General features: G+C 73.2%; 43 protein-coding genes, 2 tRNA genes, 3 pseudogenes and 1 CRISPR repeat array (1 of these 49 running past the window's edge). Of the genes and pseudogenes, 29 read left to right on the top strand and 19 right to left on the bottom strand.

Annotated elements, in window-relative coordinates:
• Window positions 1–157: 157 nt before the first annotated feature.
• Entirely contained in the window at window positions 158–3493 is a 3336-nt protein-coding gene (locus ACFYWL_RS26050; RefSeq protein ID WP_386977632.1) for a ThuA domain-containing protein, read from the bottom strand.
• A 277-nt stretch (window positions 3494–3770) separates the two neighbouring features.
• Window positions 3771–4199, bottom strand: coding sequence for a hypothetical protein (locus tag ACFYWL_RS26045; RefSeq protein WP_386977629.1), 429 nt, complete (start codon window positions 4197–4199; stop codon window positions 3771–3773).
• A 284-nt stretch (window positions 4200–4483) separates the two neighbouring features.
• On the opposite strand from ACFYWL_RS26045, the gene ACFYWL_RS26040 reads away from it, so the two are divergent.
• The 10 genes and pseudogenes from ACFYWL_RS26040 to ACFYWL_RS25995 all read left to right on the top strand — a co-directional run bounded on the left by ACFYWL_RS26040 (window position 4484) and on the right by ACFYWL_RS25995 (window position 11714).
• Window positions 4484–4556 (top strand) — tRNA-Asn (locus ACFYWL_RS26040).
• Window positions 4557–4853: 297 nt separating this feature from the next.
• Window positions 4854–6968: an MMPL family transporter gene (locus ACFYWL_RS26035; protein WP_386977626.1), complete on the top strand. Its 2115-nt coding sequence runs from the start codon at window positions 4854–4856 to the stop codon at window positions 6966–6968.
• Between the two features lie 16 nt (window positions 6969–6984).
• Window positions 6985–7249 (top strand): annotated as a pseudogene (locus ACFYWL_RS26030) (amine oxidase); the annotation flags it as partial.
• 133 nt (window positions 7250–7382) lie between these two features.
• Window positions 7383–7456, top strand: a tRNA-Ile gene (locus ACFYWL_RS26025).
• Window positions 7457–7573: 117 nt separating this feature from the next.
• Complete coding sequence (locus ACFYWL_RS26020; protein ID WP_386977624.1) at window positions 7574–7993, top strand: type II toxin-antitoxin system RelE/ParE family toxin; 420 nt, start codon at window positions 7574–7576, stop codon at window positions 7991–7993.
• Window positions 7993–8307 carry a helix-turn-helix domain-containing protein gene (locus tag ACFYWL_RS26015; protein ID WP_386977621.1) on the top strand — a complete coding sequence of 105 codons (315 nt, stop codon included), beginning with the start codon at window positions 7993–7995 and terminating at the stop codon, window positions 8305–8307. Before ACFYWL_RS26020 ends, ACFYWL_RS26015 begins: the two co-directional genes overlap by 1 nt.
• 1421 nt (window positions 8308–9728) lie before the next feature.
• Window positions 9729–10028, top strand: a complete 300-nt coding sequence (locus ACFYWL_RS26010; protein ID WP_386977618.1) for a hypothetical protein — start codon at window positions 9729–9731, stop codon at window positions 10026–10028.
• Window positions 10025–10555 carry a DUF6036 family nucleotidyltransferase gene (locus ACFYWL_RS26005; protein ID WP_386977615.1) on the top strand — a complete coding sequence of 177 codons (531 nt, stop codon included), beginning with the start codon at window positions 10025–10027 and terminating at the stop codon, window positions 10553–10555. Before ACFYWL_RS26010 ends, ACFYWL_RS26005 begins: the two co-directional genes overlap by 4 nt.
• 83 nt (window positions 10556–10638) lie before the next feature.
• Window positions 10639–10959 (top strand): annotated as a pseudogene (locus ACFYWL_RS26000) (site-specific integrase); the annotation flags it as partial.
• Window positions 10960–11144: 185 nt separating this feature from the next.
• On the top strand, window positions 11145–11714 hold the full coding sequence (locus ACFYWL_RS25995; protein ID WP_386977641.1) for a sce7726 family protein: 570 nt from the start codon (window positions 11145–11147) through the stop codon (window positions 11712–11714).
• On the opposite strand, the gene ACFYWL_RS25990 is transcribed toward ACFYWL_RS25995, so the two are convergent.
• Window positions 11680–12711 (bottom strand): beta family protein, encoded by a 1032-nt coding sequence (locus ACFYWL_RS25990; RefSeq protein ID WP_386977613.1) that lies wholly within the window; start codon window positions 12709–12711, stop codon window positions 11680–11682. The genes ACFYWL_RS25995 and ACFYWL_RS25990 overlap by 35 nt on opposite strands.
• Window positions 12712–12897: 186 nt before the next feature.
• Here ACFYWL_RS25990 and ACFYWL_RS25985 point away from each other — a divergent pair, with 186 nt between their 5' ends.
• Complete coding sequence (locus ACFYWL_RS25985; RefSeq protein WP_386977610.1) at window positions 12898–13812, top strand: hypothetical protein; 915 nt, start codon at window positions 12898–12900, stop codon at window positions 13810–13812.
• Between the two features lie 210 nt (window positions 13813–14022).
• A complete protein-coding gene (locus ACFYWL_RS25980; protein ID WP_386977607.1) occupies window positions 14023–14799 on the top strand; it encodes an SDR family NAD(P)-dependent oxidoreductase in 777 nt (258 codons plus the stop codon).
• A gap of 45 nt (window positions 14800–14844) precedes the next feature.
• Here ACFYWL_RS25980 and ACFYWL_RS25975 read toward each other — a convergent pair whose 3' ends face one another.
• Window positions 14845–15249 carry a MerR family transcriptional regulator gene (locus tag ACFYWL_RS25975; protein WP_386977604.1) on the bottom strand — a complete coding sequence of 135 codons (405 nt, stop codon included), beginning with the start codon at window positions 15247–15249 and terminating at the stop codon, window positions 14845–14847.
• A gap of 296 nt (window positions 15250–15545) precedes the next feature.
• On the opposite strand from ACFYWL_RS25975, the gene ACFYWL_RS25970 reads away from it, so the two are divergent.
• From ACFYWL_RS25970 to ACFYWL_RS25960, 3 genes are all read left to right on the top strand, one after another.
• Window positions 15546–16625 carry a hypothetical protein gene (locus ACFYWL_RS25970; protein WP_386977601.1) on the top strand — a complete coding sequence of 360 codons (1080 nt, stop codon included), beginning with the start codon at window positions 15546–15548 and terminating at the stop codon, window positions 16623–16625.
• A gap of 22 nt (window positions 16626–16647) precedes the next feature.
• Window positions 16648–17508 carry a DUF3592 domain-containing protein gene (locus ACFYWL_RS25965; protein ID WP_386977598.1) on the top strand — a complete coding sequence of 287 codons (861 nt, stop codon included), beginning with the start codon at window positions 16648–16650 and terminating at the stop codon, window positions 17506–17508.
• Between the two features lie 458 nt (window positions 17509–17966).
• Complete coding sequence (locus ACFYWL_RS25960) at window positions 17967–18341, top strand: VOC family protein (protein ID WP_386977595.1); 375 nt, start codon at window positions 17967–17969, stop codon at window positions 18339–18341.
• A 295-nt stretch (window positions 18342–18636) separates the two neighbouring features.
• On the opposite strand, the gene ACFYWL_RS25955 is transcribed toward ACFYWL_RS25960, so the two are convergent.
• Together ACFYWL_RS25955 and ACFYWL_RS25950 are read right to left on the bottom strand one after the other, a co-directional pair.
• Window positions 18637–19278, bottom strand: coding sequence for a response regulator (locus tag ACFYWL_RS25955; RefSeq protein WP_386977592.1), 642 nt, complete (start codon window positions 19276–19278; stop codon window positions 18637–18639).
• Window positions 19275–20546 (bottom strand): sensor histidine kinase, encoded by a 1272-nt coding sequence (locus tag ACFYWL_RS25950; RefSeq protein ID WP_386977589.1) that lies wholly within the window; start codon window positions 20544–20546, stop codon window positions 19275–19277. The genes ACFYWL_RS25955 and ACFYWL_RS25950 overlap by 4 nt, the downstream gene beginning before the upstream one ends.
• A gap of 153 nt (window positions 20547–20699) precedes the next feature.
• Between ACFYWL_RS25950 and ACFYWL_RS25945 the strand changes: the two genes are divergently transcribed.
• Window positions 20700–21449 (top strand): ABC transporter ATP-binding protein, encoded by a 750-nt coding sequence (locus tag ACFYWL_RS25945; protein WP_386977586.1) that lies wholly within the window; start codon window positions 20700–20702, stop codon window positions 21447–21449.
• Window positions 21446–24109 carry an FtsX-like permease family protein gene (locus ACFYWL_RS25940; protein ID WP_386977583.1) on the top strand — a complete coding sequence of 888 codons (2664 nt, stop codon included), beginning with the start codon at window positions 21446–21448 and terminating at the stop codon, window positions 24107–24109. Before ACFYWL_RS25945 ends, ACFYWL_RS25940 begins: the two co-directional genes overlap by 4 nt.
• A 115-nt stretch (window positions 24110–24224) precedes the next feature.
• On the opposite strand, the gene ACFYWL_RS25935 is transcribed toward ACFYWL_RS25940, so the two are convergent.
• On the bottom strand, window positions 24225–25397 hold the full coding sequence (locus tag ACFYWL_RS25935; protein ID WP_386977581.1) for an acyl-CoA dehydrogenase family protein: 1173 nt from the start codon (window positions 25395–25397) through the stop codon (window positions 24225–24227).
• A 404-nt stretch (window positions 25398–25801) separates the two neighbouring features.
• On the opposite strand from ACFYWL_RS25935, the gene ACFYWL_RS25930 reads away from it, so the two are divergent.
• From ACFYWL_RS25930 to ACFYWL_RS25910, 5 genes are all read left to right on the top strand, one after another.
• Window positions 25802–28009 carry a histidine kinase gene (locus ACFYWL_RS25930; RefSeq protein ID WP_386977578.1) on the top strand — a complete coding sequence of 736 codons (2208 nt, stop codon included), beginning with the start codon at window positions 25802–25804 and terminating at the stop codon, window positions 28007–28009.
• Window positions 27999–28661: a response regulator gene (locus ACFYWL_RS25925; RefSeq protein ID WP_386977575.1), complete on the top strand. Its 663-nt coding sequence runs from the start codon at window positions 27999–28001 to the stop codon at window positions 28659–28661. The genes ACFYWL_RS25930 and ACFYWL_RS25925 overlap by 11 nt, the downstream gene beginning before the upstream one ends.
• An 88-nt stretch (window positions 28662–28749) precedes the next feature.
• On the top strand, window positions 28750–29679 hold the full coding sequence (locus ACFYWL_RS25920) for an LLM class F420-dependent oxidoreductase (protein ID WP_386977572.1): 930 nt from the start codon (window positions 28750–28752) through the stop codon (window positions 29677–29679).
• Between the two features lie 129 nt (window positions 29680–29808).
• Entirely contained in the window at window positions 29809–31434 is a 1626-nt protein-coding gene (locus ACFYWL_RS25915) for an esterase/lipase family protein (protein WP_386977569.1), read from the top strand.
• A 192-nt stretch (window positions 31435–31626) separates the two neighbouring features.
• Complete coding sequence (locus ACFYWL_RS25910; protein ID WP_386977638.1) at window positions 31627–32886, top strand: FAD-binding protein; 1260 nt, start codon at window positions 31627–31629, stop codon at window positions 32884–32886.
• Window positions 32887–32941: 55 nt separating this feature from the next.
• On the opposite strand, the gene ACFYWL_RS25905 is transcribed toward ACFYWL_RS25910, so the two are convergent.
• Window positions 32942–34084, bottom strand: coding sequence for a site-2 protease family protein (locus tag ACFYWL_RS25905; protein WP_386977566.1), 1143 nt, complete (start codon window positions 34082–34084; stop codon window positions 32942–32944).
• Between the two features lie 78 nt (window positions 34085–34162).
• Here ACFYWL_RS25905 and ACFYWL_RS25900 point away from each other — a divergent pair, with 78 nt between their 5' ends.
• A complete protein-coding gene (locus ACFYWL_RS25900) occupies window positions 34163–36247 on the top strand; it encodes a prolyl oligopeptidase family protein (RefSeq protein ID WP_386977563.1) in 2085 nt (694 codons plus the stop codon).
• Between the two features lie 790 nt (window positions 36248–37037).
• Here ACFYWL_RS25900 and ACFYWL_RS25895 read toward each other — a convergent pair.
• The 4 genes from ACFYWL_RS25895 to ACFYWL_RS25880 form a co-directional block, all read right to left on the bottom strand.
• Window positions 37038–37457: a PIN domain nuclease gene (locus tag ACFYWL_RS25895; RefSeq protein ID WP_386977560.1), complete on the bottom strand. Its 420-nt coding sequence runs from the start codon at window positions 37455–37457 to the stop codon at window positions 37038–37040.
• A complete protein-coding gene (locus tag ACFYWL_RS25890) occupies window positions 37454–37660 on the bottom strand; it encodes a type II toxin-antitoxin system VapB family antitoxin (protein ID WP_386977557.1) in 207 nt (68 codons plus the stop codon). Before ACFYWL_RS25890 ends, ACFYWL_RS25895 begins: the two co-directional genes overlap by 4 nt.
• 241 nt (window positions 37661–37901) lie before the next feature.
• Window positions 37902–39454: a CRISPR direct-repeat array (repeat unit 28 nt; unit sequence GGATCACCCCCGCGTGCGCGGGGAACAG).
• A 172-nt stretch (window positions 39455–39626) separates the two neighbouring features.
• Complete coding sequence (locus ACFYWL_RS25885; RefSeq protein ID WP_386977554.1) at window positions 39627–39827, bottom strand: DUF397 domain-containing protein; 201 nt, start codon at window positions 39825–39827, stop codon at window positions 39627–39629.
• Window positions 39820–40698, bottom strand: a complete 879-nt coding sequence (locus tag ACFYWL_RS25880) for a helix-turn-helix domain-containing protein (protein WP_386977635.1) — start codon at window positions 40696–40698, stop codon at window positions 39820–39822. The genes ACFYWL_RS25885 and ACFYWL_RS25880 overlap by 8 nt, the downstream gene beginning before the upstream one ends.
• 361 nt (window positions 40699–41059) lie before the next feature.
• Here ACFYWL_RS25880 and ACFYWL_RS25875 point away from each other — a divergent pair, with 361 nt between their 5' ends.
• A complete protein-coding gene (locus tag ACFYWL_RS25875) occupies window positions 41060–41380 on the top strand; it encodes a DivIVA domain-containing protein (protein ID WP_386977552.1) in 321 nt (106 codons plus the stop codon).
• The gene (locus ACFYWL_RS25870; protein ID WP_386977549.1) at window positions 41377–41631 is read left to right on the top strand and encodes a hypothetical protein; all 255 of its coding nucleotides are present in this window, start codon (window positions 41377–41379) and stop codon (window positions 41629–41631) included. The genes ACFYWL_RS25875 and ACFYWL_RS25870 overlap by 4 nt, the downstream gene beginning before the upstream one ends.
• Window positions 41632–41688: 57 nt before the next feature.
• Here the strand turns inward: ACFYWL_RS25870 and ACFYWL_RS25865 are convergent, their stop codons facing one another.
• Both ACFYWL_RS25865 and ACFYWL_RS25860 read right to left on the bottom strand, forming a co-directional pair.
• Complete coding sequence (locus tag ACFYWL_RS25865) at window positions 41689–42594, bottom strand: L,D-transpeptidase (RefSeq protein WP_386977546.1); 906 nt, start codon at window positions 42592–42594, stop codon at window positions 41689–41691.
• A gap of 95 nt (window positions 42595–42689) precedes the next feature.
• Entirely contained in the window at window positions 42690–44138 is a 1449-nt protein-coding gene (locus tag ACFYWL_RS25860; RefSeq protein WP_386977543.1) for an alpha-amylase family protein, read from the bottom strand.
• 303 nt (window positions 44139–44441) lie between these two features.
• On the opposite strand from ACFYWL_RS25860, the gene ACFYWL_RS25855 reads away from it, so the two are divergent.
• From ACFYWL_RS25855 to ACFYWL_RS25840, 4 genes are all read left to right on the top strand, one after another.
• Window positions 44442–46226, top strand: coding sequence for a hypothetical protein (locus ACFYWL_RS25855; protein ID WP_386977540.1), 1785 nt, complete (start codon window positions 44442–44444; stop codon window positions 46224–46226).
• Entirely contained in the window at window positions 46223–47689 is a 1467-nt protein-coding gene (locus ACFYWL_RS25850) for an NADH-ubiquinone oxidoreductase-F iron-sulfur binding region domain-containing protein (protein ID WP_386977536.1), read from the top strand. The genes ACFYWL_RS25855 and ACFYWL_RS25850 overlap by 4 nt, the downstream gene beginning before the upstream one ends.
• Window positions 47690–47768: 79 nt before the next feature.
• Window positions 47769–48449 carry a TlpA family protein disulfide reductase gene (locus ACFYWL_RS25845; RefSeq protein ID WP_386977534.1) on the top strand — a complete coding sequence of 227 codons (681 nt, stop codon included), beginning with the start codon at window positions 47769–47771 and terminating at the stop codon, window positions 48447–48449.
• A gap of 55 nt (window positions 48450–48504) precedes the next feature.
• On the top strand, window positions 48505–49455 hold the full coding sequence (locus tag ACFYWL_RS25840) for a cytochrome c biogenesis CcdA family protein (RefSeq protein ID WP_386977531.1): 951 nt from the start codon (window positions 48505–48507) through the stop codon (window positions 49453–49455).
• Here ACFYWL_RS25840 and serS read toward each other — a convergent pair.
• The 5 genes and pseudogenes from serS to ACFYWL_RS25815 form a co-directional block, all read right to left on the bottom strand.
• On the bottom strand, window positions 49439–50725 hold the full coding sequence (serS, locus tag ACFYWL_RS25835) for a serine--tRNA ligase (RefSeq protein ID WP_386977528.1): 1287 nt from the start codon (window positions 50723–50725) through the stop codon (window positions 49439–49441). The genes ACFYWL_RS25840 and serS overlap by 17 nt on opposite strands.
• Before the next feature lie 210 nt (window positions 50726–50935).
• Complete coding sequence (locus ACFYWL_RS25830; protein ID WP_386977525.1) at window positions 50936–52078, bottom strand: MerR family transcriptional regulator; 1143 nt, start codon at window positions 52076–52078, stop codon at window positions 50936–50938.
• Between the two features lie 156 nt (window positions 52079–52234).
• Window positions 52235–53413 (bottom strand): saccharopine dehydrogenase family protein, encoded by a 1179-nt coding sequence (locus ACFYWL_RS25825; protein WP_386977522.1) that lies wholly within the window; start codon window positions 53411–53413, stop codon window positions 52235–52237.
• A gap of 55 nt (window positions 53414–53468) precedes the next feature.
• Window positions 53469–54644: a zinc-dependent alcohol dehydrogenase gene (locus ACFYWL_RS25820; protein WP_386977520.1), complete on the bottom strand. Its 1176-nt coding sequence runs from the start codon at window positions 54642–54644 to the stop codon at window positions 53469–53471.
• Window positions 54645–54742: 98 nt separating this feature from the next.
• Window positions 54743–54816: pseudogene (locus ACFYWL_RS25815) on the bottom strand (hypothetical protein) (its annotated part continues 349 nt past the right edge of the window); the annotation flags it as partial.

Here is a 54816-nt window from a genome sequence, read left to right as displayed (position 1 = left end):
GGGGGGTGGTGGGGGGGGGGGGGGGGGGGGGGGTGTGGGGGGGGGGGGTGGGGGGGGGGGGGGGGGGGGGGGGGGTTTGTTGGGGGTTTTTGGGGGGGGGGGGGGGGGGGGGGGGGGGGGGGGGGGGGCCGCCGGCCCCCCCCCCACCCCTGGTGGGTCAGGGCGTGACGCCGATGCCCTGACCGTTGAACTCGACCCAGTTGAGGTTGCCGAAGCCGCTGGCCGGGCCGCCGGGGACGGCGGTGAAGACCAGGTACAGCCGGCGGGTGCCGCCGGGGTCGGTGAAGGGGACGGTGGTGCTGGTGAACACGGTGTTGCCGGTGGTCGCGTTGACCGTGGCGGTGGTCAGCAGCGGGCCGGTGGGGGAGTCGAGCCGGAACTCGACGCCGAACCGGGGCTGCCCGGCGGTGGCGGCGCTGCCGCCGGAGGTGCGCAGCGTGACCGACTGCATATTGGTCAGGTTCACCGTGCCGTTGATCGCGATCCAGTCGCCCGGGTCGAGGCTGCCGCGCTGCTGCCCGGCGCCGACGTCGGACGTGTTGGCGACCGTGGTGCCGGACTGGTCGGCGGCGAACTCGACGTCCTGCCGCTTGGCCTGGATCACCTGCTGGTCGACCGTGGTCAGCGCCGGCTGGCCGTTGGCCCCGCGGTCGGTGTACGACGCGCTGATCACCCCGTAGATGTAGCCGCCGTGCGAGGCGTCGTCCGGGTCGGTGGGCAGCACGCCGGAGCAGCCGAACGCGTTGGCCCCGCCGTGGCCGTGCTGGTCGTGGCCGAGGACGAAGGTGACCTCGACCTTGCTGCAGTCGACCGGCCCGTCCTCGGGGTCGGTGACGGTCACCGTGTAGGGGATGTTGTCGCCCCACTGGAAGAAGCCGCCCTCGACGGGGGTGTTGACGGTCACCGTGGGCGCGGTGTTGCCGACGGTGATGGTGGTGTTCGCCGAGGCGGTCTTGCCGCTGGAGTCGGTCACCGTCAGCCGCGCCGTGTAGACGCCGTTGGCGGTGTACGTGTGCGACGGGTTCGGGTCGATCGAGTCCGTGGTGCCGTTGCCGTCGAAGTCCCAGGCGAACGAGATGGAGTCGGCCGGGTCCGGGTCCTTCGAGCCGGCGCTGGAGAACGCCACGGTCAGCGGCGCGGTGCCGTTGGTCGGGGTGGCGGTCAGCGCCGCGACCGGCGCCCGCAGCCCCTTGACGTAGCTGAACTTCAGCATGGCGGCGTCGGGGTTGACGTTGAAGAACCCGTCGCCGTACGTGAGCAGGTAGAGGTTGCCGTCCGCGCCCCAGCGCATGTCCATCGGGTTGTCGCACAGGAAGGGCTGCGTGGGGGTGGTGGGCGCCTGCCCGCAGTTCAGCATGTTGTTGATCTTCAGGATGTCGCCGTTGGAGTCGAGGCGCACCTCCTTGAGGGTGTCGCGGGTGAACTCACCGAACACGATGGCGCCGTCGTAGTACGCGGGGAACTTCGTCTCCGACCTCAGCTCCGGGTCGTAGTCGTACTTCGCCGCGCCGTGCGGACCGACGCCACCGGTGCCCAGTTCGGGGAAGAGCACCGGGCAGGTCTGCGTCGGAGTCGACAGGTACGACTCCGGGCAGGGGGTGGGGGCCTGGAACGAGTACCACAGCTCCGACTTCTCGACCGCCGGCAGCTCGGTCAGGCCCGTGTTGTGCCGCGAGGTGTTGCGCGGCGCCGCGCAGTCGAACGGCGCGACCGGCGTGATCGGACTGGTCGTCCAGTTCATCTCGATGTACGGCAGGTTCGGCTGTACGCACAGCGGCCAGCCGTAGTTGGCGGGCTTGTCGATCACCATCATCCGGCCGGTGCCGGCCGGTCCCCGCCCCACCGCCGCCGTCGACGAGTCGGGGGAGTAGTCGGTGACGTACGCGACGTCGTTGGCGTCGACGGTGATGCGGAACGGGTTCCGCAGGCCCATCGCGTAGATCTCCGGCCGGGTCTTCGCCGTGCCGGCCGGGAACAGGTTGCCCGCCGGGACCGTGTACGACCCGTCCGCGCCCACCGTGATCCGCAGGACCTTGCCACGCAGGTCGTCGGTGTTCGCGGAGCTGCGCCGGGCGTCGGCGAACGGCGCCTGGTAGACGCCGGCCGCGCTGACCGAGTCGTTGTGCGGGGAGAAGCCGCCGGAGCCGCCGGCGCCCGACGGGGTGTCGTCGCCGGTGACCAGGAACAGGTTGTTCTTCGAGTCGAAGGCGATGTCGCCGGCCACGTGGCAGCAGGCGCCCCGGTCCACGGGGACCTGGAGGATCTTCTGCTCGGTGGACACGTCCAGCGACGGGGTCTCGCCGTCGACGAACTTGAAGCGGGAGAGCTGGAAGTAGCCCTTCCACCGGTCCCACGTGGTGGGGTCGGTGCTGGTGGTCGGCGCCGCGCCCGTGGGGGTGTCCAACGGCGGGGCGTAGTAGAGGTACACCCACTTGTTGGTGGCGAAGTCGTTGTCGACCGCCGGGCCGTACATCCCGTCCTCGCTGTGGGTGTAGACCGGGATCTGGGCCAGCACGGTGGTCTCGTTGGTCGTCGTGTCGTGCAGGCGCACGCCGCCGCGCCGGTCGGTCTGGATCACCCGGCCGTCGGGGAGCACGTCGAAGCCGATCGGCTCGTTGACGTTGGGCTGCGCCCCGACCACCGTCATCTGGTAGTTGGCCAGCACGGTCGCGCCGCAGTCGCCGTCGGTCACCCCGGCGGCCCACTGGATCGCGCCGCCCAGGTGGGCCCGCAGGTCCGTGCTGCGGAAGCTCGCGGGCGTGGCCCCGAGCCCCGTGTAGAACGACCGTCCGCCCTGGTAGTCCTTGCACCAGGTGACGGGGTGGTCGTAGCCCATGCTGCCGCCGGTGTACGTCTTCTCGTCCACCGTGGCCAGCACGTGCGAGACGCCGCGGACGTTGGCCGCGTAGTTGTACCAGCGGTCGGTGTGCCGCCAGCGCTCCGGCAGCGTGGCCGAGGCGGGGTGGACCCGGTCGGCGACGGTGACGGTCGCCGGGGCGACCTCGGCGGCCCCGGTGGCCCGGGTGCCGAGCACGTCGGTGAGGAACGACCAGTCGGGCTCGGCCTCGATGGCCGAGTGGACGCCGACGAAGCCGCCGCCGGCCCGGTAGTACTTCTCGAAGGCGGCCTGCTGGGTGTCGTTGAGCACCTCGCCGGCCGTGTTGAGGAAGACGACCGCCCGGAACTGCTTGAGGTGGGCGTCGTCGAACTTGCGGGCGTCGTCGGTCACCTCGACGGTGAACCGGCGGTCCTTGCCGAGCTGCCGGACGGCCTCCACCCCGGCGGCGGTGGCGGCGTGGCTCCCCCCGGCGGAGCGGGTGAAGACGAGGACCTTGTACTGGATGCCGTTGGGTGAGGAGGGCGCGGACAGGACGGTGGTGGGCGCGGCGAGCGCCGGGGTCGGCTGCTGCTGCGTCGTCGCGACGAGTGTCGCGCCGACGAGGGCTAACAGGCTGAGATGGGTGGCGGCCCTGCGGCCGGTGGTTCGGAGCATCGAACCTCGCTCTGGTCAGGCGGGTCCGCCTCAGCACCGGGACGTGGCTGAGGTGGTCGCTTGGGGAGGTGACGAGAGCCTGGCCAGGGTCTTACGCAGGACCATATTTGCGTCGGGGAGGAAAGAGAAGAGGCCGAAGGGAGGAGCTTTCGTGGAAACGCTCCAACTTTCGCTTCGGCTCAGCAAAAGTGGGATGAGCTGGGCTGATGTCGACCGCAGCCCGGTACAGCAAGCGGGCCGGCCACCCGAGGGTGGCCGGCCCGCTGCGAGCTCCGGGTCAGAGAGCGCTGCCGTTGGCGCCCGTGCCGGACGGCTTCGTCCGGGCCGGGCCGGAGGCCGACCCGCTCGTGGTCGACCCGGACGCGCCGGTGCCCGACGAGCCGCCGCCCGCCTTCGCGCCGACCGTCGCCGGGGTGCCCGCGAACGGCTTGTCGGCGGCGGTCAGCTCGTGCTTGCCGCTGTCGCCCCCGCTGCCGCCGTTGCTGCTCAGCTTCTCGCCCAGCTTCGACTGGCTGAGCTTCTCCCTGCCCTCGCTGTAGAGCCGGTTGGCCTGGGCCTGCGCGACGCCGGCCGCCTCCTGGACGGTCGGGTGGTCGAGCACCTTGCGGCCCCGGACGACCAGCTCCTCGTACTTCTCCCGGCCGGCACGGGCGCCCAGGACGAATCCCGCAGCCAGCCCGCCAAGAAACATGATCTTTCCGCGCATGGCGGCTCCTTCCGTACCTGACGCGCCGTCGCCTCCCCGGGGCGAGCCCCGCGGGCGACGAGCATTTCGCGCCTACGTCCTCTGTCGGCAGCTAACTACCCATCCTCCACCGCGCCCATACCTGGTTGTGCCCGGATGGCGAATTGTCCGCCCGCCGGGCGCTGCGGAACCCCCGGCGTCGGTGCGCCCCGCGCCGGAACCCCCTGGACCAAACCCCGGGTGAATCCTGTACTCTTGTGCCGTCGCCGGGGGCGCCGGAGAGATCCGACCCGGGCGACGAGCGGTCCCCCGTAGCTCAATTGGCAGAGCAGCCGGCTGTTAACCGGCAGGTTTTTGGTTCGAGTCCAAACGGGGGAGCAAACAGCGAGAGGGCCCGTCGGCGCAGCCGACGGGCCCTCTCGCATGCACTCGGTGCAAGGAAGGGTCCCCTGTTAACGCCTGCGGTAGAGAAGGGTTCCCCTCTCACACCCCGGCAGGCGAGTACGCGGGGCGACGGCGCGACGTACGACGTGCGACGCGCGGCGGCGCGGGCCGGGCGGGGGTAACGGGGCCGTTTCGGCCCGCCTGGGCGCACCCGGCCGGCAGGATGGTCGATGTCGACCTGGACTCCCGCTGCGTCGATTGCTGCGTCGATTCATGAGGTGGGTGGGTGGGATGGCCGGAAGACGGGGCGGCACCGCCACGCTGGTCGCGGCACTGGTCGTGCTCGGCTGGCTGGTCGTCGGCGGGGTCGCCGGGCCGTACGCCGGGAAGCTGGGGGACGTCTCCACCAACGACAACGCCTCCTTCCTGCCCGCCAAGGCCGAGGCCACCCGCGCGCAGGACCTGGCCGCCGAGTTCGCCGACCGGCAGACCACCCCGGCGCTCGTGGTCTACTCGCGTACCACCGGCATCACCGACGCCGACCGGCAGCGGGCCGCCGCCGACGCCGCCCGGTTCGCCCAGGTCCCCGGCGTCGTCACACCGATCCCGCCGCCCGTGCCCAGCCGGGACGGCCAGGCCCTCCAGGTGGTCGTGCCCATCGACGAGGCCGAGGGCGAGCGGATCGGGCAGGCCGTCGACGACCTGCGGGCCATCGCCGGCGGCGACCGGGACGGGCTCACCGTGGACGTCGCCGGACCCGCCGGGCTGCTCGCCGACCTCATCGAGGTCTTCGGCGCCATCGACGGCCCACTGCTGCTGGTCACCCTCAGCGTGGTGCTGGTCATCCTGCTGGTCGTCTACCGCAGCCCGGTGCTGTGGATCTTCCCGCTGCTCGCCGCCGGCACCTCGTACGCCCTCGCGGCGGTCTTCGTCTACCTCCTCGCCGACCACGACGTCGTCAAGCTCAACGGGCAGGCGCAGGGCATCCTCACCGTCCTCGTCTTCGGCGCGGGCACCGACTACGCGTTGCTGCTCATCGCCCGCTACCGGGAGGAACTGCACCGGCACGGGCGTCCCTGGGACGCCATGCGGGCCGCCTGGCGGGGCGCCGCCCCGGCGATCATCGCCTCCGGCGGCACCGTCATCCTCAGCCTGCTCTGCCTGCTGCTGTCCAGCCTCAACTCCAACCGGGCGCTCGGCCCGGTCGCCGCCATCGGCATCGCCGCCACCCTGCTGGTCATGCTGACCTTCCTGCCCGCCCTGCTGGTGCTCGGCGGACGGTGGGCGTTCTGGCCGCGCCGCCCCCCGGCAGACCAGGCCGACCCGCAGACCGAGCACGGCCTCTGGAGCCGCGTCGCCGGCTTCGTCGCCCGCCGGGCCCGGATCCTCTGGCTCGCCACCGCCGTCGTGCTGGCCCTGCTCACCATCGGCCTGACCCAGCTCGGCGTCACCACCCTCGGCCAGAGCGCCATGTTCACCCAGCGCACCGACTCCGTCGCCGGCCAGGACGTGATCGCCGCGCACTACCCCGCCGGCACCGGCAGCCCGGCCACCATCTTCACCCGACAGGAGTACGCCGGCCAGGTCGCCGAGGCGGCCCAGCGGGTGCCCGGCGTCGCTGCCGTCCGCCCCGTGACCCGGAGCAGCCAGGCCGGCCCGCCCGACCCGAACGCCCCGCCGAAGGTGGTCGACGGCCGCGTCGAGTTCGAGGCCACCCTCGCCGACCCGCCCGACAGCGACGGCGCGGAACGGACCATCCGCAACCTGCGAGAGGCGGTGCACGGCGTGCCCGGCTCGGACTCGGTCGTCGGCGGGTTCACCGCGATCAACGTGGACACCTCCGACGCGTCCGCCCGGGACCGCAACGTGATCATCCCCGTGGTGCTGCTGGTCATCGCGGTCGTCCTCGCCCTGCTGCTGCGAGCCCTGGTCGCCCCGCTGCTGCTCATCGCGACCGTGGTGTTGTCGTTCCTCGCCACCCTCGGGCTGTGCGCGCTGATCTTCCGGCACCTGCTCGACTATCCGGGCGTCGACCAGTCGTTCCCGCTGTTCGCGTTCGTCTTCCTCGTCGCCCTCGGCATCGACTACAACATCTTCCTGATGAGCCGGGTCCGCGAGGAGTCGGTGCACCGGGGCACCCGCCCCGGGGTGCTCGCCGGCCTCGCCGTCACCGGCGGCGTCATCACCTCCGCCGGCATCGTGCTCGCCGCGACGTTCTCCGCGCTCGCCGTGCTGCCGCTGGTCGTCCTCGTCGAGCTGGGCGTCGCCGTGGCCGTCGGGGTGCTGCTCGACACCATCGTCGTCCGCTCGCTGCTGGTGCCCGCCCTGTCGTACGACATCGGGGCGCCGATCTGGTGGCCCGGCCGGCTGGGCCGCACGGACCGGAAGGCGGGTCGTGCCCGCTGAGCCCGACGTCGCGTCGGGCCCGTCCGCCCCACCCGAACCGGTCGTCCGTGCCGACCTGGCCTGCCTCTACGGCCGCCCCACGGCGGACTGGGAGCACCTGACCACCGTCGACGTCCCCGCCGCGCTGCCCGCCGCAGGGCCGGCTGCGCGAACCGGTGGCGTTCGGCGGTGGCCGCTTCGTCGCCGGGGACCACCGCGACAGCCCGTCCATTCGGGGCGCGCTGGCCAGCGGCTGGCGTGCCGCCGGGGCCGTGCTGGCCGAGCTGCGCGCGCCGGGCTGAGGCCGTCGCGGACGGCTGCGTGCTGTTATCCTCGCGTTGCCCATCGTGCTGGATCATCGATCCGTCGCCGGTGGGTGAGGCCGTTTCGTGCTGGCCGGTGGTCGCCGGGCGGGTTACGATCCGGCGCGGTTGCGGGGCGGTAGCTCAGCGGGTTAGAGCAGTGGACTCATAATCCATCGGTCACGGGTTCGAGCCCCGTCCGCCCCACCGCATAACGTGATGTCGCTGTTGACCTGCGCTTCCGTGGTTCGCATGACCGGGACATTGCCTCGTAAGTAAGGGTTCTGCACCTTTTTGCTGGATTGGTCATGGCAGGGATGGGTCATGTATAGCCTGGGCTATAGTTGTCCCGTGACCAATGGGCCAGCCCACCGCTGGGCGATCAGGACGACAGGCGATGTCCGTGACTGGCTACGGGCCCTGCGTCAGACCGATCCGGCGGCATACCGGTCAGTGAACGCGGCGATCGACATGCTCGCCGAGACCGGTCCGGGCCTGGGGCGTCCGCTGGTCGACACCCTCCGGGGTTCGAGCATCAGCAACCTCAAGGAGCTGCGGCCGAGATCCGGCCGCGACGTCGCCATCCGGCTTCTGTTCGTCTTTGATCCATGGTCGCAGGCGGTGCTGTTGGTCGCCGGCAACAAGGCCGGAGACTGGACGCGGTGGTACGAGAACGCGATCCCGATCGCCGAGGTCGCCTACGAGGGTTGGCTAGCCTTCGAGAGGAAACGGAGGGAGGGCTGATGGTCGACTTCCATGACTGGGACGACATCCGCGCCGAGTTGCACGACGGGGACGACGACGCGCTCGACGCCGAACGCGCCCGCACCGAGGCGTGGGTCAGTGCGTTCCACCTCGCCGAGGAGCGCAGGCGTCTCGGTCTCACCCAGCGGCAGGTGGCCGAGCTGATGGGAGTCACGCCCGGTCGGGTGAGCCAGATCGAGAACGGCGACCTGGACGCCAACGAGGTGGCGACCCTCAGCCGGTACGCACGGGCGCTCGGCGCCCGGATGCGGATCATCTTCGACTACGGCAGCGACCTCCGTCAGATCGCCTGATCCCCGCGAGCCTCAGCCGACATCACGTACGACGAGGCGAGTCGTTCCGGCGAACCGCACCCGTCGGCAAGCCGAGATCATCGAGCACCGTTCGGCGCCCGCAGGCTGGGCAAACCTAGGGGCAGGGGGTTGCCGGCGATCGTGGCGGCGCGGTTCGCATGGTGGTACCTCCGGCCCACCAGGCAAACCTCCGTCAGTTGATCTAGAGCCCTTGAGCTTTGGAGCCACCGTGGGGTCACCGCGCAGCACAACGGCGCCCGCCGGGCGTGTCGCAGACGTACAGAAGCCCGGGCAGAACGAGCCCGCCCCGGCCTCCGTGGGGTGCACCGATTAACTCCGGCGGCCGCGAAGCCTACGCCGAGGTTGGGAGCGACTCTGCGGCCTGTACGCACCGATCGCTGGCGATGACAGGGAGGGACCTCGCCAGCGGGCGCTTTGGTTGACGTGGACTGAGTCCGAGGTCGTCCAGATCGTGCCTGTGCGGCGCTGGCAGGCTGTCCATCTGCTCGCCAGCATGATCTTTGACTGCGTCCGCGGGTTCGTCCCGAGTTCGGCCATGACTGACACCGTTTGCGGTTTTCTGGTAGCAGGCGGCAGCGCGGTGGTCACACCCCGCAGCTCGCTCGCCCCGGGGCCGAAGCAGCACGCCGACTCTTGCTGGTCCCGGCCAGAAGCGACCGTCGCCCGACCGCCGCGGCCGGCAGTCCAGACGTGCTGGGTTGAGAATGCGCAGCAACCGATTTCGGGAGCTCGAGCACCAGCAATCTCAAGGAGTTGCGGTCGAGGTCTGGCTTCTGTTTGTCTTTCCCTGGTCGCAGGCGGTGCTGCTGGTTGCCAGGAACAAGGCCGGAGACTGGAGGCGGTGGTACGAGTAGGCAGATCCCGAGCGCCGAGGTCGCCAACGAGGGTTGGCTTGCCATCGAGAGGCAGGGGTTTGATCCGCAGTGGGGTGTCCGCGAGTTGGTGTGGTCGGGCGCGAGCGGCGGAGGGCATTGTTCCTGTGTGGTCGGCGTCTTCGTTGTTCTGGCATACCGGGGACGGAGCGCCGTACACCGATCGTGGTGTTGCGAGAGCCCGAGGACGGTGCCCATACCGGCGAGGGCCGGTCGTAGGCGGGTCACCGCACTGACCGTAATGATTCACGAGCGGTGGTCGGGTGATCGGAGCCGCAGCGCCGATGCTGCTCCCGGTCAGCCCGGCGGCGCTGCGGCAGGTGACCCACGGTGCGCCGGATAGGGCATGCGTCGGCGTGCTGTGCTGCCGGAGCAGGGCCTGGTTGCGCAGGCTGTGCGCCCTGATCGCGCCTCCTGGTGTACTACCGTCAGGGTGTGAGTAAGCGTGCTGCGAGGTATGAGCCGCTGACGGTGGCGCGGCTGGGTGCCCTGCTCGTAGGGGCCGATGAGACGCGACGGTGGCGGTTGGTGGCGGAGTTCCTGGAGGAATACCGATGGGAGCCCTCCGAGATGCGCGCTGGCCTGCTGGAACAGGAGCCATCTCCCACGGGGGACGAGCACTGGGACGTGTTCCTTGCCGCGTTGACCGAGCATGTGGCGGCCAAGGACGGGCGTGGTGCGCCGCCGTGGGTCGAGACGCGGTCGCTGCGGCGTTTCTGGTTTCCTTTTAACACCCGTGCTGCCCGGGTCGACGCGGTGGTGCACGCGCCCGCGGCGTTCCGTCGTCGTGGGGTGTACGTGTCGGCGCAGGAGTTGAACGTCGCATGAGCCTCGATGATCCGCTGCTGGACCGTGCCGCGATCGAGGATGCTTTTCGTCGGCTCGGGGACCGGTTGGCGAGGCGCGGTGTGGTCGCGGACCTGTACATCTTCGGTGGCGCCGCCATGGCGCTGGCCTACGACGCACGACGGGCGACCCGTGACATCGATGCCGTGTTCCATCCGCACGGGGTCGTGCTCGACGAGGCCCGAGCCGTCGCTGACGAACTCGGTCTGCCGCACTGGTGGCTCAACGAACAGGCGAGTGCCTACGTCGCCCCTGGCGGCGACGCAGCAGCTCCTCGCGTATTCGATCATCCGGGCTTGCGGGTTGCGGCAGCATCTGCGGAACATCTGTTGGCGATGAAGGTGCTTGCCGCTCGCCGTCGAGACGCCGACGACATTCGCTTCCTGGTCGATCACCTCAGGCTGACCCGTGCCGAGGAAGTTCTCGATCTGTGCGTGGAGATCTTCCCCGAGGAGGAGGTCCCGGACCGGGCACGACTCGTGCTCGAGGACGTCTTCGACGGCCGGTAGCACTGTCAGCCAAATTGCCGGCAACGTACGAAAGACCTGCCCGAAACGCAATGGCAAGGGCTCGGCGGCAACGGTCGCAAGTGCACGAGTGTTGGCCGCTCGCCCCGGCATTGATCCGGCAGATTCACTGGATCCTGTCCGGCGCGCTGAACCGGGCCGTCCGGTGGCGCTGGATCGCGGTCCACCCGGCCGATCAGGCGGAGTAGCCCCGGGGATGCCTCAGCCCGACCCCGCACCCTCCCACGGCGTCCGAAGCGGCGCGTCTGGTCACTCAGGCGTGGAACTACCCCGACTGGGGCGCGTTCGTGTGGGCGGCGATGACGACGGGGGCGCGGTGGAGTGAGCTGTGCGAGCTGCGGTGGTCCGCCGTCGACCTGGACGCGGAGACGGTAGAGGTGCTGCGTGACCAGGCTGGTTTCGGCAGGATCGTTCCACCGGCGATAGGCACGGGGACGGTGGCCTCGGTGGCGGTGCAGCCCGTCTGCTTCGAACCGTTGGACGGACACGGGGCGCTGCGCTAGAAGCGGGAGACCCTGCATGAAAGTATTGGCGGGCGCTGTAGTAACGGGTGAGCCGAGTGGGGGATGCGATGCGCGATAGTGATATCCGTCAGGCGCTAATGGCTCGGCTCACCACGAAGTACGGCTCGCAGCCTGATACTCAGATTCGGCACGAATTGGGGCTCTGTGCTGGCCGAACCCGAGTGGATGTGGCTGTTATTAACGGTCACATCTCTGGTTTCGAGATTAAAAGCGACCAGGACAACCTAACTCGGCTGGAGGTTCAGGCCGAAGTGTATAGTCGAGTTCTGGACCGAGCTTCGTTGGTGACGACGAGCCGGTATCTGGACCAAGCAGCCGAAATGGTTCCCCATTGGTGGGGGGTGTGGCTTGCGCACCCTGGTAAGCGTACGGTCCGGCTTCGGAATGTGCGCCGGGGCAGCCATAATCCAAGCCCCGATCCCTTTTCCGTCGCTCAATTGCTATGGCGGGATGAGGCACTGGCCCTTCTGCGTGAGCGCGGCAACCATCGCGGCCTGTCCAAGGTGCCGAGATGGTTCGTATGGGAACGCCTCGCAGAGACCCTAGAGTTGGAAGAGCTCCGGGTGGAGGTGCGGCGTGTGCTCAGGACGAGGGAGGATTGGCCAACTCGCTCATGACATGGGCTAGGTGATGGGAGGTTCCCCACGCTCGCCACTGAGTGGCGTTTCCCGGTCCAGGCTGGCGTCTGGCGCATCGCGCGAGCTCGCTGTCGCCCCATGAAAAGTCGGAGCCCTCGGTCGGCCAATGCTCGGACGCCACTAGCGCTTGGCACAGGTCATAGAAGCTGTCGTTGCCGCCGGTCTGATGACGGGCCCAACGGTAGATCCACCAATTGCCGCTCGCTGTATATCGAAGGCTAGGCAAAGGGCCGCGGGCTCCAGCCCCTGGCGGAGTTGGATGCGCGATAGCGTAATCGCCAAAGTCTGGGTCGCGATCGGCTAGCTTCTCCCAGAGCTTCCAGTCCCATCTCGTTAGAGGGGTCGCTACGTTGCGCGGGAGGCTTGTAAGGCTGGACGGCATAGCGCCTGATGCGACCACGATCGATGCCCATCCTTGGTTGCCCAGTGAGTCAAGGACGTTCCTCGCGACCTGCTCTGCTCGGCTGACGTCCCTGTCGGACGAGACCTCGGCCATGTCCACCACCAAGTGGCATTGTTCGGAACTGATTCGAGCGATTGACAGAGCTCTGGATAGGCGAGATGAATCGGCGACAGGGTCGGGATCTGTGGCGAGGCTGCCGAGGCGCACGATAGCTGTTCCGCTGTGGAGGCGAGCCGCTTCACCGCACGCGGCTAACTGTTCGTCTGGGTCGTGGAGGCGGATGACCGGTACAACAGGGATGCCCGATTGTGCCAGGTCGCTAGCGATCTCCATGATCAGCGGTCGACCGTCATCGTTGACTCTGACGTAGGTGGTGTCTACTCCGAGGACCAGGCCGGCTGGGACTCCCTCGCGGACCTGACGCACGAACTTGAGACCGTTCTTGGTTGGACTGTCGTTCGAGGGGGAGAGCTCGAACAGGGGATGGATGAGGTTTACCTGATGGTCCCGAAGCTGCCCCAGCGCCTTGAACTCACCTGCGCGCGCCTTGAGTACGGGCCAGTATCGAGTCATAGTCGCCCCCGCTGGGTCTCGCCGGTGCGTCTTCGACTACTGAGGGTATCTGATGGGATTCGATATGTAACGAGTTGACATTGCTGATCGCAGATGCTTCAAAGGCTTGTACAGCCTGGCCTGTAAGCGGCTATTGCGATATTTGTTGCTTCTGTCCAGGTTGCTGCCTGGCTCTATCGTTTCAGTGTGGCGTGGGACATTCAGACCAGTGCAGCGTGGGCCATCCGGCTGGGCGATGTGCTCGTTCGGCGACAGCTTCATCAGCGTGTGGGCGGCTCCTGGCGGAGTGGTATCACGCGGCCGGCCAATAGCTCGGACGTGCTTCTCTTTTCGTCTCCGGCCGGCGCTCGCTTTGGGTACGACTTTGATGGGTGGCGGCCTGATGGGGCGTTCCACTACACGGGTGAGGGGCAGGTCGGCGATCAAACCTTCGTCCGTGGCAACGTAGCTGTAAGGGACCACCTTGACCGCGGTCTGCGGCTTCGATTCTTCGACCAGGTCAAGCCTTCCGTCGTGCGCTACCTCGGAGAGTTCCGGGTTGATCCGGAGCACCCCTGGTACGCGGAAGAGGCAAAGGACCGGCTGGGGGACCTGCGGAAGGTCATCGTGTTCCGGCTTCTGCCCGTCGATGCCGAGCCGCCTGCGCTCGGCGCGACGAGTGCGGGCAAGCCGGCAGTGCGGGATGTGCCAATGGAGGCCCACCGCGCCGAGACTTTTCAGGTAGAGCCCAAGCGTGAACCGACGACCGCTGAACGCCGCGAGGCTGACCTCGTGGATCGATACCTAGGCGCCCTGACGGCAGCAGGCAGCACCGCGACGCGCAAGGAGATCAGGCTGCCCGACCTCGGCAGGGCTCTCTACACCGATCTCTTCGACGGGGGTCGGGCTGAGCTGATCGAGGCAAAGAGCTCCGCGGCTCGCCACCATGTGCGCCTGGCTCTCGGTCAGTTGCTGGACTACGCGCGTTACGTCGAGCACAAGTCCAAGGCTGTCCTGCTTCCGTCCTACCCGGGCTCCGATCTCGTTGATCTGCTACACAGCGTCAACGTCTCCTGCATCTACGAACAGGAGGGCGGCGGCTTCGTGCGTCTGGATCCGTAGGCCATCCATGGTGCGCGGGACGGGTTCCCACTCCTGAGCGGCCAGGTGGTCAATGGGGCAACCGGCCGGGTGACCCACTGCGCCCGCAGCCGCGCGTAGCCGTGACGTCCGCCCGGCGTTGAACCGCTCGCCCAACCGTCCTGGACAGCGGAGTGCTGGTGCTGGCGCATCTTGACCTTCACGCTGACGTCAATGTCTAGGTTGAGCGGCATGACAACCGCATCCGACATGAAGGGCCGCTACGCCCTCATCACGGGCGGGTCGAGCGGCATCGGCGCCGCGATCGCCGACGAGCTCGCCGGTCATCGGGCAAACCTGGTGCTGGTGGCCCGCGACGCCGAGCGGCTGGAGAAGACCGCCGCCGCGCTGCGTGAGCGACACGGCATCGCTGTGCTGAGCGTCGCACTCGCCCTCGACGAACACGGCGCTCCCCGCCGTCTGATGGAGATCGTGCGCAAGGCGGGTATCGACGTGGAGATGCTGGTCAACAACGCCGGCGTGAGTATGCGGGCGATGGTGGCGGACAGCGACCCCGCGAGGTTGCGTCAACTGGTGGACCTCAACGTCGGCGCCCTGACGGAGCTGACCGCCCTCGTCGTTGCCACCATGGTCCGCCGCGGGCGCGGCGCGGTCGTCAACATCGCCAGCACGGGGGCCTACACGCCGGCACCCGTCCTGGCGGCCTACGCGGCGTCGAAGGCATACGTCCTCTCGTTCACGCAGGCGCTGTGGGCCGAGACCAGGGCCAGTGGCGTCAGGGTGGTGGCGGTGAGCCCCGGGCAGACACGGACACCGATGAACCCTCGGCCGGACCGTGGGAAGCGTCAGCCCGCCCAGGTCGCCCGTACAGTGCTCGCCGCCCTGGAGGGGACCGGGCCCGCCGTGGTCGACGGGGGCCGCAACAAGGTGACAAGCGTCCTGGTGCGCATGGTGCCCCCACGTTTCATGGCCGCTCTCGCGTTGCGGGTGATGACGCGTGGCCGCTGAGCGGGCGCACGCCTCGTCCCGGTCTTCGACAGGCCGATCCGTCCGCTAGGTGGAAGAGGTGGAACTGGCGGGAGTGACCGGTCTCGGCCCCGTCAGGTCAGCCGGAGAGGCGGTGCCGGAGAGGTAGCTGTCCAGCATCGCCCGCCGCTGCGCGATCAGTTGTTCCTGGCGGGCTAGCCGGTCGCGGACCTGCCGGACCTGTTCGTACAGCGCGGAGCAGTCACCCGTCGGGTGTTGGCCGTTGGAGCACGGGATGATCTTCCGGACGACCTCCGACGGTAGTCCGGCGCTGTAGAGGTCCTGGATGAAGGCGACCCGGAGCACCGCCTGCTCGTCGTACTCGCGGTATCCGTTGCCGAGACGGGCGGCGGGCAACAGACCCTGCTCCTCGTAGTAGCGCAGCGCCCGGGTGCTCACGCCGGTGGCCTTGGCGAGTTCGCCGATCCGCATCCGGGACCCTCCGTTCAACCTTGACATTGAAGTCAACGTTAATTTGGGCGTCGCCCCGGGAGCAACAGGACCATCATCCTGCCGACGGAGCAGCAGTGACCGCCGCCGGCACGACCTCGACCCCATCCGCCGGGCCCCCGTCATCAGCCCCCTCGGATCGTCGGGTGGACGACCCGGCAGCAGGTAACCATCGCTCCATCGAAGCGGGGGGAACTCAGGGAGATGTCTTCCCGCCGTGACCGTGAAGGTCATCCAGGGTCTGTCCACTGTCACCCATGACGTGCACAATCGGCCGCATGACGAGCGCCGCAGGCGGGCCGCCCACGCACAACACTCCTGCCGCCCTCGCCCTGGGGTTGTTGACGGGCGGGGTGATCGGGGCGTCGCTGACCGCCTTCATCGGCGGGTGCGTCGTCGAGAACGTGCCGTTGGTCGTCATGGGGTTGGCCCTGCCCGCGGTCTACGGGCTTCTCTTCCTCCTCTCCACCCTGCCGCGTCGTGCCCGGGAAGCGGCCGTCGTGCCGCGCACGGCGCTCGCGGTGATCGAGAATCTGAAGGCCGTCGGGGGTGAGACCAGCGACGTGCCGGTGCGCTTCGAGCTGTCCGTTGTGCCGGACGACGCGCCCGCGTTCCGTGTCGAGATGAGCCAGGACATCAACCTCGTCGAGCTTCCCGACTACCGGGCGCGCGGGATCGTGGTGGTGGAGTATCCGCCGGACCGGCCATGGAAGACGCGGATCGTGAAGCGGCCGACGCCGGAGTGGGAGGAGCGGGCGGCCGTGGCTCGGGTGGATTCGGTGCCCGGTCCGGCCATGAAGAGCGATTCCCCGGTGGGCTGTGCCGGCGGTCTCCTGACGCTGTTCGGCCTGCTGCTCGGCGTGGCTGCCGTGCTCCTGCTGTTCCGCGCCGACCTGTTCGGCCCCGACGGGGGCGAGAACGACGCCGCCCGACGACCGTCCGTCTCCTCCTCGTCGTTTACGACCGCCGTGACGTCGGCGATGGGCACGGTCACCCTCGGTCCGGGCCAGTCGATGCTCGACGAGGGTGCGCTGCGCAAGGCCGTCGAGTCGTTGACCCAGGGCGCGAACGAGCGCCGGGCGCTGACCGTCGTCGTGCAGGATCGCCTGCTGACGGTCGTCTTCGCCCCCACCGGCGTGGAGACCGCCGGGTTCGACGTGCGTTCCCTGCCCTACGATCGCGTGCCCGGTCTGGTCGAGGAGGCCAGGACCGGTGTCGGCTCCCCGCAGAGCTGGCAGCTTACGGCCGACGGCGTCACCGGCTCGCTGACGCTGAGGGTCGTGGTGACCGGCGACGGGGGCACGGTGACACTGGTGGCGGACGGGCAGGGCACAGTGCTGCGGCGCAGCGGCAGTTGACCGCACCGGGGGGAGAAGGACCATGGGGTGGAACGAGTTTCTGGTGCTGTGGTGTGCGGTGTGGGGTGCGGTGGCGCTGGTGGGGTACGGCATGTCGCTGGCCGGGGTGACCAAGGCGCAGCGGACGGTGCGGCTGACGGGGCGGATCGAGCAGGTGCGGGCGACCCGGCACGGCGGGTCCCGCAAGGGCGGGATACCGGTGGTCGTCTCCTACCGCGACCCGGCCTCCGGCCGGGAGGTCACCGTGACGAACGACGGCGAGCGCGGCGAGATGATCACGGCGGCGTGGGAGGGCCGGGAGATCGGGGTCAGCCACCCGCGGGGCAGACCGCACGCCTACGAGTTCTCCAACGCTCCCGAGGAGCCCGATCGCGGGCTGTTCTGGCCCGGCTTCGCACTCTTCCTGGTCTACGTCGGGCTGGTGGTCCTCGTCGCGATCGACCGGGGGTGGCCGTGGGCGCTGATCGGCTTGGGCGGGCCCTGGGCGGTCTTCGCCGCCGCTCACCTGCCCGGGACGGTACGTGCCAAGAACGACCGCCTCGCCAGGCTGGCCGCGATGGACACTGTGCCGGGGCGGGTCGTCGCGGTCCTGAAGGACGTCAGCGTCGACGAGGACGCCGGCACCTGGACCGCCATCACCCCTGTCGTGTCGTTCACCACCCGCGAGGGCACCGTGGTCACGGCCCACTGCACGTCGCATCTCGCGGATCCCGCCGACTCGTACGGTCGTGACGTCACGGTCCACTACACGCCCGCCGACCCGGCCGACTTCACGCTGGACCCCGCGGCCGAGCACCGCTCGGAGGGGCAGGACATGACGTTCAACGTCTTGGCGGTCGTCGCTCTTGCGGCGACGGCCGTGGCGGGGGTCCTGTTCCTCTGAGGACCGCCAGGGGTGCTGGTGCGGCCCCGGACGGCGCCGGGCCGGCTGGGTTGCCTCTCCCCGTGAGCATGGACAGGGAACCGCTGACGTTCGACTACGAGAGCCTGCATGTGCGGGTGGACCGAGGGGTGTTCGAGCTGTTCTCCCTGGAGGGCTCCGCCGATCACAGGTTCCGTGTCCCACCGCGCTGGCCCGGGGGGATTGCCGGCCCCGCCCGCAGCCTGTGCCTGTGCCGGGCCGGCGGCGGCGACGGAGGTTGCGGCCACGATCCGCCCCGACTAGCGTCACCGGTCGTGAACACCGGACCGGCATCCCGCCACGCACGGATCGGCGACCCGGTGGAGGGCTGACCGCACGGCGGGCGCCGGCGGGGCATCCCCCGGGCTCGGCACGTGGACCTCCCGGCGGCCTGCGCGCCGCAGGCCCCCATCCGTGTCGAGCACCGCGAGGTCAGTCTCATGACAGTCACGTTCAACCACACCATCATCGCCGCCCGGGACCGCGAGGAGTCGGCGCGGTTCTTCCGCCAGTTGTTGGAACTGCCGGAAGCACCGTCCTGGGGCGTGTTCACCAACGTCCAGCTCACCGACGGCGTGCTGCTCCAGTTCGCCGAGCCGCCGGTGGAGATCCAGATGCAGCACTACGCGTTCCTGGTCGACGACGACCTGTTCGACCGGGCGTACGGGCGGCTGTGCGAGCAGGGCATCGAGCACTGGGCCGATCCGCAGATGCGCCGCCCCGGGGAGACCAACACCGAGCACGGCGGCCGGGGGGTCTACTTCAAGGACCCGGCGGGCCACGCCATCGAGCTGATCACGCGCCCGTACCTGTAGTGGGGAGGGCTCGGCGGCCGGGTGGCATCCGCCGCCCGGCCGCCGGCCCCCTCGCGCTGCTCGGCCCGGTCCTGCTGCTGGCCTCCGCGCGCGCGGACACCGGCCCGCTGGAGGTGAACGACCGTGCCCGATCCCTCCGATTCTTGGACACTTCCGGTGCGGTGTGAACAGCAACTGTCCATGATCCGCGTGGCCCGCCCGGGGGTGGCGGCGGGAGACGGTGGCGGCGGGCACGGCGGCCGGTGGCGGGCACGGGGGCGGTGGCGGGCACGGCACGGCGGCCGGCGGCACCGCGTCAGCCGACCAGGCGGCGCTCCCAGGCCCAGGCGGCGATCTCCACCCGGTTGCGGGCGTCCAGCTTCGCCTGCACGCTGCCGAGGTGCGTCTTGACCGTGCCGACGGAGATGAACAGCTTCGCGGCGATCTCGGCGTTGGTCGCGCCCCGCGCCACCAGCCGCACCACGTCCAGCTCCCGGGGCGACAGCCCCGCCGGGTCGGGGCGCGCCGACGCCGGCGGATTGAGATGCCGCAGCAGCCGTACCGTGATCGACGGGCTGATCAGGGCCTCGCCGGAGACGGCGGCCCGGACCGCCTCCACCAGCAGGGCCGGGCCGGAGTCCTTCAGCAGGAACCCGCACGCGCCGTTGCGCAGCGCCGCGTGCACGTACTCGTCCAGGTCGAACGTGGTGACCACGACCACCCGCACCGGGTCGACGACGCCGGCGCCGGCGAGCTGGCGCAGCGCGTCCAGCCCGTTCAGCCGCGGCATGCGGATGTCCAGCAGCACGACGTCGGGGCGCAGCCGGCGGGCCAGCTCGACCGCCTCGACGCCGTCGCCCGCCTCGCCGACCAGCTCCATGTCCGGCTGCGCGTCGATGATCATCCCGAAGCCGGTGCGCACCATCGCCTGGTCGTCGGCCACCAGCACGCGGATCACCGGCCGGCCTCCCCGCCCACGAGCCCCCGGGCCGCCGGGCCGGAGAGACCCTGCCCGGCAGGCGACCCGCCGTCCAGCGGCAGCGCCGCGTCGACCACCCAACCGCCGTCGACGCCGGGGCCGGCCCGCAGCCGGCCGCCGAGCGCGCCCACCCGCTCGGCCAGCCCGGTCAGCCCGTAGCCCGGCCGGCCACCGCGCTGCCCCCGCCCGTCGTCGGCCACCCGCACCGACAACCACTGCGGCGTACGGCTGACCAGCACGTCCACCCGCCGCGCCCCGGCGGCGTGCCGCCGCACGTTCGTCAGCGCCTCCATCACCACCCGGTACGCCGACGTGGTCACCTCGACCGGCAGGTCGCCGAGCGGCCCGTCGGTGTGCAGGCGGGCCGGGACCGGGCCGGCCGCGGTGAACGCCGCGACCAGCTCCGCCAGGTCGGCCACCCCGGCCAGGGGCGTCACCGGGGCGTCGGGCGGCCCGTCCTGGCCGCGCAGCACCCCGATCATCCGGCGCATCGCCGTCATGGTCTCCGCGCCGGCGCGTTCGATCTGCTCCAGCGCGGCGACGGCCCGCTGCGGGTCCCGCCCGGCGACGTACCGCGCGCCCTGGGCCTGCACCACGATCCCGGTGACGTGGTGGGCCACGAAGTCGTGCAGGTCCCGGGCGAACTCGGCGCGCTGCTCCGCGCGTACCGCCGCCACCCGGCGCTCCCGGGCGGTCTCCGCCAGCCGCAGGTACATGCCGGCGGCGGCGGCCCCGGCCGCGAGCAGCGCGTACGCCATGCCGATGATCAGGTGGGTGGCGTCGATCTCGGCCCGCAGCGGCAGCGCGGCCACGGCGAGGCCCGTCGCGGCCACGGCCGCCACCGCCGGCAGCGGGGCGGCCCGCCGGGCCAGCACGAAGACCATTCCGAGCAGCCCGACCGACTCGGCCAGCCCCCACAGGTGGTCCGACCCCCGCACCGGCACCCGGCCGTCGAGGCCGTAGGTGCCGCGCAGCGTGGCGTACGCCGCCGTCGTCGCCAGCGACCACGCCGCCACCGCGCCGCCCGCCGCCGCCAGCCGGCGGGACCCGTGCCGGTGGGCGGGCAACCACACCGCCGCGGTGGCGACCGCCAACGCGACCTGCGCCAGCGCGGCCGGCACGGCCAGCGCGCCGTCGACGGGGAAGATCCGGCCGCCGACGACGTCGACGAGGCCGAGCAGGGCCATGCCGGCCAGGGCGGCGGCCTGCCCGGCGCGCCGCCACCCACCGCTGAGGGTTCCGGTCATCGCATCCCACCGTAGCCACCCGGCCGGCGCGGGCGGATCTGCCGAAAGTCGGAGCCGGCGGGCGCGGACCCGACCCCGGGCGGATGCGCGGGCCGCCCCCGCGCCGCGAGGCTCTGCGGCGTCCCGGTGACCGGCACCGGAGATGGAGGAGACATGACGAACCAACCCGACCCCACGGCGGCCGTCGCGGCGGTCGACCTGGTCAAGGTGTACGGCAGGGGAGACACGGCGGTACGCGCCCTCGACGGCGTGACGGTGGGCTTCCGCCGCGCCGCGTTCACGGCGATCATGGGACCGTCCGGCTCCGGCAAGTCCACCCTCATGCACTGCCTGGCCGGCCTCGACACGGCCACCTCGGGGCAGGTGCTGCTCGGCGGCACCGACCTCGGCCGGCAGTCCGACCGGGTGCTGACCCGGGTCCGCCGGGAACGCATCGGGTTCGTCTTCCAGTCGTTCAACCTGCTGCCGCAGCTCACCGCCGCGCAGAACGTCACCCTGCCGCTCGACCTCGCCGGGCGCGGCGTCGACCGGGAGCTCCTCGACCAGGTGGTGGACTCACTCGGCATCGGCGACCGGCTGGCGCACCGCCCCAGCGAGCTGTCCGGCGGCCAGCAGCAGCGGGTCGCCCTCGCCCGGGCCCTGGTGTCCCGCCCCGAGGTCGTCTTCGCCGACGAGCCGACGGGCAACCTCGACTCCCGCGCCGGCGCCGAGGTGCTCGGCCTGCTGCGCGGCTGCGTGCGTACCCTCGGGCAGACCGTCGTCATGGTGACCCACGATCCGGTCGCCGCCGCGTACGCCGACCGGGTGGTGCTGCTCGCGGACGGCCGGGTCGCCGGCGACCTGGCCGATCCCGACCGGGGCGCGGTCACCGCCGCCCTGCACGGCCTGGCGGCGGCCCGGTGAGCCGGCGCGCCGTGCTGCTGCGCGCGCAGCTCGTCGAGGCGGCCCGCCGCCCCGCCCGGACGCTGCTGATGGGCCTGGCCGTGATCGTCGCGGCGTTCGTCGTGTTCGGCACCGTGCTGGCGTACCAGATCACGGAGCGGACCCTGCTCGCCGGCTTCAGCGGGACCCCGGCGGCGGCCGACCTGGTCGTCACCGGCGGCGACGGCGTCTCCCTGCGGACGTTGGACGCGGCCCGCCGGCTGCCCGGCGTCGCCGAGGCGGTGGGTCGCACGGACGCCTTCCACGAGTTCGTCGACGATCCGCGCGCGGGCCTGTCCGTGTACGCCGACCCCGGCTCCGGCCCGCTCGCCACGGTCCGCGTGGTGCAGGGGCGGTACCCGGCCACGGCAGCCGAACTGGCCGTCACCCGGCGCACCGTGGACCGGCTCGGGCTGGGCGTCGGCGAGACCCTGCGGCTGGCGGGCGTCGCGCCGGACCGGCCGGTCGCGGTGACCGTCGTCGGCGTGGTCGACGCCCCGGACGACCCGGGGGAGACCGGCTACACCACGGAGGCGTTCGCCGCCCGCCTCGGCGGCTCCGACCAGCTCCGGCAGGTCGAGGTGCGGCTGACCCCCGGCACCGACCGCGAGACCGTGTCCGCCGCGCTGGCCCGCGCCGCCTCGGCTTCCGGTCCGTCGGCTCCCGGTCCGTCGGCTCCCGGTCCATCGGCCCCCGGTCGGGCGGCCCCCGGTTCGTCGGCTTCCGGTCCGGCGACTCCCGGTTCGTCGGCCCCCGGTTCGTCGGCCGCCCCGTCCGAGCGCGCCGGTGCCGGCCTCGTCGTCCGGGCCGGGGCGGAGGTCCGCCGCGCGGAGGCCGACCAGGTCAGCGAGCGGGTCCAGGACCTCTTCGCCCTCGTCACGATGTTCGTGGCGATCGCCGTCGTGGCGGCGGTGCTGGTCGCCACCTCCACGTTCCGGATCGTCTTCGCCCAGCGGATGCGGCAGCTCGCCCTGCTGCGCGCCGTCGGGGCGCCCCGCGCCGGCCTGCTCGGGGCGCTGGTCGTCGAGGGGGCCGGCACCGGGCTCGTCGCGGGACTAGCCGGCGTGCTGGCCGCGTACGGGGTCGGGCACGGGCTGCCGCCGGTGCTGCGGGCGTCCGGCCTCGCCGTGGCCTCGCCCGGCCACCCGGTCGCGGCGGCGGTCGCCGTGGCGCTCGGCGCGGCCCTGGTCACGGCGCTGGCGGTGCTCGCCCCGGCGGTCACCGCCGCCCGGGTCGCCCCGCTGGAGGCGCTGCGTGCCGCCAGCACCACGGCCGGCCGGCGCGGCATCGGCCGGCTGCGCGCCGCGGCGGGGCTCCTGCTCGCCGTCGGCGCGGTGCTGGTGGCGCTGCTGGTGGCGAGCCGGCTGCCCGACGCCGACACGGAGAACTACGACCCGTCGACCCCGCTGCTGGCGATCGTGGCGTCCGGCGCGCTCGCGTACGCCGCGCTGGTGGCCCTCGGGCCGCTGCTGGTGCGCCCGGTGCTGGCCGTCGTCGGCTGGCCGCTGCGCCGCCTCGGCCCGCTCGGCCGGCTGGCCGTCGGCGGGGTCGGCGGTGCGCCCCGCCGGGCGGCGGCGGTCAGCGTCGTCGTCGCGCTCGGGGTCACCCTGGTCGCGGGCGCGCTCGTCGGCACCGCCTCGCTCGGCACGCTGCTCAAGCGGGAACTCGCCGGCATGGCCCCGGCCGACGTCGCCGTCACCGCCCGAGGCGACGGGCCGCTGCCGGCCGGGCTCGCGCAGCGGGCCCGGGGCATCGGCGAGCTGGACCGGGTGGTGCCGTACCGCAGCAGCCCCGACGTGCGCGTCGCCGGCGCGGAGGTCGACGGGCTCGCCGCCACGGACCTGGACCTGCGCGCGCTGGCCACCTGGGCGGACTTCGGCGCGAGCGCCGGCCGGCTCACCGACGCCGGCCCGGGGCGGGTGGTGCTGCTGCGCTTCCTCGCCGAGGAGGCGGGCGCGCGGCCGGGCGACGAGGTGACCGTCACCCGGGGCGACCGGTCGGTGCGGCTGCGGGTGGCCGCGACCATGGCGAACACACCGGTCGGCGCGGGCCTGCTGGTCGACCCGGCGGACCTGGACCGGCTCGGCGTGCCGGCCGGCCCGACCGGGCTGCTGGCCGACGTGGCGGGCGACGACGAGCGGGCCCGGGCGGCGGCGGTACGGGCCCTGCGCGCGGCCGGCGGCCAGCAGGTGGGCATCGTGGTGACCGCCGACGACCGCGACGAGCTGGACCGCCGGCTCGGCGCGCTGCTGGGGGTGCTGCTGTCCCTGCTCGGCCTGACCGTGGTCGTCGCCGTGGTCGGCGTCGGCACCACCACGGCCCTGTCCGTGGTGGAACGCACCCGCGAGTCCGGCCTGCTGCGGGCCGTCGGGATGTCGCGTCCCCGCCTCGGGGCGATGCTGACGGTCGAGGCGGGCCTGTACGGCGTCCTCGGCGCGGCCCTCGGCCTGCTGCTGGCGTGGCCGTACTCGTGGCTGACCGTCGTGGCGCTGGGCCAGGACGCGCCCGTCGAGTTCCCGGCCGGGCAGCTCGCCGGGGTGGTGCTGGCCCTCGCGGCGGCGACGGCGCTCGCCGGGCTGCTGCCGGCGCGCCGGGCGGCCCGGGTGAGCCCGGTGGCCGCCCTGGGCGCCGGCGGCGACTGAACCCCACCGGTCGGGCCGGTGCCGTGCCGGGTCGGGCCGGGCTGCGGCTGGCCCGGCCCGGGCCGTCGCCCCCCGCCCGCCCCGGCGTCAGCAGACCGGCGTCAGTAGGTCGGCGTCAGTAGGCCAGCTCGACCGGCCGGCCGAGCAGCTGGCCGCCGTTGTTGCCCAGCCAGCCCTCGGCCGCCGCCGCGTGCTGGGAGAACGTGTGGATGTCCCGGAAGCGGCGCTGCACGGGCGAGGAGTCCCGCGCCGCGCCGCCCCCGGCCGCCCGGTAGCAGGCGTCCACGGCGGCGGAGGTGACCTCGGTGACCCAGGGCAGGCTGGCCGAGATCCGCGGCTGCAACTCGCCGAGCGCGGCCGGCCCGCCGTCGTGCGCCGCCTGGAACAGGTCGTCGGCCAGCGACCGCAGCAGTGCCCGGGCCGCCCGGACGTGCAGGTCGGCCCGGCCCAGCCGCTCCCGGAAGGCCGGCGAGTCGGCCAGCGACTGCCGGGCGTAGAGCCGCCGCCGGCCCCCGTCGAGCAGGGCGACCATGTCGTCCAGGGCGCCCTGGGCGATCCCGACGGCCACCGCGCCCAGGTGCAGGACGAACTGGGCCAGCGGCGCGACGAAGCCGGGCCCCGGCACGCACGGCACGCCGGTGAACAGGTCGAAGCTCCGCTGGGCCGGGCAGTAGACGGCGTCGACCCGCACGTCGTGGCTGCCGGTGCCGCGCAGCCCGAGGGCGTGCCAGGTGTCCTCCACCGTCACCTGCCCCGCCGGGAACAGCATCGAGCGGACCTCCACCGGCTGGCCGGCCGGGCCGGGCAGCGGCTGACCGTCGCCGGTGAGCACGCAGTTGCCGAAGATCCAGTCGGCGTGCCGGGACCCGCTGGCGAACGCCCACCGCCCCGTCACCTGGAACCCGCCGTCGGCCAGCTCCGCCCGCCCCTGTGGGGCGAAGCCGCCGGCCAGCACGACGTCGGGGCCGTGGGCGTACAGCTTGTCGAACTGGTCGCGGGGCAGCATCGCCAGCAGGTGCGGGGTCTCCGCGCCGATCATCACCGTCCAGCCCGTCGACCCGTCCGCGCGGGCCAGCGCCTCCAGCACCGCCAGGCCGGTGTGCGGGTCGGCGTCGTACCCGCCGTGGCTGCGCGGCACGAACATCCGGAAACAGCCGGCGGCCCGCAGCCGGTCGAGCAGGTCGGCGGGCAGCTCCCGGGCCGCCTCGATCTCCTCCGCCCGCCGGGCCAGCTCCGGGGCCAGCTCCCGCACGGCACCGGTCAAGCGAATCCGGTCCTGGTCGTCCACTGCGGCCTCCTACGCACACCTGGCCCGCGACGCCCCTGCGACGCCGCGGTTCGCGACGCCGACGTCGACGCCCTCGGCACGGACGGTCCGTCGCCCGGCGTCCCGGCGGGAAGGGACAGCGGTACCGGCGGGCCGGGCCCCGGCGCGCGGCGGAAGTTCCCGGCCGCCCGGGACGGCACGCACCAGGCGGCCGGGACACCGGGACCGGCATGCTCGGCGGGCCGGGGCCGTCGCCCGCACCGCGTCCCGCCGGCCCTCGCCCACGAGCCGTTGCCCGGGAGGTTCCCGTGTCCGTCAGCACCCATCCCCTCTCCGCCGGCCGGTGGACGACTGTCGCGGGACCGACATCCGCGCTGGCGCAACGGGCCATCGGCAACCGGCGGCCCGGCTGACATGATCACGTCATGCTGGCCGACCCGCCGCCGCGTGCCCGCCCCGTCCCGAGCGCGGACGCCGACCACCGCCGCCCCGTCGCCGCCTGGGCCGTCGCCGTCGTCTGCGCGCTGCTGTTCACCGGCACCGCGCTGTGCTGGGCGTTGGCCCACCGCCCGTGGGGGCTGGCCCAGCTCTACTTCCTCGTCGACTTCAGCGACTGCGCCGTCTACGGGACGGTGGCCTGGCTGGTCCTGCTGCGCCGGGGGCACCCGGTCGCCTGGCTGCTGGCCGTGACGGGGATCGGCGGCGGGATCTCCGCCCTGGGCGCGCAGTACGCCGACCTGCTCCGGGTGCACCCGGAGCTGCCCGAGATCAGCTGGCTCGCCTCGGCCCGGCACTGGGGCTGGGCGCCGGGCATGCTGTCGCTGATCGTGGTGCTGCCCTGGCTGGTGCGGGAGGGGCGGCTGCCGGTGCCGGCGCGGGTGGCGGTGACGGCGGGCGCGACGGTCGTGGCCGCCTTCGAGCTGTGCCAGCTCACCTGGCCCGGCCCCGGGGGCACCGGCTCCGATATGCCGCTGCCGATCCGCAGCGCCGCCTGGGCGGAGCTGGTCGAGCTGGTCCTGCCCGTGCTCGCCGCCCTGGTGCCGGTGCTCGGGCTGGTCGCCGCCGGTGGGCTGCTGTGGCGGCGACGGGTCGCGTCGACCACCGAACGCGTCGGGCTGGGCTGGCTCGCCGTGGGCACGGCGCTGCTCGCGGTGAGCTTCGCCCCGGTGGCGCTGCCCGATGAGTGGGCGCACCTGGTGCCGCCGTGGCTGCCCCCGACGGGCATGCTGGCCGCCCAGGCGTTCTTCCCGGCCGCCGTGCTGGCCGTCGTGCTGCGGCAGCGGCTGTGGGGGATCGAGATCGCCGTCCGCCGTACGCTGGTCTGGTTCCTGCTGACGTTCCTGCTGGTCGCCGCGTACGTCGTCGGGGTGACCACCCTGGACGCCCTGCTCCCGGCCAGCCGGGCCGTGCCCGGCGTGCTGGTGACCGCCCTCGTCGCCGCCGCCGTGCAGCCGGGCCGCTGGTGGGTGCAGCGGCGGGTGGACCGGCTCATCCACGGTGCCGCCGCCGAGCCGCTCGGGGTGGTCCGGGGCGTGGGGGACCGGATCAGCGCCAGCGAGGACCCGGCCGACGTGCTGACCGGGGTGGCGCGGAGCCTCACCGACTCGCTGCGGCTGGGCGCGTGCGGCATCGAGGCGGACGGCCCGGAGCCCTGCACCGCCCACTGCGCCTCGGCCGGGCCGGTCGGCGAGCCGCTGGTGCTGCCGCTGCGCCTGGGCGACCGGGAGGTCGGGCGGCTCACCGCGTGGGCCCGGGCCGGCGAGCGGCTCGACGGGCGTACCCGATCGGCGCTGGTCGACCTGGCACCGGTGGTCGCCTCGGCGGCCAGCCTCGCGGCCACCAGCCGGGCGCTGGTGGCCTCGCGGTCCCGGCTGGCCGAGGCCCGCGACTCGGAACGCCGCAAGCTGCGGCGGGACCTGCACGACGGGCTCGGCCCCACGCTCGCCGGGGTCGCGCTCGGCCTCCAGGCGGCCCGCAACCTGCTCGGCGTCGACCCGGCCGCCGCCGGCCGGCTGCTGGACCGGTTGCGCGACGAGACGGACCAGGGCGTGGAGCAGGTCCGTGACCTGGCCCGCGGCCTGCTGCCGCCGGTCCTCGGCGAGCGCGGGCTGGCCCCCGCGCTGCACGAGCTGGCCCAACGGTACGACGGCTCGGGGCTGGCCGTGCAGGTGGACGCCCCGCCGCTGCCGCTGCCCGAGCCGGTGGCCACCGCCGTGTACGGCATCGTCGCCGAGGCCGTGCGCAACGCCCAACGGCACTCGGGCGCGTCGGTCTGCACCGTGCTGGTCGAGCGCGACGCCGACGGGCTCGCCGTGCGGGTCGCCGACGCCGGGCGGGGCATCCGGGCGGGCACCCCGGCCGGGGTCGGCATGCTCTCGATGCGGGAACGGGCCGAGGGGATCGGCGGGGTGTGCACGGTCGGGCCGGGCCCCGACGGCGGCACCGTCGTCAGCGTGCACGTGCCCGCAGACCGGCTCCCGCCGCCCCCGTCGCCCCTGGTGGGGATCGCGGTGGGCGATCCGCGGCGGCCCGTGGACGCGGTGCGGCCGGTGGGCGGCGCACCGCCGGTGGGCGGCGCACCGCCGGTGGGGGTCGCGTCGGGCGGGTCGGAGGTGACCGTTCGTGGCCGGTGACCAGGCGACGATCCGGGTGGCGGTCGTCGACGACCATCCCGTGTTCCGGCTCGGCATGTCGGCGCTGCTGGCGTCCACGCCGGGGCTGGAGGTCGTCGGGGAGGCCGCCGACGCCGACGAGGCCATCCGGGTCGCCGACCTCACCCGCCCGGAGGTGATCATCATGGATCTCCACCTCGGCGGCGGCCGGTCCGGCGTGGAGGCCACCCGCGAGATCGTCGGCCGGCACCCGGGGACCGGGGTGCTGGTGGTGACGATGCTGGACGACGACGACTCCGTCTTCGCCGCGCTGCGCGCCGGCGCGCGGGGCTACCTGCTCAAGGGCGCCGCGCCGGGCGATGTGGACCGCGCCGTCCGGGCGGTGGCCAACGGGGAGGTGCTGCTCGGGCCGGTGGTGGCGAGCCGGGCGATCGGCTTCCTCGCCGGGGGCCGGGCGGGCGGCCCGATGCCCTTCCCCGAGCTGACCGACCGGGAGCGCGAGGTGCTGGACCTGGTCGCCCAGGGGCTGAGCAACCTCGTCATCGCCCGCCGGCTGACCCTGAGCCCGAAGACCGTGCGCAACCACCTGTCCAACGTGCTCGGCAAGCTCCAGGTCGCCGACCGCAGCCAGGCCATCCGGCGGGCCCGCGAGGCCGGCCTCGGCCAGCCCTGACCCGCCGGAGTGGGGCGTGAGAAGGGTCCCCTCCTCTACCGGAGGCGTTAACAGGGGGCCCTTCCTTGCGACTCCCTATGCTCGGGGAATGGAACTGCGGATCTTCACCGAACCCCAGCAGGGCGCCAGCTACGACCAGCTGCTCGCCGTGGCCCGCTGCGCCGAGGACGCCGGCTACGGCGCGTTCTTCCGTTCCGACCACTACCTGAAGATGGGCTCGGTCAGCGGCGACCCGGGCCCCACCGACGCCTGGACCACCCTCGCCGGCCTGGCCCGGGACACCTCCCGGATCCGGCTGGGCACGCTGATGACCGCCGCCACCTTCCGGTTCCCCGGCCCCCTCGCGATCACCGTCGCGCAGGTCGACCAGATGAGCGGCGGACGGGTGGAGCTGGGCATCGGCGCCGGCTGGTTCGCCGAGGAGCACAGCGCGTACGGCATCCCGTTCCCGCCGCTGGGGGAGCGGTTCGACCGGCTGGAGGAGCAGCTCGCCGTCATCACCGGGCTGTGGGAGACCCCGGCCGGCGAGACCTTCGACTTCGCCGGGCGCTACTACCCGGTGGAGGCTTCGCCGGCCCTGCCCAAGCCGGTGCAGCAGCCGCGCCCGCCGATCCTGCTCGGCGGGAAGGGGCCGAAGCGCACGCCCCGCCTCGCGGCCCGCTACGCCGACGAGTTCAACCTGCCGTTCGTGTCGATCGCCGAGACGGCCGCGCAGTTCGACCGGGTCCGGGCCGCGTGCGCGGAGATCGGCCGGGACCCGGCCGGGATGAAATGGTCCAACGCCCTGGTGCTGTGCTGCGGGCGCGACGAGGCGGAGGTGCGGCGGCGGGCCGAGGCGATCGGGCGGGAGCCGGCCGAGCTGCGCGAAAACGGCCTCGCCGGCACCCCCGCCGAGGTCGTCGACAGGATCGGCCGGTACGCCGAGACCGGCAGCGGCCGGATCTACCTCCAGGTCCTCGACCTGGCCGACCTCGACCACGTCGAGCTGGTCGCCGCCGAGGTGATGCCCCAGCTCTAGCCGGCGGCCCACCGCGCGTGACGGGCCATCGGGGCGTGACCGGCCGCCGGGCGAGTTCCCCGGATCCGCTGACACCGGGGCCCCGCTGGTGGAACCTGCGAGGGGAGCTTCGGGCGGAGGTGGGGGCGCGTGGGCCGCAAGCAGGTCGGGCTGCTCGTCCTCACCGGCCTGTTCCCCACCATCGAGGCCATCGTGCTGGTGGCGATGGGCTTCGTGGCCGCCGAGGGGCTCGCGCCGCAGACCGGCGCCGTCTGGCCGTACGACACCTACCACGACCTGCGGTGGATGTTCGTCTACCACCAGTCGTGGCCGGAGTTCCTGACGACGTTCTGGCTGGTGGTGCTGGCCCGCACCGGCTACCACGTCCTCATGGTGCGGCTGGCGTGGCCGGACACGATACCGATGCCGTCGGTGCCCTGGATGCTGCGGCGCGGCTTCGTCCTCGTCGTGGTGGTCACGGTCGTCGTCTCGCCGTGGGCGGTGATCTCGGTGGCCGCCTCGGTGGTGGCGCTGTCCTGGGTGCTGCTCGCGTCGCTGCTGCCGATGTTCCTGATCGCCCCGTTCATGCAGCGGGCGGTCATGGTCCAGGTGTGGTGGGGTGGGCTGCCGTCGATCCGGCTGGTCGGCTGGTCGCTGCTGAACCTGGTGGTGCTCACGGTGGCCGGCGCGGTGGCGTGGAGCGTGCCGAGCTGGTGGACGGTGCTGGTCTCCGCCGTGGCGGGCGTGGTGAACGGGCTGCTGTGGATCCGGATCCTCCGGGTGGCCCTGCTCGCGCCGCCGCCGAGGTGGGCGCGGGTGCCCGTGACGCCGTTCGTGGTGCTGGTCGCGTTCGCCGTGCCGGTGCTGATCCCGATGGCGGTGGACGCGGTGCCGGCGAGCCTGCGGGCCGAGCGGGTGCTGCTCGACCAGCCGCTGCCACCGGAGATCACCCAGTCGGTGGTGGTGCTGGCCGGCTACGGCTCCGCGTACGGGGGCACGCAGCCGGACGACCCGAGGGTGGAGTGGTTCTCCTACCGGGGGCTGGGCCCCGACGGCAAGCCCCTGCCCTACGGGCCGGCGGACACCACGATCTCGATGGCGGACAGCGTCGGGCTGCTCGCCGCGCAGGTGGACCGGCTGCACCGGCGTACCGGCCGGAAGGTGGCCCTGGTCGGGGAGAGCGAGGGGGCGCTCGTGGCCCGCACCTACCTCGCCCGGCGGCCCCACCCGGCGGTCGACGCGCTGGTCATGTTCAGCCCGCTGATCGGGGCCGGCCGGGCCTACTATCCGCCGCCCGGCGTGCGCCGGGGGTGGGGCCTCGTCACCGGCTGGTACCTGCGGGCCCTCTTCGAGCCCGTCCGCCTCGCCGGCGGGCCCGGCAACGGGCCGGACGAGCCGTTCATCCGGTCGCTGCTCGACGACGCGCCGTTCTACCGCAACGGGTTCATGTGCCCGGTGCCCGGCGTGCGGATGGTCGCCTTCCTGCCGTACACGACGGCCGCCGAGGCGCCGCCCGGCGACTACACGGGCATCCCGGTCTTCGAGACCCTGGGCGTGCACGGCGGTCTGGTCGACCGGACGCAGGTCCGGGACAACCTGGTCGCCTTCCTCGCCGGCGCGCCGGTGGAGCGGACCCGGCCCGAGTACACGCTGATCCAGCGGCTCACCGCCGCCTGGCAGGCGCCGTCGCTGGACATCTCGGCCAATCCGGCGTGGGCGGACGTGCGGGAGCCGGACCCGGCGTACACGGGCCGGGTCTGCCTGCCCGGCCGGTGACGACCAAAGCCGCCGCGCAGGGCGGGATCCGGGTGGCCGCTCATGGGCGTATGGTTCCCCGACGACGCCCCGGGCAACCAGTGCCCGGCCCGCCGGTGCCGCCCGGGTGTCGACCCGACGACGCCGAGTGACGGGAGAGGGCACGTGGACGCGAGCGACGGGAAGCCAGGCGGGAGCGGGCCGGACGCCGGCATGCCGGGCGCGGGCGTGCCGGAGCGCAACTGGGCCGGCAACGTCCGCTACGCGGCGGCGCGGCGGCACCGCCCGACCGGCCTGGACGAGCTGCGCCGGCTGGTCGCCGGCAGCGACCGGATCCGGGCGGTCGGCACGGGCCACTCGTTCAACCGGCTCGGCGACACCGCCGGTGACCTGGTCTCGCTGGCCGGGCTGCCGCAGACCGTGGAGGTCGACCGGGAGCGGGCGACGGTCACCGTCGCCGCCGCCATGCGCTACGGCGACCTGGCCACCCGGCTGCACGCCGCCGGCTACGCCCTGCCGACGATGGCGTCGCTGCCGCACATCTCGGTGGCCGGCGCGGTGGCCACCGCCACCCACGGCTCGGGCGACGGGATCGGCAACCTGGCCACCGCCGTCTCGGCGCTGGAGCTGGTCACGGCCGACGGGGACCTGCTGACCGTACGCCGGGACGCCGACGGCGACCGGTTCGCCGCGATGGTGGTGGCGCTCGGCGCGCTGGGCGTGGTCACCCGGCTCACCCTGGACGTGGTGCCCGCCTTCGAGGTGCGGCAGTACGTCCGGCTCGGCCTGCCGCGCGCCGCGCTGGACGAGGCGTTCGCGTCGGCGTACAGCGTCAGCCTCTTCACCGACTGGCGCGGCGGGGCCGACCGGATCGGCCAGGTGTGGCGCAAACAGCTCGCCGACGCACCGCCGCCGCCGGCCGACTGGCTCGGCACCACGGCGGCGGCCGAACCCGTGCACCCGGTGCCGGGCATGCCGGCGCGCAACTGCACCGCCCAGCTCGGCGAGCCGGGGCCGTGGCACGAGCGGCTGCCACACTTCCAGCTCGCTTTCACCCCGAGCAGCGGCGACGAGCTCCAGTCGGAATACCACCTGCCCCGGGCGGCGGCGGCCGGGGCGCTGGCCGCGCTGGACCCGCTGGCGGACCGGATCGCCGCCGTGCTCCAGATCTGCGAGCTGCGTACGGTGGCCGCCGACGGGCTGTGGCTGAGCCCGCAACACGGGCGCGACAGCCTCGCCGTGCACTTCACCTGGATCGGCGACGGCGACGCGGTGGCCCCCGTGCTCGCCGAGGTGGAGCGGGCGCTCGCCCCGTTCACGCCCCGGCCGCACTGGGGCAAGGTGTTCACGGTCGACCCGGCGGCGGTCGCCGCCGCGTACCCCCGGTTCGCCGACTTCGCGGCGCTGGCGCGCGAGCTGGACCCGGCGGGGAAGTTCCGCACCGACCTGCTGGACCGCTACCTGCCCCGCTGACCCCGCCCAGCGCGGCCGGCCGGCGGGGCGTCAGCGGGGCCGGGTCGGCGGGGCGTCAGCGGGGCGTCGGCGTCATCCGGTCGCGGAGGCTGCCGCGCTGCACCGCCCGGCTGATGTCGCTGGGCGAGACGATCCCGACCAGCCGCCCGTCGGCCACCACCAGCGCCCGGCCGTCGGCGCACTCGCTGAGCCGGGGCAGCAGGTCGGTGAGCTGCTCGTCCGGGTCGGCCAGCACGAGCTGGTCGGCCCGGCAGGCCACCTCGGCCAGCGTGGTCGCCGGCCGGCGGTCGGCCGGGATGCCGCGTACCCGGTCGAGGGTGACCAGGCCGACCGGCCGGCCCTCGTCGACCAGCGGCAACGCCGAGTGCCGGTACGCGAAGAGATAGTGGTCGACGAAGTGGGCCACCGTCATGTCGCCCGACGCGGTCTGCGGCTGCGGGGTCATCACGTCGGCGACCCGCACCCCGCGCAGCGCGCTGCCCATCCGGGCCTGCCGCTCCTCGATACCGGCCGCCCCGATCAGGAACCAGCCGATCAGCGCCAGCCACAGCCCGCCGACCCCGGCCCCGCGCAGGAACTGCAACAGGCCCAGCCCGATCAGCAGCGCGCCGAGGATCCAGCCCGCGCGGGCCGCCACCACCGACGCCCGCGTCCGGTCGCCGGTGGCCTTCCACACGGCGGCCCGCAGCAGCCGGCCCCCGTCCAGCGGTGCGGCCGGCAGCACGTTGAAGACCGCCAGCAGGATGTTGATGCCGGCCAGCCAGGCCAGCGCGCCGAGCAGCAGCCCGTGCGCCCCGGCCAGGGCGAGCAGCGCCGCGACGCCGCCGAAGAACACGCCGATGATCAGGCTGACCAGCGGCCCGACGCCGGCGATGCGCAGCTCCGCACCCGGGTCGCGGGCCTCCCCGCGCAGCTCGGCCACCCCGCCGAACAGCCACAGGGTGATCCCGGAGACCTCCAGCCCGTTGCGCTTGGCGATCACGGCGTGCGACACCTCGTGGGCGAGCAGCCCGAGGAAGAAGACCACGGCCGCGCTCAGCCCCGCGAGCACGTACGCCCAGGTCGGCCGGTCCGGGTACGACCGGGGGAACTGGCTGGCCGCCAGGCCCCAGGCGATCAGCGCGAAGATGACCAGGACGCTCCAGTTGACCCCGACGGGTACGCCCGCGATCCGGCCGATCCCGAAACTCGCCCTCATCTGCCCGTCATACCCCGCGAAACGCGGCCCATGCCAGGGCCGCCGGCGGGGTTGACCGGGCCGGGAATAGTGGCGAACGTGACGAGGCTGACCGACACCGACACCGACGACGACCCGTACCGCTGGCTGGAGGACCTGGACGGCCCGGACGCCGCCGGCTGGGTGCGCGACCGCAACGCCGAGACCATGGCCGCGCTCACCGGCGGCGACCGCTTCGCCGCCCTGCGGACCGAGATCCGCGAGGTGCTCGACGCCGACGACCGCATCCCCTACCCGAGCTGGCGCGGCGACCACCTCTACTACAACTACTGGATCGACGCGGCCCACCCCCGGGGGCTCTGGCGGCGCACCACCCTCGATGAATACCGCCGGCCCGAGCCGCAGTGGGACGTCCTGCTCGACGTCGACGCGCTGGCCGCGCAGGAGGGCGAGAACTGGGTCTGGCAGGGGGCGACGGTGCTGCGCCCCGGGCACGACCGCTGCCTGGTCAGCCTCTCCCGGGGCGGCTCCGACGCGACCGTCGTGCGCGAGTTCGACCTGGTCCGCCGGGCCTTCGTCGCCGACGGCTTCACCCTCGACGAGGCCAAGAGCGACGTCACCTGGGTCGACGCCGACCACATCCTCGTCGCCACCGACTTCGGCCCCGGCACGCTCACCACCTCCGGCTACCCCCGCACGGTCCGCCGGTGGCGGCGGGGCACGCCACTGCCGTCCGCCGAGGTCGTGTTCGCCGGCCAGGCCGACGACGTCTCCGCGTACGCCTCGCACGACCCCACGCCCGGCTTCGAGCGCACCTTCGTGGGCCGCCGCCTCGACTTCTTCCGCTCCGAGTCGTACCTGCTGACGCCGACCGGCGAGCGGGTGCGCGTCGACGTGCCGGAGGACGCCCACTGGGACGTGCACCGGGAGTGGCTGCTGATCGGCCTGCGCTCGCCGTGGACGGTCGACGGGGCGGCCGTCGACGGGGCGGCTGTCGACGGCGGCGCGGGCGTCACCTATCCGGCGGGCGCGCTGCTGGCGGCCCGGTTCGACGCGTTCCTCGCCGGTGCGCGGGAGCTGACGACGCTGTTCACGCCGGACGAGCGCACCGCGCTGAGCTACCACGGGTGGACCCGCAACCACCTGATCCTGGCCACCCTCGCCGACGTGCGCAGCAGGCTGGAGGTGCTCACCCCCTCCGCGGGGCCGTGGCGGCGGGAGCCGCTCCCCGGTGTGCCGGAGTTCGAGCACACCCGGCTGGTGGACACCGACCCCGACGTCGGCGACGCGTACCTGCTGGCCTCCGAGGGGTTCCGGCAGCCGGCGACGCTGCGGCTCGGGCAGGTCGGCGGCCCGGTCGAGACGCTCAAGCGGGCACCGGCGTTCTTCGACGCCTCCCGCCTGACCGAACGCCAGCACTTCGCCACCTCCGCCGACGGGACCCGGATCCCGTACTTCCTGGTGGGCGACCCCGACGCGGCCGGCGGGCCGACCCTGCTCACCGGGTACGGCGGCTTCGAGGTCCCCGAGCTGCCGCACTACAGCGGCGTCGCCGGGCGGGGCTGGCTGGCCCGGGGCGGCAGCTACGTGGTGGCGAACATCCGGGGCGGCGGCGAATACGGGCCCGCGTGGCACCGGGCCGCGCTGCGGGAAGATCGACCGAGGGCGTACGAGGACTTCGCCGCCGTCGCCGCCGACCTGGTGGCCCGGGGCATCACCACCCCCGGGCGGCTCGGCATGGAGGGCGGCAGCAACGGCGGCCTGCTGGCGGGGGTGATGCTGACCCGCTACCCGGAGCTGTTCGGCGCGATCGTCGCGCACGTGCCGCTGCTGGACATGCGCCGCTACCACAAGCTGCTCGCCGGGGCGTCCTGGATGGCCGAGTACGGGGACCCGGACGACCCCGCCGACTGGGCCTACCTGCGCGAGTACTCGCCGTACCACAACGTCGACGAAGATCGGGCGTACCCGCCGACGCTGCTGGTCACCTCCACCCGCGACGACCGGGTGCACCCCGGGCACGCCCGCAAGATGGCCGCCCGGCTGCGCGAGCGCGGGCACGAGGTGGCGTACTACGAGAACGTCGAGGGCGGGCACGGCGCGGCGGCGAACAACGCGCAACGGGCGTTCGTGTGGGCCCTGACCCTGGAGTTCCTCTGGCGCAACCTGGGCGGGCAGCCGTAGCCGCCCTAAGGCTGCGCTTCGGCCCTGCTTCGGCTCCGCTCCCAGGCTGATGGCGCTGGGTGTGCCGGAGCTGCGCGCCGTCCCCTCCCGCCACCCGCGTCGATCTTGCACTTTCGGCCCCACGGATGGGCACTTCACCCCTTTTGCCCGGGCCGGAACTGCATGATCGACGCGAGCGGGAGGGGGCCTGCCTGCCGGCGTCTTCGTTTCGGGGGTGCGGCCGGGTCGGCCATGATCGGCTGTCGTTTTCGGAGACGACACGCCGCCGCCCGTCTCCAGAATCAGCAGACGATCACGGCTGGTTGTCGCGCGCCGGTTGCCGGTTGCCGCTGCCCTGTCTTCGCGTGTCCTGTTGTCACGTGTCCTGGGGATCGCCCCGCTGCGCCGGAGGTGCTCCGGCTGGCAGCGGATCGGCACCGTATGTGCGGGGGGCGATTCACGACGTTCCCCTGTGCCCATCCCGTTCAGCCTTGGCTGGATCGGTCAGGGCAACGCGAGCGGCGCCGCTGACTCCGAGCGGTGCCGGGACGCGCCGCGAGATCTTGGACAATCAGCGTTCATCCATGACAGCAACCGTCCAAGATCTGTGCTGGCGGGAGAGTTGCGGGGCGCTGGCACGGCACCACACGGGCGATGCCGCGAGGCCCGCCCCCACGTGCGCGAGGACCGGGCTTCTTGACATAGGTCTCTATAGACCAAGTGCGCGGATATCGTTCACCTTGTTGGCCAAGATCACCTCCTGACTGATGGCCTCGCGACGCCAATGATCCGGTGGCGTGCAGCGAGGTGGTCAGTCGGCGGTGCCGGCTGGGACGACCCAAGTGGTGGGCTGCGCGGTGATCGCAGTGATCATGTCGTAGTCGCCGTCGTAGTGCAGCACGGTGGCACCGTGGCGCTCTGCGGTGGCGGCTATCAGCAGGTCGGCCATGGACAGCGCGCGGTGGTGGCCCTTGTGCAACGCCTGCACCTGGACGTCGATTGCCCGGTCCCAGATTTCGTCCGGCATCGCGAGCCACTGGAAGCCCCCGAGGAGCCAGCGAGCGCGCTGGGCTTCCTTGGACGTTCGGGCGCTCTGAATAACTTCGATCTCTATCGCGCCGCAGACCGCCAGTAGCCCACGATCGGACAACTCGTCGAGGACCGGTGCGACGACCGGTTTCGGCCAGCGGGCCAACGCCGACTTGTCGAGCAGGTAGATCTCACGACTCACGCGGCGTCCCGCTCGTCGGCGATTGGTTCTGTCAGGTCGGGAAGGCCACCGCTCTTGAGCCAGTCGGCGAACTCCCGACGCTTCTCTCGGTCGACCGCCGCCTTCAGGGCTGCGTTGACGGTGGCCTTCTTGGTGGTAGTGCCGAAGATCTTCGCTGCCTCGCTGAGCAGCTCGTCATCGACATCAAGGATGGTTCGGGACATGGCCTGCCTCTCTCGCGATACCCCCGGATGATATCAACTTTCTCCCTCCTAGATATCAGGCGCTGGTGGGCGTGCTGGGCAGAACAGACGAGAGGCTGCTTTGCCGGTTCGGGCGTACGGATGCGCGCTGCCGGCACAGCCGTCGGGTACATCAGCCCTAAGGTCTGAGGGATGATCCGCCGAGTCCCTGGCGAGCATCGAGGTGTCCGGCCAGCAGGGGTCACCTTCAACCGGCGGGAGGGAATCACCCCCGCATGCGCGGGGAACAGACGCCCACTGTGACCACAAACCCTGTCTCCACAGGATCACCCCGCACGTGCGGGGAACAGCGATGGGCGAACGCGCCCGGCGGCGATGTGCTGGGATCACCCCCGCGTGCGCAGGGAACAGGGTAGGTGTACGACGTCAGCCGCTTGTGGCTGAGGATCACCCCCGCGTGCGCGGGGAACAGAGGTGGGTCGACCCCCGGAAGGGGACATCCCCAGGATCACCCCCGCGTGCGCGGGGAACAGCCGCTGCGCACCGACATCGCGCTGCGCGGGGACGGATCACCCCCGCGTGCGCGGGGAACAGTGGGAGTACGACCAGTGCGCGGCCATCTTCTCGGGATCACCCCCGCGTGCGCGGGTAACAGCCGACGGTGTTGTTCCAGAACCGGGCGATCGCGGGATCACCCCCGCGTACGCGGGGAACAGGACGCCGCCGAGGTGACGATGCCGGTGGCGACGGGATCACCCCCCGCGTGCGCGGGGAACAGATCAGGATGATGCAGCGCAGCTCGTTGCCCATGGGATCACCCCCGCGTGCGCGGGGAACAGCTGAAGACGGCCGTCAAGTACGGCGGCTACTCGGGATCACCCCCGCGTGCGCGGGGAACAGCATCACCCCTGGAGGGATCGCAACAGCACCACCGGATCACCCCCGCGTGCGCGGGGAACAGTCCGAGTGGGAATTGCACGGGGCTTGGTTGCAGGGATCACCCCCGCGTGCGCGGGGAACAGGATCTCCGCCCACGTGACCGTCTCGCCCGACCGGGATCACCCCCGCGTGCGCGGGGAACAGGGCGACGCCGAGCTGCTGCTGGACTCCCAGCGGGGATCACCCCCGCGTGCGCGGGGAACAGGCCTGCTCGACCTGGAGCAGCGCCGGCCCGGCGGGATCACCCCCGCGTGCGCGGGGAACAGGTGAGCTGCGCCCCCGTCGAGGTGACCTTCCCCGGATCACCCCCGCGTGCGCGGGGAACAGGAAGGGCGTCTTCTACACGGCCCACGCGGTCAGGGATCACCCCCGCGTGCGCGGGGAACAGTCCATCCGCGAGGTGCGCCGGACCCTGCAACAGGGATCACCCCCGCGTGCGCGGGGAACAGTCCATCCGCGAGGTGCGCCGGACCCTGCAACAGGGATCACCCCCGCGTGCGCGGGGAACAGCGGCACCACGACGCCCGCCCCGACCAGAACCCCGGATCACCCCCGCGTGCGCGGGGAACAGAGGGTGTCGGTCAGCCAGTCCTCCCACTCGCCGGGATCACCCCCGCGTGCGCGGGGAACAGGGCACGGCGACGTCGACCCGGCCGAACTGGCGGGGATCACCCCCGCGTGCGCGGGGAACAGAGCGGCAGGGCCCGCGCCTGGCCGTCGATCAGGGGATCACCCCCGCGTGCGCGGGGAACAGGCGCCGAATGGCCGTCCTCGCCGGCGCTGGAGCGGATCACCCCCGCGTGCGCGGGGAACAGGGGGTAAGGCGGCGCTCCACGTCGTTGATCAGGGGATCACCCCCGCGTGCGCGGGGAACAGACTTGTTGACCTGGGGCGCTATAGATCAACTGCGTGGATTTCATTCACTTTGCTGGCCAAGATCACATCCCGGGTGGTGGCTGGGGCTGCCGAGTGAGGGGGTGTCGAGCGTACGAGGTGAGCGCGCTGTCGGGTGGTCGGGGGCGGATCCGTGGTGCAGGCTCTTGCCATGTCAGCGGCCATGTGGCTGGACCTTGACGTCCTCGATGAAGGTGACCCAGGACGACGGGGTGAAGGTCAGCACCGGCCCGGCCGGGTCCTTGCTGTCGCGTAGTCCGACGATGCCCGGGAGGTTGTCGGCGACCTCGACGCATTCGCCGCCGTTGTTGCTGCGGGTCGACTTGCGCCAGACGGCACCGGTCAGGTCAGGCACGGGAGTACTCCTCTGCGGCTTGCTGGATCAGGCTCTGGGACCGGGACTCGTTGAGGGCGCGACTGCCCATGTCAGCCCAGATCGTGTTGTAGGCGGCCGTCTCGTGCGGCTTGTCGAGATAGATCGCACCGGTCGCGCTTTCCAAGTACGTCACCGGTGGCTCCACCTCCTTGCCATGCTCGTCGCGTGGAAACTCCAAGATCGAGAAGGCTCCGGTCATCGCCCCGGCGTGTAGTCCGGCAGAAAAAGTCAGCACCTGGACGGTTACGTTCGGTAGCTCGGCGGCCTTCAGGATCTGGTGGAGTTGTTCGGCCATAATCGTGGCGCTGCCGACCGGGCGCCGCAACACGGCCTCGTTGATTATCACGCTCAGTTGTGGTGCAGAGAACCGGGTGAGGAGAGCCTGTCGCTCGGTCCTGAGCTGGATGGCGCGCCGCTGCTCCTCGGTGGCTCCCGCGTCGATTGCGCCCCCGGGCATCTGGAAGAGGCACTCGGCGTAGGCGCGGGTCTGGAAGAGGCCCGGAACCAACTCCGCCTGGTACTGCCGGATGCGTGATGCTCCGGCCTCCAGCCCGATGTAGAGCTGGAACCAGCGCGGCAGGCCGGAGCCGATGTAGTCGTGCCACCAGTTCTTGTTCTCCCGGGTGGCCGCCGTCATCGCGAAAAGCAGCTCACTGTCCTCGGCGGACGCGCCGTAGAGGTCGAGCATCTGTTGCACGTCGGCCTGTCGGAAGCGGACGTGCTCTGCGCCGTTCTCGATCCGGTGCAGCGTCGCGCGTGCTCGGTCCAGGCGCTCGGCGGCCTGTTCCATCGTCAGCCCTGCCGCCTTGCGGAGCGACTCGAACTTGCGCCCGATCTGCCGCCGCAACATGGTCGATGCGGTCACCGCCTGTGACACTCTGCGCCTCCGCTGATCGCGATCGTTCGACACTCGACCGTCCAATTGAACCCGCTTCCTGATCACTTAGCAATAGACACGTCACAGCGAGTGCTCAGCTATAGAGAATTCGTGTTTCCGACTGCTCTGTTGAGACATTGCAATTGAGCTGACGCGGTGCTTCACTGCCTTGGCAACCACTGTGGAATTTGCGCTGCTCAGTGGCCATGGGTGCCCTGCTGTCGTACTCGCTGATCGAAGGCTGCGGTGGCAGGTGCGGGCGGTCCGTCGGTGCGGTGCGGGTCGGCGGCCCCATCCCTCCACAGGTCAATCTCGACGAGAGGCAGGTCCTGTCATGCGCGTCTTCCTCTTCCGCCGGGCCCGGGCGCGTCGCCGGCCGCCGGCCCACGGCGCGGCCGGGCACCAGCCGGCGGTGGGTCGCCGGCTGCTGCCCTGGCAGGTGCGGGAGCGGCGGTTCCGGTCGGCCCCGCTCGGTCGGCGCGGGCTCGACCCGCAGGAGGTGCGGGCGTTCTTGGAGCGGGTCGCCGTCGAGCTGGGCGCCGCGCACGAGGCGCTCGCGCAGAGCCGCCGGGAGGCCAACCAGGCCAGGCTTGCGCTGTGCCGGTTGCGGTCCGAGGCGGCGCATGCCCGCAACGAGCGGGGGTGGGGGCGGTGAGCGAGCGTTTCGTCATCCACCTGCCGGTGGTCGCCAACGACCTGCTCTCGGCCCAGCGGCTGGCCCGGGTGGTGGCGCACTGGACGCACGTGCTGCCGCAGACCGAGCCCGGGGGCGCGACCGTCTCCCGCGAGGACGACCAGAACGTACGCCACTGGGTCTTCTGCGACCGGATGATGGACGGTGGCCGGCGGTGTCTGCTGCGGCCCGACCACGACGGCGCGTGTTCCCGCCGGCCGAGGTGGCGGTGAGCGTGCGGCGGCTGCGGGCGACCGGGGCGGGTGTCAGGCAGTGGTGGCCGGCGCCGGTCAGGCGGTCGGCGGCGGGGTGGGCAGGGCGTCCACGACCAGCACGCCGCTGCCCGGCCGGACCTCGGCGAGCAGTTGACGCTGGCCGCTGCGGGTCAGCCGGATGCAGCCGTTGGTGACATCTTCGCCGAGGGTGTCGTCGTCCTGCCAGGAGTGCAGGCCGATGTGCGCGCCGGCCAGGCCCGGTGGGATGGCGTCCGGGTCGTCGGGGAGCGCGCCGAGGGCGAGGACGTCGACGCCGCCGTACACGGGCTCGGGTGGGGGCGTGCGGCCGAGGACGAAGGTGCGGCCCAGCGGGGTTTCCTGGCCGCGCATGCCGAGGCTGACCGGCCACGATCGCACGGCGTGTCCGTCGCGGAACCAGGTGAGCCGGTGCGGCCGGCGTTCCACGACGATCTGGTCGCGCAGCGGCACGGTGGCCCACTCGCCGTCGGGCGGCAGCCAGGCGATCCGCCGGGTGGCCGAGGGGAGCAGCACGGCGGTCCAGCCGGTGCGGCGCTCGACGATCGGCGCGGTCACCTCGACGCCGTTGATGGTGGGGGCGAGGAAGGCCAGCGGCCGGCCGCCGGGCGCGTCGTAGGCGGCGACCTTGCGGGTCGGCGTCAGCCCCTCCGTGAGCAGGGTGGGATCGGACGGGCGCGGGTCGGCGGGGAAGCCGGCGGGGGCCGGGTCGTAGGTGACGACCGGCAGGGTGGCCGGCGCGGGCGCGGCGGCCGGCACCGGGTCGGCGGTGGGCGCGGTCTCCGTGGCGGGCGCGGTGGGGGCGGCGGCGGGCGGGGACACCCGGGCCGGCTCCGGGGCGAGCGCCCGGGCCGTGACCAGCCCGGTCGCCAACAGCAGGGGTACGCCGAGCGCGGCGGCCAGCCAGCCCAGCCCCCACCGCGACACAATCCGGTCAAACAGCACAAAACCCACTGTAGGCGGCGGGCGGCTTGCGGCGGGGGTGATTGCAGGGGGCCCTCCTATACAGAAAGCGTTAAGAAGGGGCCCTTCCTTGCACCTCAGCTCAGCTTGGCGGCGGTGTGGATGGCTATCGCGTCGTGGGCCGGGACGTCCGCCACGAACCAGCCGTTGGCGTCCACCGTGATCACCGTGCCGCTGCACGTGCCGCCCGTGAAGTCGCCGTGGATCACGTCGCAGTACCGGCCGGCGGGCAGCCCGGTGTAGTACGAGCGACCCGTGACCGCCCCGTCCTCGTCGTTCATCGTGAGGTAGCCCTTGCCGGCGCGGCTGAACGCGATGTGGTTGTTGCCGTTGTCGTACCAGTTGGCGACGCCCGCGCCCTGGGTGGCGTTGGCGAAGCCGACCATGTTGGCGATGACCCGCCAACGGTGCTCGCACTCCCAGCCGGAGTAGCAGGTGGTGTTGAGGGTCTTGTTGCTGGCGTCGGAGGGCGGGCCGGCGTCCCGGTCGCTGAAGGTGTAGCTGGACATGACCGTGGGGGAGCCGTACGGCCAGGCCAGCATGAAGGCGTTGGCCAGCGCGTAGATGCCCCGGTCGCGGTAGGTGAGCACCCCGCCGACGTCACGCTGGGTGTCGTGGTTGTCGACGAAGACCGCCGCCGAGCCGCTGGGCAGGTGCCCCCAGCCCTCGCCGAAGTTCTTCAGGTACGCGAGCTTCTCGCTGCGGAACACCCGGGCGAGGTCCTTGCCGTAGCGGAACTCGTGCACGTCGCCGTTGCCGGTGTACTCGGTCGGCTGGATCGGCTCGCCCGCGCCGTAGATGACCTCCTGCACGAGGTACGCCGAGCGGGACAGCCTGCCCTTGATGGCGGCGATGTCGGCGGCCGGCATGTGCTTGCTGGCGTCGAGGCGGAACCCGTCGACGCCGAGGGAGAGCAGGTCGTTGAGGTACCCGGCGATCCTCGACCGGACGTAGTCGGACTCGGTGGCGAGGTCGGACAGGTTGACCAGCTCGCAGTTCTGCACCTCGTACCGGTCGTTGTAGTTGGCGATGTCGTCGCCGCCGTTGCGCCCGCAGTGGTGGAAGTCCTGCGTCTGGTAGATCCCCGGGTAGTCGTAGTGGCCGTAGGACGAGCCGGCCCAGCCGGTGCCGCCGGCGTCCTGCCCGGACATGTGGTTGATGACCGCGTCGACGATCACCTTCACGCCGGCGGCGTGGCAGGTGTTCACCATGGACTGGAACTGCGCCCGGGTGCCCTTGCGGGACTCGATGCGGTAGCTGACCGGCTGGTAGGCCAGCCACCACTGGTTGCCCCGGACGTGCTCCTGGGGCGGGGAGACCTGCACGTAGCCGTAGCCGGCCGGGCCGAGCACGTTCGTGCACTCGCTGGCCACCGACGGCCAGTTCCACTCGAACAGGTTGGCGATGACCTTCTTGGTGCCGGACGGTGCGGCGGCGGCCGGGGGCGTCGCCACGGCGGTCGGTGCGAGCAGGCCGGCGATCACGCCCAGGGCGAGGACCGCCGAGCGGCATCGGCGTCGATGCATCGGGGACTCCTGACGGGGGTCGGGGGAGAGGGGTGGGCCGAACTGCTGCTTGCCGGCATCTTGCAGTCGCGGTTGAAATTTTCGGAAAGGTTACAAGCGCGTTGCAGTGGGTGTCAACGGATGGACGGGTGTCGCTGCGCGTTACGTCCTACACGCAGCCCACGGCGCAACGGTTCGACGGCGCCACGGAAAAAGCCCGGGAAAATTCACCACCCGGCTGATCCGTTGAACCCGGCGCTCCGTACTCGATGGGGGAGCAGGGTCGGCCGGTGGGGGCGCCGCCGCTACACGATCGAGGAGCAGATGGCTCGGGCACAGCAGAACACCAAGGCCACGACCGTCCGTACCACGAGCAGCAGCCGCGGGGTGCGGACCAGGTCCAAGACCTCCATCGCACTGATGGCCGGGTCGGCGCTGGCGATCGTCTGGGCCGGCGTCGAGCTGGCCGGCGCCGGCACGGCGATGTACGCGTACGGCTTCTTCTTCACCGAGTTCTTCGCCGGCGTCGTCGCCCTGGTGTCGCTCAGCCTCACCGTGATGATGGGCCTGCTCGCCACCGACCGGCTCGTGCTGCGCATCCCGCACCGGGTGCTGCTCCAGTCTGCGCACCGGGCCACCGGCATCCTCGGCGTCGCCGGCCTGGTGTTCCACGTCATCACCAAGATCGCCATCGGCCGGGCCGGGCCGACCGACGCCCTCGTGCCGTTCATCGGGGGGCGGGGGCTCTACGTCGGGCTCGGCACCGTGGCGTCGTTCCTCATGGTCAGCGTGCTGTGGACCGGCATCATCCGGGCCCGGTTCGTCGGCGTCGGCCCCAAGTGGTTCTGGCGGGGGCTGCACTCGATGGCGTACCTGGCCTGGCCGTTCGCCCTGTTCCACGGCCTGAACGCGGGCCGCCCGGCGGCGTCCTGGGTGACCCTGAGCTACCTCGCCTGCGTGCTGCTGGTGGTGCTGGCCCTGATGGTCCGGCTCTCCGTGCACCTCGGCAAGCGCAGCCGCGAGCAGCACCAGGCCGCCGCCCTGAACAAGGCGATGGCCGGCAGGCCCGCCGACGACGGCAAGACGACCACGATGCTGCTCAGCAAGATCGGCCGCAAGCGCGACGACGCCGAGGGGAAGCGGGAGGGCCGCGCCGGGCGTGCCCGCGCCGCCGGCGGCTGGGCGGAGACCACCGCCACCACCGGCTCCTGGGCGATGCCGACCGGCACCGCCCGCGGGCGACGCGACCCCGAGCGGTTCACCGTGCCGGTGGTGCCCGAGCCGGGCACCCTGCGCGAGCCGGTACGGGCCACCCGCCGCCGCGACGAGGAACTGGACGCCCCGGCCCGCCGCCGCGAGCGCGAGCTGGAGCCGACCGCCCGGCGTGCCGCCGAGCCCGCCACCCGGCGCGTCACCGACTCCGCCGAGGAGCGGTCGAGCCGGCGGCGGCGCGACGCGGACGCCCCCGTCTCCGCCCCCCGCCGCTCGCGCTCCGAGGAGGACGTCGCCCCGGTCTCCAGCCCCCGCCGCGCCCGCCGCGACGAGGACGTCGCGCCCGTGTCCGGCAGCCGTCGGGCGCGGTACGACGAGGACGTCGCGCCCGTGTCCGGCAGCCGTCGCGCCCGCTACGACGAGGACGTGGCCCCCGTCTCGGGCGGTCGCCGTGCCCGCTCCGACGAGGACGTCGCCCCGGTGTCCCCCGGCCGGCGCTCGCGGCGCGACGACGAGGACCTCGTCGCCCGCTACTCCTCGCCGCCCCGCCGCTTTGACGAGCCCGAGGAGCCGTGGGACAGCCCGCGCCGCTGGGAGTCCTCGACGCCCGTCTCCGCCGAGCCGATCTCCGCGACCCCGCGCAGCGGGGCCGGTCGGCACAGCGTCGACGACGAGGTCCCGGAGGAGCCCGACTACTGGCGGCCCCCGGCCCGGTTCGTCGCCGAGGACCTGCCGCCCATGGACGACACCCCGACCCTGGTCGACCTGGCCTCCCGGCGGGCGCTGCGGGCCGCCGGGGACGGCCGGCCCGGCCGACGCAAGCGGGACCGGGACCGGGCCAACGCCGACGCGATCGACGGCGCGTACTGGGCCGGGCTGCGGGGTGAGGCGAAGTGATGCGCACGACCGTGCCCCCCGTGGCGTGCGTCGGCGAGCCACGGCTCACCGCCGGCTTCGCCGAGTTCGGCCGCCTCGACCTGATGGCCCACGAGGAGGTGCACGGCCCCATCGGGCCGATGGAACCGGCCAACCTGCTCCGGCTCGCCGAGGCGATCCAGCTCAAGGGCAAGGGCGGGGCGGGCTTCCCGTTCGCCCGTAAGCTGCGCGCCGTGCTGGAGTCCTGCGAGCGGCAGGACGCCTCCGCCGTCGTCGTGGTCAACGCCACCGAGGGCGAGCCGGCGAGCTGGAAGGACAAGGTGCTGCTCACCCGGGCCCCGCACCTGATCCTCGACGGCGCGGCCCTGGTCGCGTACGCGCTGGACGCCGACGAGATCGTCATCGGCGTCGCCGACGACGACGTGGGCCGGCCGTCGCTGACCGAGGCGCTCCAGGAACGCCGGATGCCGGTGCCCACCAGCATCGTCACCGTGCCGCACCGGTTCATCTCCGGCGAGGGCGGCGCGCTCGTCAACGGCATCAACGGGCTGCCCCACATCCCGCCGGGCACCAAGAAACGCTCCAGCGACTCCGGCGTCGGCGGCCTGCCCACCCTGCTGTCCAACGCCGAGACGTACGCGCAGCTCGCCGTCGCCGCCCGGCTCGGCCCGTATGAGTACGCGGCGCTCGGCACCGACGACGAACCCGGCACCGTCCTGCTCACGGTGACCGGCGCGGCCAAGCGGCCCGCCGTCGTCGAGTGCGCCGCCGGCACCCCGCTGCGCGACATCCTCGAACTGTGCGAGGTGCCCGACGGGCCGGGCATCCTCATGGGCGGGTACCACGGCAAGTGGATCACCGCCGAGGCCGCGCAGCGGGCCGAGGTGTCCCGCAAGGGCCTCACCGCCGTCGGCGGCACCCTCGGCGCGGGCATCATCGTGCCGCTGGCCCGCGACACCTGCCCCCTCGGCGAGGCCGCCCAGGTGGTCCGCTACCTGGCCGGCGAGTCCGCCGGGCAGTGCGGCCCCTGCAAGATGGGCCTGCCCGACCTGGCCCGCGCCGTCGACCTGGCCGTCTCCGGCAGCGCCCCCGTCGAGATCGTCCGCGCCGCGGCCGGGGACGTGAAGGGGCGCGGCGCGTGCAGCCACCCGGACGGCACCGCCCGGTTCGCCCTCTCCGCCATGGAGGTCTTCGCCGACGACCTGAAGCTGCACACCACGGGCGAGGGGTGCGGCAAGCGGACCAAGGGCGTCATGGGCCTGCCCGGGGCCCCCGACGCCGACCCGAGGAAGCTGACCCTGGACTGGTCCCGCTGCGACGGCCACGGGCTCTGCGCCCACGTCGTGCCCGACTTCATCCGGCTGGACGGCAACGGCTACCCCGCCTTCCCCACCACCCCCGTGCCGACCTGGCTGCGGGAGGGCGCCATGAAAGCGGTCAAGGTGTGCCCCGAACTCGCGCTGCGGCTGGTCAAGGCCGAGTAGCGCAACCCGGGACCGTCGGACGCCGGAGCGCCGCCGTGACGCCCCGCCCCGTGCGGCCCGCTACCGAAGGGAGACGCGGATGCGAACGTTGCGCCGGCCGTCGCGCCGCCGGACCGGCCCGGGTGGACGGTCGCCCCGTCGACGGCGGGCCGGCACAGCCACCCTGGTCACTGCCCTGGCCGCCGCCCTGCTGGGCGCGGCGTCCTGCGCCGTGGACACCGCCGTCGACCCCCCGGGACCGCCGGTCGACGCGGCCGCCGCCGCGCCCGCCGACGCCGACGACGCCACGGCGGCCCCGGCCGGTACGCCCACCGGCGCGCCGTCCCCGCCGGCCGCCCCGGCCCGGGTGCCGGACAGCCTCCGGTTCACCGGCACCACCCTCGACGGGAAGCCGTTCGCCGCCGCCGACCTCGCCGGCCGGCCGGTGGTGCTGTGGTTCTGGGCCCCCTGGTGCGCCACCTGCGCCAGCCAGGCGTGGACGGTTGCCGAGATCGCCCCGCAGTACCGCGACCGGGTGCCCATCGTCGGCGTCGCCGGCCTCGGGCAGCGCACGGCGATGCGGGACTTCGTGACCGAGTTCGAGCTGGGCGGCACCCTCCAGCTCGACGACCGGGCCGGCACGCTGTGGCGGCGCTTCGAGGTCGTCGAGCAGAGCACCTTCCTGATCATCGACCGGGAAGGGAAGGTGATCCACCAGGGCTTCCTCGACGGGGAGGACCTCACCCGCCGGGTCGCCGCCCTGGCCGCCCAGGCCGGCTGATGGCCGCCCCGCTGCCGGCCCCGGCCGCCCCGTTGCCCCTGGCGTCGGCCGGTTGATGGACACCCCGCTGCTGCTGGCGCTGACCGCCGGGATGCTCGGCGCGGTCAACCCGTGCGGGTTCGCGATGCTGCCCGCGTACCTGTCGATCCTGGTGGCCGGGCCCGGCGACGGACGCCGCGCCGTCGGCCGGGCGCTCACCGCCGCCGCCGGCCTCACCTGCGGGTACGTGCTGGTCTTCGGCGCGTTCGGGCTGGCCTTCGCGCCGCTGGCCGGCTGGCTGCGCCCCCGGCTGCCCTGGCTCACCGTCACCCTCGGTGTGGGCCTGGTCCTGCTCGGCTGTTGGCTGCTCGCCGGCCGGCGGCTGCCCGCCCCGCGCCCGCTGGCCCGCGCGCCCCGGCTGGCCCGCACGCTGCCGTCGATGGCGCTGTTCGGCGCGGCGTACGCGCTGGCGTCGCTGACCTGCTCCATCGCCCCGTTCCTGGCGATCGTGGCGACCAGCCTCCAGGCCGGCTCGACGCCGCGCGGGCTGGCGCTGTTCGTCGCGTACGCCCTCGGGATGGGCCTCGTGGTGGCCGTGGCCGCCCTCGGCGTGGCGCTGCTGCGCGACCGGGTGGTCGCCCGGCTGCGCGGGGGCGGCCGGTGGGTGCCCCGGCTCAGCGGCCTGGTGCTGCTGGTCGCCGGCGGCTACGTCGCCTGGTACGGCTGGTACGAGGTGCGGCTCGCCGAGGGCCGGCACGACGCGTTCGGCGACCCGGTGGTGGTCGCCGCGGCCCGCGTCCAGCAGGCCCTCGTCGGCGCGCTGGACGCGGCCGGGCCCGCCCTGCTGGCCGTCGCCCTCGTTGCCCTCGCTGCGCTCGGCGTAAGGAAGGGCCCCCTGTTACCGCATTCTGTAGAGCAGGGGCCCCTTCTTAACGCCTCCGGCAGGGCGCGGGGGCGTAACGGAAACGGCGGGGGCCGGGTTACCCCGACCCCCGCCGACAGTGTGACGGTCAGCGACCCGGCGTGAGGCGGTCGGTGCCGACCCGGTCGCGGAGCACCTCCGGCACCAGCACCGAGCCGTCGGCCTGCTGGAACTGCTCCAGGATCGCCGGGAACAGCCGGCTGGTGGCCAGCGCCGAGCCGTTGAGGGTGTGCACGAAGCGGGTCTGCTTGCCGCCGGCCTCCCGGTATCGGATCGCGGCCCGGCGGGCCTGGTAGTCGCCGGCCCAGGACACCGACGACACCTCCTTGTACTTGCCGGTGCTCGGCATCCACACCTCGATGTCGAGGGTCTTCTTCATCGACGCGCTGGCGTCGCCGGCCGACAGCAGGCTGGTCTGGTGGTGCAGGCCCAGCCGGGCGACCAGGCCCTCCACGTGGGCGACCATCTGCTCCAGCGCGGCGGCGGCCTGCTCGGGCAGGGTGAACTGGAAGATCTCCACCTTGTTGAACTGGTGGCCCCGCACGGTGCCGCGCTCGTCGGAGTGCGAACCGGCCGCCTCCCGCCGGTAGCACGGGGTGTACGCGAACCGCTTCAGCGGCAGGGAAGCCGTGTCCAGGATCTCGTCCTGGTACGCACCCAGGATCGCCGTCTCCGCCGTGGGCAGCAGGAACTGCCCGCGCGGGGCGGACTCCCGGTCGAGGTGGTAGACGTCGTCGTAGAACTTGGGGAACTGGCCGGCGGCGAAGCCGGCGGTGTCCAGCAGCAGGTGCGGCGGGAGCAGGAAGTCGTAGCCGGCCGCGATGTTCTGGTCGATCAGCCAGTTGAGCAGCGCCCACTCCAGCCGGGCCCCCAGGCCCGTGTACATCCAGAAGCCGGAGCCGCCGAGCTTGACGCCCCGCTCGTGGTCGACCAGGCCCAGCAGGCGGCTCAGCTCGACGTGGTCGCGCACCTTCTCGATCGCCGGCGGCTCGCCGAACGTGCGGACGACCCGGTTGGCCTCCTTGCCGCCGGGGACGACGTCGTCGGCGGGCAGGTTCGGCAGCTCGCTCATCCGCTCGCGCAGCCGGGACTGCACCTCGTCGAGCTGGGACTCCAACTCGGCGAGCTGCTTGCGCTCGGCCTCCGGGGCGACGCTCTCCGGCGCGCTGCCGGCCCGCTTCGCCGCCGCGTACGCCCGCGCCTCCGCCTTGCGGCGCTGCCGCTCGGCGTCGATCTCCGTGATGAGGGCGCGGCGCTCCTGGTCGAGCCGCTGGATCTCGTCCAGCGCCCGGTTGACCTCGGCGGGATCCAGTCGCTTCGCCAGCGCGGTCGCCACCGCCTCGCGATCCTTCCGGATCAACTCCATGTCGAGCATGCGCTCCGTACGCCTCCGTCCGGGAATCTCAGGTGGTAACCCACCGATGCTACCGTCGCCGCCTGCCACGCCCGGCCCCGGCCGTGAGCCCACCGGCCGACGCCGTCGCGCCGCGACGCGGTGCCGCCATGTCGGCGACATCGTGGGTTCCCCGGGGCGGGAAGCCGCGATGCCGCCGACATGGCGCGCTGGCACCGGCGCGGCGCGGCCTCAGAGCCGGATCGGCATCAGGATGGAGTACGCCTCCGCGTCGTCCGGGCGGCGCACCGCCAGCGGGGCGATCGGCCCGTCCAGCTCCAGCAGGAGCTGCCCCCGGTCGCCCGCGTCGAGGGCGTCGAGCAGGTACCGCCCGTTGACGCCGAGCCGCACCGCGTCCGGCGCGGCGTCGGCCAGCGCGGCGTCGTCGAGGACCCGCAGGCCGCCCGCGTCGTCCATGCCCAGCACGGTCACCGGCACGTCGACGCCCTCGTGCCGCAGGACCCGCGCCGGGGGGCGGCCGGCGACCTGCGCGCGCAGCGCCGGCACGTCCACCGTGATCCGGTACGCCGGCACGCGCGTGCCCAGCAGCCGCTGGTAGTCGGGGAACTCGTCGGGCAGGGCTGCCCCGCCGACCTCCCGGCCGCCGGCGGTGACCGTGAGGCCGTCCCCGTCCAGCCTCAGGTGGGCGTCGGCCCCGCCGTCGCCGCTGAGCGGTGCCGGGCCGCCGCCTTCGGTCCCGCCCAGCGGCGTGCGCACGTCGCTGTCGCCGCCCAGCAGCTCGCGGACGGCGTCGACGAGGGCCACCGGGGCGAGCAGCCGCCGGGCGGGGCCGTCGACCTCGCCGGGGACCCGGGCCACCGCCATCCGGTGCCGGTCGGTGGCGACCAGGCGTACGCCGTCGGCGGCCACGTCGAACAGGACGCCGGAGAGCACCGGCAGCTCCGGGTCGGTGCCGACCGCGAAGCGGACCGCGTCGATCGCGGCGGCGAGGTCGGCGCGGGACAGGACGAGACGGGTGGTCATGGGGTGCTCCTCGTGGTCGATCAGGGCTCGGACCCGGGAGAGCTCGCGGCGGGCGTCGGCGAGGCCGTCCTCCAGCCGGCGCAGGTGCGCGTCGAGCAGCCGGCCCACCACGGCCGGCTCGGCCCGGTGCCGCACGGCGGCGGCGATCTCCGCCAGCGGCATCCCGACCCGGCGCAGCCCGGCCACCAGCCGGGCGGGCACGACCTGCTCGTCGGCGTACCAGCGGTAGCCGGTGGTCGGGTCGACCAGCGCCGGAACCAGCACCCCGGAGCGGTCGTAGAACCGCAGGGCGCTGACGGTCAGGCCGCTGGCCCGGGCCAGCTCGCCGATGCTGCGCAGTTCGCTCTCCACGCCGAGGATCCTGTGCCCTCCACCAGGTCGAGGGTCAAGCCGCCGCCCGTGCCGCCCGTGCCGCCCGTGCCGCCCACGCCGCCCGTGCCGCTCGCCGGGCGGCGATGTTTGCAGGGGACCCTTCCTATACAGAAAGCGTTAACAGGGGGCCCTTCCTTACACCGCCAGCGTGCGGAAGGTGATGCCGGCGGCGGTGAGGCGGCGCAGCAGCGCGTCGCCCATCGCGGTCACCGGGGTCACCTGGCCGCGGGTCGCCGGCAGGTCGTCGTCGAGGGCCAGGCAGAGGGCGGACTCGCCGAGCATCTTGGCCGTCTCGTCGTACCCGGGGTCGCCGCCGGCCACCTCGGTCACCACCCGCCGGTCGCCGCCGGAGCCGACGAAGCGCACCCGGAACCACGACTTCGCCCGCTGCTCGGCGCTGGGCCCCTGGCCGGGGGCGAGCCGGCCGAGCAGCCAGCGCCGGGCCGCCGGCACCTGCACCAGCCCGGTCAGGCCGGCGAGCCCGACCGCGCCGAGGACGATCGTGGGCAACCGCCGCACGGCGGCGAAGTGCCGGTAGCGGAAGTCCGGCCCGTACTCCGGCCGGGCCGCGGCCGACCGGCGCACCACCTGCGGATCGATGGTCGGCAGCGGCACCGCCCACATGCCCAGCTCCGCCGACCGGCCGACCCGGCCGGGCACCGCCCGGACCCGGCGGCCCGGCGGGCGCGGCTCGACGGCCCGCCGCGCCTTCGCCGCCCGGCCCGCCTCGGCGGCGCGGGAGAACGCGGTGAGCGCCGAGTGGTACGTGCCGGCGGAGAACCGGCCGCCCGCCCGGACGAACCCGTCCACCGTGACCGGCCCGTCGGCCGGCAGCTGCTTGACGGTGTGCCAGACGCCCAGGTCGTGCGGGATCGAGTCGAAGCCGCAGGCGTGCACGAGGCGGGCACCGGTGCGCACCGCCTCGGCGTGGTGCCGCACGTACATGGTGTCGACGAACTCCGGCTCGCCGGTGATGTCGACGTAGTCGGTGCCGGCCCCGGCGCAGGCGGCGACCAGCGGCTCCCCGTGGTGCACGTACGGCCCGACGGTGCTGGCCACCACGCGGGCGCTCCCGGCGACGCGGCGCAGCGACTCCGGGTCGGTCGCGTCGGCGGTGAGCAGCGGCAGCCCGGCCAGGGCCGGGTCGATGCCGGCGAGCCGGTCCCGTACGGCCGACAGCCTGGCCGGGTTGCGTCCGGCCAGCGCCCAGCGCAGCCCCGGCGGCGCGTGCCGGGCGAGGTACTCGGCGGTGAGCCCGCCGGTGAACCCGGTCGCCCCGAACAGCACGACGTCGTACGCCCGATCCTCACCCATCCCGCGAGTCTGCCACCGGCGCGGGCCCCGGCACGACGACGGCCGCTCAGGGCGCTCAGGGCGTGAACACCGCACGCAGGCAGCCGTCGGCGCGGGTGCGGAACAGGTCGTAGCCGAGCGCGCCCTGCTCCAGGGGCAGGTGGTGGGTGGCCAGGTGCCCCGTGTGGATCTCGCCGCGCGCCATCCGGTCCAGCAGCATCGGGATCCAGCGCTGCCCGTGCTGCCGGGCGGCGCGCACGGTCAGCCCCTTCTGCATCACCGCGCCGAGCGGGAACGTGTCGACGAACCCGGTGAACGTGCCGAGCACCACCACCGTGCCGCCCTTGCGGCAGGCGTGCACCGCCTCGCGTACCGCGATCGGCCGGTCGGGGGCGACGCCGGGCCGCGCGGCGGCGGCGAACCGCTCGGCCAGCGACCGGGGCCCCGCACCGTCCCAGGCCATGCCGACGGCCTCCACGCACACGTCGGGACCCCGCCCGCCGCTGCGTTCCCGCAGCTCGGCCGGGACGTCGACGCTGAGGTAGTCGAGGGTTTCCGCGCCGACGTGCTGCCGCGCCAGGCCCAGCCGCTGCGGGTACCGGTCGATCACCACCACCCGGTCCGCGCCGCGCAGCAGCGCCGCCTGCGCGGCCATCTGGCCCACCGCGCCCGCGCCCCAGACCGCCACCACGTCGCCCGGGGACACCTCGCCCAGCTCGGCGGCGAGCCAGCCGGCCGGCACCGCGTCCGAGGCGAAGACCGCCCGGTCGTCGTCCACCGGCTCCGGCACCGCGAACGCCCCGACGTCGGCGTAGGGCACCCGGACGTACTCGGCGTGGCTGCCGGCGAAGCCCCCGGCCGAGCGGGGATGGCCGTAGCAGCCGCCGGTGGGCTGCCCCCACGCCGCCTCGGCCGCCGCCGGCCCGGTGCTGCCGTTGTCGCAGCAGGAGTAGAGGCCCTGCCGGCAGTACCAGCAGTTGCCGCAGGCCACGGCCGCGCAGACCACCACCCGGTCGCCGACGCGGTGCCGCCGGACCCCGGGGCCGACCTCCACCACGTCGCCGAGGAACTCGTGCCCGAGCACGTCGCCGACGGACAGCGCCGCCGTCCGACCGGCGAGCAGCGGCAGGTCCGCCCCGCACGTGGCGCTGCGCCGCACCCGGACGATCGCGTCGGCGGAGTTGCGCAGCTCGGGGTCGGGCACCTGCCGCACCGCGAGGCCGTCCGCGCCGAGCCAGCACAGCGCCCTCATCCGGGCACCGCCGGGTCGCCGCCGGGCCCCGCCGGGCCGGGCCACCCGGTCCCGGGCCCGGTCGGGGCGGCCCGCGTCGGCCGGGGACCCTCCAGCGGGGAGCGGTCCGCGCGCAGCAGCTCACCGGTCTCGGCGAGCTGCTTGGCCTGGCGCAGCGCCTCGCGGACCAGCG

The organism is Micromonospora sp. NPDC002575 (assembly GCF_042889525.1).
GTDB classification, from domain to species: domain Bacteria; phylum Actinomycetota; class Actinomycetes; order Mycobacteriales; family Micromonosporaceae; genus Micromonospora; species Micromonospora carbonacea.
The sequence above is the reverse complement of the archived record's forward strand: the minus strand, read 5'-3'. Positions and strand labels throughout refer to the sequence as shown.

What these genes read in the sequence shown, in the direction of transcription:
- ACFYWL_RS25995 (WP_386977641.1), top strand. Translation starts at nt 11,145, where the DNA reads ATGCGCGATAGTGATATCCGTCAGGCGCTAATGGCTCGGCTCACCACG.
- ACFYWL_RS25910 (WP_386977638.1), top strand. Translation starts at nt 31,627, where the DNA reads ATGCCGGGCGCGGGCGTGCCGGAGCGCAACTGGGCCGGCAACGTCCGC.
- ACFYWL_RS25905 (WP_386977566.1), bottom strand. Translation starts at nt 34,084, where the DNA reads ATGAGGGCGAGTTTCGGGATCGGCCGGATCGCGGGCGTACCCGTCGGG.
- ACFYWL_RS25920 (WP_386977572.1), top strand. Translation starts at nt 28,750, where the DNA reads ATGGAACTGCGGATCTTCACCGAACCCCAGCAGGGCGCCAGCTACGAC.
- ACFYWL_RS26045 (WP_386977629.1), bottom strand. Translation starts at nt 4,199, where the DNA reads ATGCGCGGAAAGATCATGTTTCTTGGCGGGCTGGCTGCGGGATTCGTC.
- ACFYWL_RS25945 (WP_386977586.1), top strand. Translation starts at nt 20,700, where the DNA reads ATGACGAACCAACCCGACCCCACGGCGGCCGTCGCGGCGGTCGACCTG.
- ACFYWL_RS25880 (WP_386977635.1), bottom strand. Translation starts at nt 40,698, where the DNA reads ATGTTGCGGCGGCAGATCGGGCGCAAGTTCGAGTCGCTCCGCAAGGCG.
- ACFYWL_RS25845 (WP_386977534.1), top strand. Translation starts at nt 47,769, where the DNA reads ATGCGAACGTTGCGCCGGCCGTCGCGCCGCCGGACCGGCCCGGGTGGA.
- ACFYWL_RS25990 (WP_386977613.1), bottom strand. Translation starts at nt 12,711, where the DNA reads ATGACTCGATACTGGCCCGTACTCAAGGCGCGCGCAGGTGAGTTCAAG.
- ACFYWL_RS25965 (WP_386977598.1), top strand. Translation starts at nt 16,648, where the DNA reads ATGGGGTGGAACGAGTTTCTGGTGCTGTGGTGTGCGGTGTGGGGTGCG.
- ACFYWL_RS26015 (WP_386977621.1), top strand. Translation starts at nt 7,993, where the DNA reads ATGGTCGACTTCCATGACTGGGACGACATCCGCGCCGAGTTGCACGAC.
- ACFYWL_RS26005 (WP_386977615.1), top strand. Translation starts at nt 10,025, where the DNA reads ATGAGCCTCGATGATCCGCTGCTGGACCGTGCCGCGATCGAGGATGCT.
- ACFYWL_RS25890 (WP_386977557.1), bottom strand. Translation starts at nt 37,660, where the DNA reads ATGTCCCGAACCATCCTTGATGTCGATGACGAGCTGCTCAGCGAGGCA.
- ACFYWL_RS25840 (WP_386977531.1), top strand. Translation starts at nt 48,505, where the DNA reads ATGGACACCCCGCTGCTGCTGGCGCTGACCGCCGGGATGCTCGGCGCG.
- ACFYWL_RS25970 (WP_386977601.1), top strand. Translation starts at nt 15,546, where the DNA reads ATGACGAGCGCCGCAGGCGGGCCGCCCACGCACAACACTCCTGCCGCC.
- ACFYWL_RS25855 (WP_386977540.1), top strand. Translation starts at nt 44,442, where the DNA reads ATGGCTCGGGCACAGCAGAACACCAAGGCCACGACCGTCCGTACCACG.
- ACFYWL_RS25930 (WP_386977578.1), top strand. Translation starts at nt 25,802, where the DNA reads ATGCTGGCCGACCCGCCGCCGCGTGCCCGCCCCGTCCCGAGCGCGGAC.
- ACFYWL_RS25980 (WP_386977607.1), top strand. Translation starts at nt 14,023, where the DNA reads ATGACAACCGCATCCGACATGAAGGGCCGCTACGCCCTCATCACGGGC.
- ACFYWL_RS25960 (WP_386977595.1), top strand. Translation starts at nt 17,967, where the DNA reads ATGACAGTCACGTTCAACCACACCATCATCGCCGCCCGGGACCGCGAG.
- ACFYWL_RS25975 (WP_386977604.1), bottom strand. Translation starts at nt 15,249, where the DNA reads ATGCGGATCGGCGAACTCGCCAAGGCCACCGGCGTGAGCACCCGGGCG.
- ACFYWL_RS25860 (WP_386977543.1), bottom strand. Translation starts at nt 44,138, where the DNA reads ATGCATCGACGCCGATGCCGCTCGGCGGTCCTCGCCCTGGGCGTGATC.
- ACFYWL_RS26050 (WP_386977632.1), bottom strand. Translation starts at nt 3,493, where the DNA reads ATGCTCCGAACCACCGGCCGCAGGGCCGCCACCCATCTCAGCCTGTTA.
- ACFYWL_RS25875 (WP_386977552.1), top strand. Translation starts at nt 41,060, where the DNA reads ATGCGCGTCTTCCTCTTCCGCCGGGCCCGGGCGCGTCGCCGGCCGCCG.
- ACFYWL_RS26035 (WP_386977626.1), top strand. Translation starts at nt 4,854, where the DNA reads ATGGCCGGAAGACGGGGCGGCACCGCCACGCTGGTCGCGGCACTGGTC.
- ACFYWL_RS25825 (WP_386977522.1), bottom strand. Translation starts at nt 53,413, where the DNA reads ATGGGTGAGGATCGGGCGTACGACGTCGTGCTGTTCGGGGCGACCGGG.
- ACFYWL_RS26020 (WP_386977624.1), top strand. Translation starts at nt 7,574, where the DNA reads ATGTATAGCCTGGGCTATAGTTGTCCCGTGACCAATGGGCCAGCCCAC.
- serS (WP_386977528.1), bottom strand. Translation starts at nt 50,725, where the DNA reads ATGCTCGACATGGAGTTGATCCGGAAGGATCGCGAGGCGGTGGCGACC.
- ACFYWL_RS25820 (WP_386977520.1), bottom strand. Translation starts at nt 54,644, where the DNA reads ATGAGGGCGCTGTGCTGGCTCGGCGCGGACGGCCTCGCGGTGCGGCAG.
- ACFYWL_RS25950 (WP_386977589.1), bottom strand. Translation starts at nt 20,546, where the DNA reads ATGACCGGAACCCTCAGCGGTGGGTGGCGGCGCGCCGGGCAGGCCGCC.